The sequence below is a fragment of the Sphingomonas oleivorans genome, from assembly GCF_003050615.1.
Classification (GTDB): Bacteria; Pseudomonadota; Alphaproteobacteria; order Sphingomonadales; family Sphingomonadaceae; genus Sphingomonas_H; species Sphingomonas_H oleivorans.
In genome coordinates this window covers 1-57671 of sequence record NZ_NWBU01000006.1, presented here as the reverse complement: position 1 = coordinate 57671, position 57671 = coordinate 1, and the positions used below count along the sequence as shown (strand labels likewise).

The following is a 57671-nucleotide window of genomic DNA, read 5'->3' as shown; positions in this document are numbered from 1 at the left end:
GCATCTAGAGGACCATATCGCCTCGGCCACAGCACCGCGTGGAGCATGTCCTTCCCCACCACAGCCGCAGGATGTTTCGGCCCTGTCGCGTTCGGGCCGGACTTCTTCGAGAATAGGCCAAGCCGCCCTGATTGCTTTGCCATTCCGCCGATAAGCGCCATCATGCGACAGTTTGGATTAATCTGTTGAGACTGGGCCATGAAACATAGCGGCGATCATGCGCTGGCGAAGCGCCCCGTCATCGGCCTGATCGATGAATATCCTTCGGGGTTCGTCGATCCGATGCATCATCATGAGCGGAGCCAGCTGCTTTACGCTTCTTCCGGCGTAATGTCGGTGGTGGCGGAAACGATGTGCTTCGTCGTGCCGCCACAGCGCGCCGTGTGGCTGCCTGCAGGCGATCGCCATGAACTCTCCTGCCGCGGCCCTGTCTCGTTGCGCACGCTCTATATTGACCCATGCCATGATACGGGCATGCCAGGCTGCTCGGTCATCGAGGTGAGCGATTTCCTGAAGGCACTGATCCTCGAGGTTGTCACCTTCGACCATGACTATGACCTTGCAGGTCGCGAGGGGCGAATTGTGAGCGTTCTGCTCGACGAGATACGGAGAATGCCGAACGCGCCCTATCATGTGCCCATGCCGAACGATCCGAGATTGCTGCGCGTCTGCAATGCAATTCTGGCATCGCCCGCGGACCAGCGCGACATTGATGGCTGGGCGGCACTGGCCAATATGGGCCGGCGGACATTCACACGCGCCTTCAAGCGTGAGACGGGCATGGGCCTTGCCATCTGGCGCCAGCAGGTGCGGCTGATGGAAGCGCTGTCGATGCTCGCTTCGGGCCTGCCGATCACGACCGTTGCCCTTGATGTCGGCTATGAGAGCCCGAGCGCCTTCACCGCGATGTTTCATCGCACGTTCGGCGTTCCACCGAGCCTCTATGCCGTGCGCTGAGCCGCATATTGGCTTAGACATCGAAGCCACGCGCCGAGAGATCGCGAGCGCGCCCGACAAAAGCCAGCATATCGCTATCGGGCGATAGCGCTGCACTGGTGCTTCAAAAGCTCCACCGCAAACCGAATAGGCATCTCCCCCTCCAGCCCTGTCGAGACGCACAGTCGATCAAACAACGGGGTGGGACGAAATGAAATCAAATGCCGAGCTAGCCGTGCGTCATGCTGCGGCTGTCTCGCGGGGGGTGGCTTCCGCGACCAATCTCTATGCAGAGCGCGCCGAAAATTCCGAAATCTGGGATGTCGACGGGAAGCACTATGTGGATTTTGCCGGCGGCATTGCCGTTCTCAACGTCGGCCACAGACATCCGAAAGTCGTTGACGCGGTAACGAGGCAACTGACCAAGTTCACGCATTCGGCGTTTCAGGTGATGCCGTATGAAATATATGTCACACTTGCCGAACGGCTGAACGCGCTGGCGCCGATTGCCGACGAGGTGAAGACTATTTTCTTCACGACGGGAGCCGAGGCGACCGAAAATGCCGTCAAGATCGCCCGTGCCGCCACCGGCCGCTCAGCCGTAATCGCATTTGCCGGCGGATTTCACGGACGAAGCCTTTTTGCCTCGGCACTGACCGGCAAGGTCAAGCCATATAAGGCGCCATTTGGGCCCATGGCGGCCCAGGTGCACCATATCCCCTTCCCCTCGGACGAAGCCGGCATATCGGTGGAGGAAAGCCTGAGGGCCTTGGAATTCCTGTTTCGAGCCGATGTTCTGCCCGAACAGGTTGCGGCCATCGTCATTGAGCCGGTTCAGGGCGAAGGAGGCTTTCACATTGCCCCGCCCGAATTTCTGCGCCACCTTCGGAGCCTGTGCGATCAGCACGGCATCGTCCTCATAGCGGATGAGGTACAGTCGGGTTTTGCCCGAACCGGCAAGATGTTCGCCATCGAGCATAGCGGCATTGAGCCGGACCTTATTGCCATGGCCAAGTCACTCGGGGGCGGCTTTCCGCTGTCGGCTGTCGCCGGCCGGCGCCACCTGCTCGACGCCGTACCGCCTGGTGGCCTCGGCGGAACCTATGGGGGCTCACCGATCGCCTGCGCGGCGGCGCATGCAGTGCTCGACATCATTGAGGAAGAGGCGCTGCTCGCGCGGGCCGATATGCTCGGAAAGCGGATATGCGCGCGATTGGAACTGCTTGCGCGCCGCAATGACATAATTCCCATCGCTTCGATACGGGGCCTGGGCGCCATGGTCGCATTCGACATCGTGCAGGACCGGGCCGGCCGCATGCCTGACGGGGAAGCGGCAAGCGATGTTTGCAGACGCGCCGCCGAGGAAGGGCTGATCCTGCTGTCCTGCGGCGGCAATGGGGAAACGATCAGGATCCTGGTGCCGCTCACTGTCACTGAAGCGGTGCTGGAGACCGGGCTTGACCGACTGGAACGGGCGCTCGGGCTGGATCCAAGATGTTGACGAGCGCCAGCAATAGTCCAGTGCCTCTCGATCGGGCGGATCTGCTGACGGAAGCGGCATATGTTGACGGCAGCTGGATCGGCGGCAACGACCGGATCACCGTGTTCAATCCGGCAAATGGTCGGAGCATCGGCACTATTCCCGATATCGGGGCGCAAGGAGCCGAAACTGCCGTAAGTGCTGCAGAACGCGCCATTCATGGCTGGCGCGCTTTCGATGCTGCCACGCGATCGGCGGTTCTGGGTCGCTGGTATGAGGCCGTCATGGCGCATGAAGGCGATCTGGCGACGCTTATGGTTGCCGAGCAGGGCAAGCCGATGGCGGAAGCCATTGGCGAGATACGCTATGCCGCAGCTTATATTCGCTGGTTCGCCGAGGAAGCGCGCCGCGTCTATGGCGATTTGATCCCGGGCCCGTCAGCCAGCAAGCGGCTTGCCATGATGCGCCAACCGGTGGGTGTCGTTTCCGCGATCACCCCCTGGAACTTCCCGCTCGCGATGATAACGCGCAAGGCCGCGCCGGCGCTCGCGGCCGGCTGCACCATGGTCCTCAAGCCTTCGGAATTGACTCCATTCAGCGCATTGGCGCTCGCGCGCCTTGCTGATGAAGCGGGAGTTCCACCGGGTGTGTTCAACGTCGTCACCGGCCGTCCCGAGGAGATCGGCAGGATCCTGACGGATGATCCGCGCGTGCGTAAGTTCAGTTTCACGGGTTCAACGGCTGTGGGCACGATGCTGGCAGCGCGCTGCATGGCCACTGCAAAGAGGGTTTCCCTTGAGCTTGGCGGCAATGCGCCATTCATCGTCTTCGAGGATGCCGATATCGAAGCGGCAATGAAGGGGCTGGTCGCGTCAAAATTTCGGAACAGCGGCCAGACCTGCGTCTGCGCCAACCGGATCTACGTCCAGCGCGGGATTTACGCGGATTTCGCCGAGCGGTTAGCCGAAAGGGTTTCCCGGCTGAAGCCAGGCGACGGCATGATCGAGACGAGCGACCAGGGCCCCCTGATCGATGATCGCGCCATAGCGAAAGTGGAACGGCACATAGCCGACGCCGTCAGCCATGGCGCTTCTATAATCGTGGGAGGCATTAAGGCCGCGAGCGAGGGACATTTCTTCCAGCCCACAGTCTTGATCGACGTGTCGCCGGCTTCTCTGCTGTGTCGGGAAGAGACCTTTGGCCCAGTCGCGGGACTGGTGCCCTTTGATGGCGAGGCCGACGTTATCGCGCTGGCCAATGACAGCCCGGCCGGCCTTGCTGCTTATGTCTATACGCGGGACCATGACCGCGTGTGGCGCATAACCGAGGCGCTCGAATATGGCATGGTCGGCGTGAACACAGGCCTCATTTCGACCGAAGTGGCGCCGTTCGGCGGCATCAAACAATCCGGATTGGGCCGCGAAGGGTCGCGATACGGGATGGACGAATATTTGGAAATGAAGCTGGTGTGCCATGACATCGCACCCCGCTGAAAACGGCCTGGCTTGCCAGGAAAACATGCCAGCCTCCGCCCCCGAGGCGAAACTCGGAGCGAGCCTTCGCAATCGCCATGTCACCATGATCGCGATCGGCGGCATAATCGGCGCCGGCCTGTTTGTGGGCAGCAGCACCGCAATCGCCAATACGGGCCCGGCTGTCGTGATCAGCTATTTCCTGGCCGGGCTGCTTATCCTGCTCATCATGCGCATGCTGGGAGAGATGGCCGCGAGTTGGCCCGGCACTCGCGCGTTCACCGACTTCATCCGGATCGGCTTGGGGGATCGAGGCGGGTTCGTCAGCGGCTGGCTATATTGGTATTTCTGGGTCGTGGTCGTGGCGGTCGAGGCAATCGCAGGTGCCGTCATTCTGAAACAATGGCTGCCCTTCGAAGTGTGGCAGATCGGCATCGCGCTGTTGGGCATCATGACCGTTGCCAACCTATTCTCTGCCCGATCCTATGGCGAATTCGAATTCTGGCTATCGTCCATGAAGGTCGCCGCGATCCTGTTATTCATTGCCTTGGCCAGTCTTTATGCAGTTGGCGTCACCACGCCGGTCGACCGCGCATTGACCAATCTGACCGCTCATGGCGGGTTTGCGCCTGCGGGGCTCGGAACGGTGCTGGCAACTGTGACGACCGTCATCTTCGCTCTATGTGGTGCAGAAATCGCTACCATAGCAGCCGCCGAGGCGATGGAGCCGGAACGGACCATAGCCAGGCTCACCGCCAGCGTGGCCGTCCGCATCCTCCTTTTTTACATGCTCTCGATCGGCTTGATCGTTGCGATCGTCCCATGGACGCAGATCATTCCCGGCTATTCGCCCTTTGCGACCGCGCTCGACCATATCGGCATCCCCTATGCGGCAACAATCATGAATGTCGTGGTGCTTGTAGCCGTCCTCTCCTGCCTCAATTCGGGCCTGTACGTGACGTCGCGCATCTTGTTCACGCTTGCCGCACGCGGAGATGCGCCCCGCTGGCTGGTCGCCGTCAATGGCCGGCGGGTTCCAGTCCGTGCAACGCTGATCGCAAGCCTTTTCGGATATGTGGCGCTGGCAGCATCCTTCCTCTCGCCCGAGCTGGTGTTCAGCTTTCTCGTGAATGCGTCCGGCGCGATCATGCTGATCATTTATGTGATGGTGGCCGTCGCTCATATCCGTATGCGGCGGCATCTGCAGCGCACGGCCCCCGAGCGTCTGACCGCGCGCATGTGGCTGTTCCCCTGGCTCAGCTATATCACGATCGCCGGGATGCTGGCGGTGCTCGCAGCGATGCTGCTCTACCCCGATCTGCGGGTCCAGCTACTGGCCAGCCTGCTTGTTGCCGGATTGGTTTATGGCGCAGCGCGATTGAAGCACCCCGCTACATCCGGATCGCTGCCGTTATTGCATGGTCCACTACCGAGCTGCTGAGCCAAGCCTGGCCAGAGACCCATATAAATACACGCTCCATGATGAATAATGTTTCAAAAACAAAATACCCACGTTCGCAGGAGGCCATAATTACTAACAAGGCCAAAATTCATTAAATGCTTTTTCATGACAGACAGTGACCGGCAGAGTCACAGACAGTAACGCGTTCGACAATTCGGCTCAACCACCGCCACTGATGTTCATCCTTGAACGTTGGAGACTTGACATGTCCCGATCGAGCGCCTGGATCCTGGCTGCTACGCTGATATTTGGCATCCCCGCCCCCGCTTTCGCCGAACGCGTGGACATGCTCTTGTTCAATGGCAAGGTCCTTACCGTTGACCAGAATTTTTCGGTGCAGTCGGCCGTAGCCGTTAAGGACGGGCGCATCATTGCCGTCGGCGGGCCTGAAATCGCCAAGCGGTTCGAGGCGCATAAGCGGATCGATCTCAAGGGGCGAACGCTCATGCCCGGTTTTATCGATACGCATTTGCACGTCATCGGTTCATCGAAACGGGATATCAAGGCCGCCGAAGCGCGCTCCATCGAGGAGTTGAAGGCGATGGTCGCGGCAAAGGCGCGGGAACTTGGACCGGGAGAGTGGATCGCCGGCTATGGGTGGGACGAAGCCTTGATGAAGGAGCACCGCAACCCGACACGAGCGGACCTCGACTCGGCAGCACCCGACAACCCCGTCATTTTGCTGCGAGCCGGCGCCCATAGCTCGGTCGCCAATAGCGAGGCGTTTCGAAGAGCGAATATCGGGCCGCAGACCCCGAATCCCGAAGGGGGACTGATAGAACGCGACGCAAAGAACGTGCCTTCGGGCATCATCCGGGAGCGCAGCGACCTCATAACCCGGCTTGTGCCGCGAGGCACACCCGAAGAAATGCGTCCAAGCTATATTGCGGCGCTCAAGGGTTTCCTGACCTTCGGAATAACGAGCTTTATGGAAGCTCATAGCAGCATAGATGACGAGCCGGTGGGAAAAGGCGGCATAGCCGGTACTGCCCGGCGGCATAGCTTCAAGCAGTTCAAGTCCATCTATGATGAGATGGGGCAAGATCTGCCGCGCGCCACCCTGTACATCAGCTATCCGGGTGCCGAGCGCCTGAAGGCATTCCCCTACAGGACCGGCTTTGGCGACGATCGGCTGAAACTGGGGCCCATCGGCGAGAACCCTTATGATGGCGGCTTCACGGGCCCCACCGCCCTGACGAAAGAAGATTATAAGGGCCAGCCAGGTTTTCGGGGCGCAACCGACATGGACGTTGCGCAGTTGCGTGAGATGATAGCAACATCGGCCGCTCTCGGATGGCAGCTCGGCATTCATGCTATCGGAGATGCCGCAATCGAGACCGTGGCACAGATTTACCGCGACACCCTGCTTCAAGGGCCCAAGGCTGATCATCGCTGGTTTCTGTCGCATTTTACGATGATTCCGTCGGCGGAAACAATGAACATGATGGCGCGTGACGGCATCTGGGCAGCGGCGCAGCCCAATTTCCTGTACAATCTTGCCGGTCGCTATCGCGCGACCCTCGACGGCTATCGCCTGGACCACATCAATCCCTTGGCGTCTGTCCAGCAGCATAAGGTCAGGGTCGCCCTCGGGAGTGACAATCTTCCTGTAGGGCCGATGGTCGGCATTTACGCAGCCACGACCCGCAAAGTGCCCGATGGCTCGATGATTGGAGTTGAAGAAGCCATATCCCGCCAAGAGGCAATTCGCCTGTACACGCGCGAAGCAGCCTATCTCTCATGGGATGAGGATAAGAAGGGTTCGATAGAGCCGGGGAAGCTCGCAGACATGATTGTCCTTGATCATGATCCCCTCACTGTGCCCGACGAGGATCTGCTGAAGACGAAGGTCGATCTCACGATAATCGGGGGCCGCATCGTCTATGACCGCGCCGCCGCATCGGGGCAGCCCTGATCGAAAAAAGCGGCATCGGCCTGCTACGCGCACGAGTTGGGATTGAGCCCAAATGGTGCCCTGCAGGCTACGGCAGGGGGAAAATAAGCTCCTGCCGAGGGGGCATTCCATCAAGATAGTCGACAATATGACAAACATCGCGTTGAAGCTTGCCTCAGCGTTGATCACGGCCGAGCGGGGATAATCTTGCCGAAAAACCTCTCATCCCTCCTGCGTCGCGCGACGATGCTTGCCGCCGTCATTTCTCCGGTGACGTTGCAGGCGGAGTCCGTTGTTCCGCAGATCGAAGAGAGCGATGTTGCAACCTTGCCGCCGCTATCCCCCCATATGCTGTTGTTGACCGGTGACGGATCGATCAAGGGCACGCGCATCATTGACGGCGACAGCGGAAAGATACTCGGCACCATTCACACCCAGGATCTGACCAATGTCCGGATCGCGCCCGATGGTGCTTTCTTCTATGTTGCGGAAACGATCTGGACCCGCGGAAACCGCGGCGTGCGCCAGGACCTGCTCACCATCTACGATGCCCGAACGCTCAAGATCGTGGATGAAATCGATCTGCCCGGCCGGCTACTTGTCGGCAATCGCCGGCAGACTTTCGAAATCAGCGCCGACGGGCGCCATGCCTTCATCTATAATATGGACCCTGCGTCATCGGTGATCGTCGTCGACCTTGCCCGACGCAAGGTTGCAAGGACGATCGAGATCCCCGGCTGCGCATTGGTGTTCGCAGGAGCAGCGGCCACGATTTCTTCGCTATGTGGCGACGGCACACTCTCGACAATAGGCATCGATGCACGGCAGAGCCAGGATCTCACGCCGGCCCAGCCCTTCTTTTCGGCTGAGGATGATCCGATCTTCGACAACAGCATCGCCGATCCGAAAAGCGGCAAGGCGATTTTCCTGAGCTATTCGGGCCTGGTCTATACGGCAACGCTGGCGCCCGGACAGGGGGTGGACGCACCATGGTCCCTTCAGCAGGCCGCCGGCATGTCGCCGGCCTCGACCAGGCCGTTGGAGGTTTCCTGGCTTCCTGGCGGACGTCAGCTCATCGCCTATCACCGCGCCACGGGAACGCTTTACGTGCTGATGCACATGGGCGAATTCTGGTCGCACAAGGAGGACGGGAAAGAAATCTGGGTCGTCGATGTCGCAAATCGGAAGGTCTTACGGCGGCATCGATTGGCGGAACCCGTCTCCCATATCCAGGTCAGCCAGGATGATGCACCGCTGCTGTTCCTCAATATCGAGAACAAGCTCGTCATCGTCGATGCCAAGACTTTCGAGGAGAAGAAAAGCTTGGACAATGTCGGCAACGGGATGATGATGGTGCCGGGCGAATGATCGGGATTGCCCTCGCACAGTTGGGAATGGCGGGCCAGGTCTTCGTCGGCCTGGTCTTCCTCGTCGCTTCCTGGTCCAAATTGCGCGACATGGCAGGCTTTGAAGGCAATGTTTCCGCCTATGGGCTGCTGCCGGCCCGCCTGGTGCCGATGGCGGCACGCATGCTCGCTTTTGTGGAGCTGCTCATCGGCCTGTTGCTGCTGTCCGGCATGGAAGCCGCTTGGCATCAAGCCGCCGCAATGGCTCTGTTGCTTGCCTTCGCCATGGCCATGGCGATCAACATCGGCCGGGGGCGCAGGATGATCGGCTGCGGTTGCCAGCTGAGCACGGCAAGCGTGCCGCTTGGCTGGCATCTTGTCGCACGCAATGTCGCCCTGAGCCTTCTGCTGGCCTGTTCCTTCGCCGGCCCCGCTCCCAACCACTGGCTCATTGTCAGTAACGCGATCATGGCAGGCATTCTGCTTTTCCTGCTCTATGTTCTTCATGAGGTCATGCTCGGTTGGCGACGATCGAGATTATATGCGCAGCCAAGCGGATCCGGTGATGACTGAAGCCCTCCTCGTTTCGCAGATCCTCATCTGGATCATCCTTGCCGGGATTCTCGTCGCCCTGGTGGCCATCGCGCGGCAGACAGGCCTGCTGATCGAACGCGTGGCCCCCGTGGGCGCGCTCGCGACGTCGAACGGCCCGCAAGCCGGAGCCCCGGCCCCCAGGCTCGCGCTCGTCACGATGGACGGTCATCCGATCGTGCTTGGCGGCGATCTGCCGCCTGGCGAACGGCGCCTGCTCTTCTTCGTCTCGCCGCAATGCCCGGTCTGCAAGAAGCTGATCCCGATCGTGCGCAGCTTTGCCCGCCGCGAACATCTGCACCTTATTTTCGCGAGCGATGGGACCGACGCCGCATTGCGCGCCATGATCAATGCATTCGCGATCGCGGACCATCCCTTCATCAACAGCGCGAAGCTTGGAATGGCCTATGGGATCGACAAGCTGCCGCATGCGGTGCTCCTCGACGACAGGGGCGTGATCCTTTCGCGGGGCCTGGTCAATTCGCGCGAGCATCTGGAAAGCCTGGTCGTCGCCGATGAGCTGGGTATCGCGTCGGTGCAGGATTATCTGGCGGGTCGATTGAACGGCGAACGGCCAATGGCTGGCGCGGTGGCGTCGCGACATGGAGACAATGGCTGATGGACAAGATCCGGACGGATGCGTTGAGCGAACGTCTGCTGCGGAGCCTGGCGGGTCGCACCTCGCGGCGCGGCATGCTCGCCCGGCTGGGCGCCGCGCTCGTGGCCGCCCCGGCATTTCCCCTGCTTCCGGTCAGCCGCGCCGAAGCTGCGAAGGACAGGACGGCGCAAGGATTGACCGATTTCGCGCGGCACGCGCAGAGCAAGGACGATACAAATTGCGATTATTGGCGCTATTGCGCGATTGATGGATCATTGTGCAGCTGCTGCGGAGGCGGACTGCATACCTGCCCGCCCGGAACCGAGCCTTCACCGACATCCTGGGTCGGAACCTGCATAAACCCCGACGATGGGGTTGCCTATCTGATCGCCTATCGCGACTGTTGCGGCACCGCCATGTGCGGACAGTGCGGCTGCGACAATACCGATCGCGAATCCCAGATTTACCGCCCACAGGCGAATAACGACATCTATTGGTGCTTCGGGACGGCGAGCATGGAATATCATTGCTCCACGGCGGTTCTGGTCGGGGTCGCGCAATAGCATGGCCGATATGCCGCCCTTTGTAGCCATCGTGGCGGCAATGGCGGTCGCCAGCAGTTTCATCCTCGCGATCCAGGCAAGGGCCGCCGTCACGCCACTGAGCGAGGCCCAATCGGACTATGTCGAATATTGCGCCGGCTGCCATGGCATGCAGGGCAGTTCGGCTCCGTCGCGCGTTCCTGAACTGCGCGACCGCGTCGGCCATTTCCTTTGCACGCGCGAGGGCCGCGCCTATCTGATCCGGCTTCCCAATGTGGCGCATGCGCCGATCCGAGATGATGCCCAGCTCGCAAGATTGATGAACTTCGTCGTGTTTGCGCTCGGGGGAAAGAGCGCGCCGTCCGATGCCCTGCCCTATTCCGGATCGGAAGTCGCAGCGATGCGAAAGAACGCGCTCAAGCAAACCGCGCTGGTCAACCTGCGCAGACGGATCGTCGCGGATCTCGTCCGTCGATGCGGCGCCCCACCCGATCTTCACGGCTTCTCCGCGGGAGCCCCTTTTACGGGCGAAGCGGGCGCGACAAGATCGGTCCAGAGCAAGCGATGAAGTTCGACCTCGACGTGAATGGCAGAACTCGATCGGTCGAGGCCGAAGAGGATGCGCCGCTTTTATGGGTCTTGCGCGAAGATCTCGGGCTGACCGGCACCAAATTCGGTTGCGGCCTCGGCCAGTGCGGGGCTTGCACCGTCCATCTCGATGGGAACGCGATCCGATCGTGCATAACCCCCGTGTCGAGCGTCGGCGTCGGCAGGATCGAGACGATCGAGCAGATGACGGCGGACGCGGTCGGAAAGCATGTACAACGGGCTTGGCTCCAACTGGGCGTCGTCCAGTGCGGATATTGCCAGAGCGGGCAGATCATGAGCGCAACCGCGCTCCTGCGCGAGAACAAGGCGCCACAGGATGCCGAGATCGATGCGGCCATGAGCGGGAATATCTGCCGCTGTGGAACCTATCAGCGGATCCGTGCCGCCATCCATGCCGCTGCCGAGATGGTGAAAGCCGATGCCGGAAGCCCTGTTTCCAACGGTTGACCGACGCGCCTTCCTCAAAGGCGGCACCGGCCTGCTGTTTGCGATTGGCTTCGCCGACGGCGCGATCGTCCACGCAGCCGAAGCTCCGGCGCATTTCGAGCCAAGCGCCTTCATACGCCTCAGCCCCGATGGCACCGTCACATTGACGATGACCCAGGTCGAGATGGGCCAGGGCGCGCAAACAGGCCTGGCCATGATCATCGCCGAGGAGCTCGATGTCGATCTGGATCAGGTCCAGATCGAGCAGGCAATGGCCGACGAGGCGCGCTATGGGCCGCAGATGACGGGCGGTTCGACGTCGATCCGCGAAGGCTGGAAGCCGATGCGCACGGCGGGTGCCACGGCACGCGCCATGCTGGTTTCCGCAGCCGCCGCGCGCTGGAAGGTCGACGCCACCCGATGCTCCACCCATGCCGGCGCTGTGATCCACTCATTGACGGAGGCCAGGATCGCTTATGGCGAGCTCGTCGCCGACGCCGCCAAATTGCCCATACCCACGGACGTCCCCCTGAAGGATCCGGGGACATTCCGCCTGATCGGCCATGCCATTCCGCGTATCGAGGGTTCGGACAAGGTCAGCGGCCGGGCTCAATTCGGCATCGACGTCGCAATGCCGGGATGCAAGATAGCGACTGTCGCCGCCTGTCCGGTGTTCGGCGGCACGCTCGCATCCGTGGACGAAACCGCCGCGCTTGCCATGCCGGGCGTCAGCCAGGTCATTCGGCTACGCAATGCCGTTGCCGTGATCACAAATGGCATGGCGAGCGCGCGCAAGGGAATGGATGCCCTCAAGATCCAATGGAATGAGGCCCCCCACGCGGAGCTTAGCAGCGCGAAGATCTTCGCCGATCTCGATGCCGCCACCACCAAGCCGGGCGTTATCGCGCGCCGGGCAGGTCGGTCGATCGAAGGCGCGCCCGGCACACGGATCGAAGCGCTCTACCGCCAGCCCTTTCTGGCGCATACGCCGATCGAGCCGATGAACTGCACCGTCCATGTAACCGACAGCGAATGCAGGATATGGACGGGCACGCAAAGCGCGACCGAAGCCCGCAAGGCCGTGGCCCGGCAGTTGGGCATCGCGCTCGAAAAGGTTGCGATCCATATATATCTGATGGGAGGCGGCTTCGGGCGGCGCCTTGAGTTCGACGGCATTCAGCAGGCGGTAGAGATCGGCCGGCATGTCGACGGGCCCGTCCAGATCATCTGGACGCGCGAGGAAGACATTCAGCATGACATGTACCGTCCCGCCTATGCCGATCGGATCGCGGCAACGCTCGGCGCTGATGGCAAGCCGGCGACCTGGCATCACAGGATTGCGGGCTCCTCGATCATCGCACGCCTCTATCCCAAGGCATATCAGGGCGTGGACTTCGATGCCGTGGAATGTGCGGCGGAGCCGGCTTATGACCTTGCCAATATTCAGGTCGAATTTGCCCGCGTGGAAAGCGGCGTTCCCACATCATGGTGGCGTGGCGTAGGGCCAACCCGTAGCCTGTTCGTGGTCGAGAGCTTCATCGACGAACTCGCGCATGCGGCAGGCATGGATCCCGTCGACTACAGGCGATCGCTGATTTCCGACCCAAGATTGAAAGTCGTGCTCGAAACGGCGGCGAAGGAGGCGCGCTGGGGCGCCCGCCTTTCCAGGCACCACGCCCAGGGCATTGCGCTAATGAGGGCGTTTGGCAGCTATGCGGCGATGGTGGCCGAGATTTCGATGGAAGAGGGAAAGGCCGTACGGCTGCGGCGCGTGACGGTCGCGATCGACTGCGGCGTGCCGATCAACCCGGATATGATACGCGCGCAGATGGAGGGCGGCGTCGTGTTTGGCGCGAGCGCGGCGCTGGCAGGCGAGATCACGGTCCAGAAGGGCCGTGTGGAGCAAGCCAGCTTTGCCGACTATCCCGCGCTTCGCATAAGCGAGGCGCCGATCGTCGAGACTCATATCATTGCGGGCGGCGACGCGCCCGGCGGCGTCGGCGAAGTCGGCACGGCGGGGATCGCCCCGGCAATCGCGAATGCGATCTTTGCGGCGACCGGCAAGCGGATTCGCCAATTGCCGATCAACGGGCAAATGAAAGTCTGGACGGGCTGAGGCCTAAACGCGCATGCATAAGGCCCCAAACCCGCCCGGAAATATGGCTATTATGGCGTCGACAGATAGTCGATGAGCGCCGCGCGCTGATTTGCGTCTCGCACGGTCACGGTCATCCGCGTTCCTGGCACAGCCTTGAACGGCCCGCTGAGAAACCGATCGAGCTCGTCACGGCTCCATGGCTTGGCATAAGCCTTGAGCGCGGGCGAATAGGCAAAATTCGCGACCGAGCCGGCGTTCCGCCCGACAACGCCCGCAAGATTTGGCCCCATGCCCGAGCGGGCTCCCACGGTCTTGCTATGGCAGACGCCGCATTGCCGCTTGAACAGCGTGGCGCCGTCGGATGCCTGGCCTATTGCCACGGAGGCCGGAAACGGCACTGCCAGCGCCCCGAGCATGCTGCAGAAGATTTTGGTGAATAAGGGATAGCGCATAAACAAAGCCCCCATTGAATTGCCTTATCAAACCTATCCGCTCTCCATCGAACGGAGGACTTACTTGCAGATATCTAGCACGGGAGAGGTCAAAGCGGCAGCGATTGGTGCCGACTAGAGCATGTAGTGATTAGCTGTAATCACTACATGCTCCAATTCTCCTTTGTTTCCCGCACTTTCCGAGCCGTCAGCCGATTCCGCCTGACTTGAAAATGCCCTCGGCACCATCATGGTTCGGAACATCGCGGCCGGATTGCGCATCCGCAATCTCGGTGCGGATCCAACGGCGAAACCGTGCAAAGGCAGGAATATTCCAGCGATCCTCGCGCGCAACGAGCGCATAGCCGCCGAAGCGTACCGGCTTGAAGTCGGCATCCTTGGGCCGGACGACGACCAGCCTTCCCTTTTTCAGATCATCCCCCAACAGCATATGGTTGGTCAAAGTGATCCCCTGCCCCTGACGGGCGGCGTTGAGTGTGAGATGCGCCTGCCATAATCGCGTGCCGGCAAGCTGCCTTTCGGTCGTCACGCCTTGCTGCGCGAACCAGTTCAGCCATTCGAGATCATTTTCCTCGTGGAGCAGCGGACAGCGCAGCAGGTCTTCCGCTCTATTGATTTGCGGCAGCCGCAAAAGGCATTCGGGACTGGCGACCGGGAAAACAACCGGACGCGCGAATTCAAGCCGCCGCACCGATTTGGGAAGCGCGTCCTCCTCCCAGGAACGCAGATAGCGTATATCGCAATCGACTTCCTTCGATCGGAAATCGGGACTGTTGTCCGCCGGCCTGAAATCGACATCGATATCGGGATTGGCCGACATGAACAGGTTGAGCCTGTCTGCCATCCAGAGCGCTGCAAAGCCGGGAATGCACCATATCCGCAGCTTCAGCTCTCCGCTTCTCATCAGCTTGCCCGTGGCCGAGACGATGGCACCGAGCGCTTCGCCAATCTGCTGGTGATAGGCCTCGCCTTTTTCGGTCAGCCGGTAGCTGCGCCCATCACGCATGACGAGCGGAACGCCAACCCAGATTTCGAGCGCGCGGATGTGACGGCCGATAACGGCATGATCTATCTCGAGCTCCCGACCTGCGGGGCGTAGTCCGCCCAATCGTCCCACTGCTTCGAACGCCTTGAGTGCAGCGAGTGGCGGGAGGAGCTTATGATCGGCCAACTAATATCACCTATAGAATGGAAGCACATAGTCCCAAGGTCTTTATTGCCCTCGAAAGTCGCGTGCCGGACCAGCCAAGGGCGGCTGCAGCATCGCGCCGATCTGCTCTTGCCTGCGCTCCCTTCCCGTCAGGCGCGGACGGCCTCTCCGTCTTTCTCCACGACGAGCAATGCTTCGGCCGCCGCGCGGAACGCCTCGGGCATCGCGGCCGAACGTCGCACTTCCAGATCGAAGAAGATCGATATGATCTCGCACGTTGCGAACAGATGCGTGCCGTCGATCGAGCGCATCTCATGCACCGAAGTGAAGGACTTGCCTCCGATGCGCTTGAAACCGCTATGCAGCACCAACAATGTGCCAGGGCGGACCTCCGCAAGATAGGTCATTGCGCAGGACGCATCGACGACGCCGAGGCGCCCCGCCTCGGCTGCGCCGGCAAAACCGCACTGCGCGAGCAGATGCTGCGCCGCATCGTCGAAAAAGCCCTGATAATGGCGCGTATTCAGATGGTCATTGGCGTCGCAGAGCCAGGGATGCGCAATCTGGCGTCCTGTCTCGACCAGCCGTGCAACCGGCGATGTGGGGATCGATCCCGGGGGTGGAGCGATTTTGCCGCGCGAGGCCATCTCAGGCTGCCAATGCCTGTTCGAGATCGGCGATGAGATCGGACGCGTCCTCCACCCCGCAGGAGTAGCGGACGAGCGTCTCCGGGATGCCGAGCAGTCTGCGTTCGTCAGCCGAGCATTCGACATGGCTTGTCGTGGCCGGTGGACCGGCGAGCGTGTTGACCGAGCCCAGGCTGGCCGCGCGATGGGCCAGCTGCAGCCGGTTGAGGAAATGCTTGGTGGTGTCGAAATCGCCCCGGAGCGCGAAGCTGAGCACGCCGCCATAGCCGCTCATCTGTGCTCGCGCGATGTCATGTCCCGGATGCCACTCAAGCCCGGGATAGTAGACCGCCTCCACGCGCGGGTGATCGGCAAGCCGTCGCGCGACAGCAAGCGCGGTCTCATTCTGTCGGCGCACGCGCAGATCCAGCGTCTTGAGCCCCCGCAGCAGCAGATAGGCGGCGAACGCCGACAAGCAGGCTCCCGTAATCTCGCGATACTGGAAAACGCGGCGCACCAGCTCGAGCTGGCCGACCAGAACGCCGCCCATTGCGTCGTCATGACCACCGAGAAACTTGGTTGCGCTATGCACCACGAGATCGACGCCGAGATCGAGCGGCCGCTGATTGACCGGCGTGGCGAACGTATTGTCGACGACCGTGACAGCCCCGACCTTCCGGGCCGCACGAACGGCACGCGCGAGATCCAGAATCTTCAGCGTCGGGTTTGTAGGCGTCTCAAGGTAAACGAGGCTGCACCCCTGCCCGATCGCCGCCTCGAGTGCCTCGCCGTCATGCGTATCGACGAGCTCGACCTCGACATTGATGCGCGGCAGGATATCGAGAAAGATCTTCGACGTTCCGCCGTAACTATCCTTGATCGACACTACCCGGTCGCCAGGCTTCAAAAGTGCGAACAGCGTGTTCGAGATCGCCGCCATGCCGGAGGCGAAGCTCGTGGCGTCATCCCCTCCTTCAAGGCGGCGTACCTTCTCCTCGAACACACGAACGGTCGGGTTGGTATTGCGGCTGTAAATGTCACCCGGAGCGCAGCCGAGCGCCGCATCGAGCCATGAATCGATGTCCGGATAGGCAAAGGGCGCGCTCTGAACGATTGGTATCTGCGCGGCACCGAAGGCCAGAGGCTGTTCTTCACCGGCCCATGCCGCAATCGTGGCCGCACTCAATTCCCTTTTCAACCTGCCCTCCATCGCGTCGTAATTGGTAATTCCAAATGATGACCTGCCTTGTCCGACAGGCGCCGAATAATAGTCAGCCAAGCGGTGCAGGAACGGATGGCGGCTTAACCACCGACGCTCCCCCGTTTTTCTTTCTCTGGTCTCAACAAGCATTGATCGGCGGGCGCACGTTTCTATTTCGCGGCGACAGCCTCGATCTCGACGCAGAAGCCATAATGAAGCTTGTCCACGGGCACCACCGCACGCGCAGGCCGGTGCGAACCGAACATCTCCGCATAGGCAAGATTGACTTCGGGCCAAAGCTCGATGTTCGACACATATATTGTCGTTTTGAGAACGCGCGTAAGATCGCTCCCCGCCGCTTCGAGTATCCGGGCGATCGAAGATAGACAGCGCCTTGTCTGCACAGCGGCCGGTGCGCGCGCAGGCTCCGGGTCGTCGGCGTCGTAACCGAACTGACCGGACACGAAGATCATGCCTCCATAGGCTACAGCATGCGAATAATGACCTGCGGGAGGAGGCACCGTCGCCGCCCGGATCGTCTCAATTTCTTCCATAAGCGTCCTTGATACAGAGCGATAGCAGTAGGTGATCTTGAATGCCGGCTGGACGCCCTGCTGCTGCAGGGCATCATGGCCTTGCAAGCGATCGAGCCGAATGCCGCTGCCTGGCTGCTTTAAGATTTGACCTGCGAGATCGCCGCTTGATCCACCAGATTGCCGGGCCGGTGAAGGTTACGCCAAGAGCCGCGATCATCGATGCCAGCCAGATCAGGCGCGTCGCAATGCTCCCGCCCTCTCCCCAAATGCCGCCCCAATATCCGAGATGCAGGTGAAGGAGCCAGGATTCCATGATCCGCCCGGCGCTGGTCGGCTCTTCGACACTAAGAACCCGATGACTTGTCGGATGCAGATAAATCATGGTCCATCCATTGACGAATGGATCCCCTGGGCCGCGCGCGCGCACCCGAACGGGCGCCAGCCCCCCCTGCTGCAACCTGATCTGCCTGGGGATGGCATGTGGGACGGCGTGCCGGGCCGCAGCCAAAATTGCGTCCAGATCAGTGCTTCCTTGCCCGCCCCGGCCCAGGATCGGCGGCACGGTCGAGAACCGCTCGCCCGTCAATCCCTCGATGATTGCGCGCCTCTGGCTTGGAAAGGCGATCGAGGCACCGGTGATGCCCACCAGGATCAGGATCGCTGACACATAAAAGCCGATCGTCCTGTGCGCATTGTAGATGAATGCACGTGGCGGCCCCCGAAGCGGCAGCCGCAACGCGCGGCTCAGGCGCCCCCGAGGCCACCAAAGGAAAATTCCCGTCAGCCCCATTCCTACGGCCAGCAATGCCACCGTGCCGGCCGCGACTGCCCATGCTTCGCCGAGCAGGAAATACATGTGCAAATTGGTAATGATGCCAACGAACGAACGCGCGCGTGAACGCTGCCCCAACAAATCGCCGGTATAGGGATCGACGAACATATCGATGCCATCGGTCGAGTGCAGCTTAAGCGCCCGGTCGGCCGAGACCGGCAAAGTGACCACCCTAACGGCAAGATCGGGCCGATATACGCGAACGGACGCCATCAATTCCGAAAGCGGCAAGGGCGAGCGCTGCGGCGAGACGTAGAAAAGTTCGGGGTTCAGGGCCCGATCTATCTCGTCGTCGAATAGGAGGATCGCACCCGTCACCATGATGAGCATGAGCGGTATCAGCACCGCCAGCCCGCCATAAAGGTGAAGCTTGTGGACGAGCTTGCGTGGGCTCATGGGAACGATACCCGTTTCATTGGAGCGCTGATAAGCGAGATAGGATCAGCCGCAACAGCACCACTTTGGATCGCCCATGCCGGTCCAATAGAGCGGTCCGAGCAGCCAGTATCGAAGTGGTACTGTTCCAAGGTGCCATGGTCATTAACCGCAGAAGCATTGCCGGCTGGACAAATGCCAGCGGGCACAACGAACGACCTGAGGCAAGCCCTTGATAAATATCTCCGACCTGCAGACACCCTGCCTGCTGCTCGAGCTGCGTAAACTCAACGCGAACCTCGATAGGATGGCACAGCGGGTGGATGCGCTCGGCGTTCGGCTCCGCCCGCACGCCAAGACCGCGAAATCCATCGATGTGCTTGATCGCGCATTGGGCTCCGGAACGGGCGGCATCACGGTGTCGACGCTGCGTGAAGCCGAATATTTCCTCGACCATGGCATCACCGATATCCTCTACGCGGTGGCGATCGCTCCGGCCAAGCTCGCGACCGCGGCGGATCTGATGCGGCGCGGCGCGGACCTGAAGATCTTGGTCGAAAGCGCTGAGACTGCTCGCATCGTCTCAACGGAAGGGCGTCGCGCCGGTCTGCGATACAAGGCCTTTGTCGAGATCGATAGCGATGGCCACCGGGCCGGCGTCCGCCCCGCATCTGCCGAACTGCTTGAAGTCGCCGATGCGCTCGACGGCGTCGGTGCCGAATTGTCAGGCGTGCTTACCCATGCCGGCAGCTCCTATCATTGCGATGATACGGCGGAGATCGCCCGCATTGCCGCGAGCGAACGCGAAGCGGTGGTGCGGAGCGCCGAGTTCCTCCGTCAGGCCGGCCATAGCTGTCCCGAGATAAGCCTCGGATCGACCCCCACCATCACCTTTGCCTCCGATCTGGCCGGCGTGACGGAGGCCCGTGTCGGCGTATATATGTTCCAGGATCTGGTAATGGCCGGTCTCGGCGTCTGCGCCGTCGAGGACATAGCGCTCTCGGTCCTGGCCACGATAATCGGCCATAGGCGCGATACCGGCGCACCGATCATCGATGCGGGCTGGATGGCGCTTTCGCGCGACAGAGGCACGTCCATGCAGAAAATAGACCAGGGTTACGGCATAGTCTGCGACGAGCTGGGCGCTGTTCTTCCCGACATGATCGTCGTCGCCGCCAACCAGGAGCATGGCATTGTCGGCCGACGGGACGGAGGCATGATCGATCCCTCCCTCTTTCCGGTGGGAAAGCGATTAAGAATTCTCCCGAACCATGCCTGCGCCACGGCGGCCGCGCATGACGCGTTCCATGTCGTGGGACCGGATGGCACGGTGGAAGCCGCCTGGCCTCGCTGCCGCGGCTGGTGACGCCACAAGCTCAACCACTCGGCAAATGCTCTGATCGCCTATCCTGAAACCGCCAATATGCTCGAAGCACAGGGCAGACGGAGCAGCCCTTGTCCAGAGCAATATTGCAGCTTCCGGAAAGTGGCCATCAAAATTCTCAGCCCGCTTCACGTCCTTTACAGCCAGTCAAATCAGCGAGCTTCTGCATGATATAGCTGATTTCGCCTTGGCTGTAACGAGCATATCCGAAGAGTACCGCTTCGGGCCTTGGAAATCTGTGACAGTAAGTGGATAAGGGTGAGAGCGGGATGCCAGCCTTATTGGCAAGGTCGGCAAGTCTTGCCGCCGAAATATTGTGCGGCAGGCTATCCAATAGCCAACCGACGGAATGCATGCCGCCATCCTGCGGTTCGAAGCGCAACAGCTCAGGCAAATAGCGCTCGGCGAGCGCAAGGAGCGTATTTTGGCGCCCTTCATATAGCGCCCTCATCCGGCGGAGATGGCTCGCATAATGTCCATCTTCAATGAATGAAGCGACCACGGGCTGCAACTGCAGAGACGTATATCGGTCGACGATCGCCCGAAGCCTCGAATAGCTTTCCACAAATTGCGGTGGCAGAACAATATAGCCCAGTCGGATATTCGGTATGAGTATTTTCGAGAAAGTCGCCATGTAAAAGACACGGCAAGACTGATCCGCCGTGTAGAGAGGTGGCAGCGGGCGTCCCGCAAAGCGGAACTCGGAATCGAAATCATCCTCGATGATCCACGCATCATTTCTCTGCGCCCAATTCAACAAGGCCGTCCTGCGCCGCTGACTGAGCACATAGCCGAGCGGAAACTGGTGCGAGGGGGTAACGACCGCCAACCGCGCGCCGGATGCAGCTTCCGAATTGGCGTCGAGGCAGATACCCTCACCATCAACGGGGATGAACAGCGGCTGAGCGCCGCAGGCTATTGCCTTCGCAACCATCCAGGGCGCCGATGGATCCTCCAGCACGACCTGGTCGCCAGGTGACAGCAAAAGTTGAAACAGAAGATTCAGCCCGTGAGATGTGCCCGATGTGATGGCAATTTGCTCAGGATCGCAAATCAGGCCGCGAATATCGCGCAGATAATCGGCGATGACCCGACGCAGGGGAAGATAACCCATCGGATCGTGCGGCCCCAGCAAGTCCGCTTCTGGCTGCTTCCATGCGGATCGGAATAGCGCCGACCATGTTCCGAATGGAAATTCGCGTACATCCGGAAATATAACGCGGCTATGGGGCAGCAAGGATTTGGGAATATCCAGATCAAGCAGCGCCGACGCAGTGGTAGAAAGACGAACGCCGGCAGGCATCTTGTCCGGTGCGGCCGAAGTCGACCTGCACCCTATGGCATCCTCCGGAACGGTATCGACGACATAGGTGCCGGATCCCTGACGAGCCTCGACATAGCCCTCGTTCATCAGCATCTCGAATGCGAGAAGGACCGTGCTGCGCGAGCATTGGATCAGCTTCGCAATCTCCCTTGTCGCGGGGAGCCGCGTTCCCGAGGCAAGCTCACCGTTCAAGATCATGCCGCGAAGCTGCCCGAACAACTGCTGGTAGATCGGAACGCGCGAGTCAGGCTTGAGCTCGAGGTTCACCAAGCTGGGCGGCAAAGGTCTCGACATGTTCCCCAATCTCGAACGCTGTTCGCCTGCCAAGCCCGTTAACGCGGCTTGCTCGCGAAGCAAGCGCGAAAGCGCGCAAGCTCAAGCGGACCGGTTCATCTATCGGAGAGTGGTTCTCCCCGAACTGCGAAAATGCTGCCACGTGGGATGGCGTGTTGATCTTGAACGCTGTCCCGGGAATCCCGTCATAGTGCTGAATCCGGTCGTATCAACGAGCATATCCGCGCGTATCGACGCCCTTTTCGCGCCTTACGACAAGCCCCACATGCCGGGGCTGTATATCGGCATTGTCCAGGATTCCGAACTCATCCACCTGAAGGGTTACGGCCGGGCGGAGATCGACCACGACATCGAATGGGGACCGGGCGTTCGCACGCGCATCGCCTCGATCAGCAAGCAAATGGTGGCCTTGCTCCTCGTCGAGCTGGCGCGCGATGGCTTCATCGATCTCGGCGAGCCCCTCGGCAACATGCTGCCTGAGCTTCCTTCGTTCGCGCGAGACGCGACCGTCGATGATTGCCTGCTTCATGTCACCGGCATTCGCAACGATGAGCCGGTGGCCGATCTGGCCGGTCACACGCAGGGCGCGGAAGTGACTTTGGACTCCTTGTACCGGCTCGCTTGCCGTCAACGCACTCCGCAACGCGGGCTCGGACAGGCGTTTGACTATAATGATGCGGCTTACAGGCTGGTCGTCCGCTGGATCGAACGGCGGCTTGGCCGGCCGATCGGAGAACTGCTTGCCGAGCGCCTTTTTGTTCCGCTCGGCATGGACAGCGCGGCCATGACTTACGACGAACATCAACTGCTCGCAAATGATGCGAGCATGTATGAGGTCACCGACCAGGGTTTCAATCATTCATTCTGGGGCCGCTCGTCTTCCGGCGACGGCGGCATTTCGATGAATTTCGACGATCTGTTGCGTTGGTACAGGGGCGTCCTGACCAACATGTCGCGTATCGCGCCCTTGTTGGCGCCTTCGCGACGGACGCCCGATGTCGCGCCATTTGCGCGTCGGGGCCTGTTCAGGGGCGTACATCGCAACCGAAGCTGGATCGGCCATGCCGGCCTTGGCGGCTGCGGAATCTTTCATTTCCCCGAAGATGATCTCGGCATATTGTTCTTCGGAAATCGTTCCGATCTGCGCCGTCACACACTTCCGTTCCGGGTCTATGACGCAGTTCGGCCCGAATGCATCGACAGTGCCCCGCCCGCAATCTCGCTCGGACTGGAGCAGGATGTCGCTGGCGGTGCCGCCTTGCAGACTTTTGTCGACTGCGACACCGGCGACATCGTCCGGATCGCCCAGGGGCGACATGGATTGCTGCTTCGCCATTTCGCCCAGAATGCTTATCTGGGCCGGGCTGCCGACGGCATATTCGAGACCGTGGATGGAACGACCTCGGCGCGCGTGAAGCAACTGGCCAGCGGCTGGGAGGTCGATCTTGGCTTCGGTCGCTGGCAGCATTTCATTGCCGCATCCGCGCTATATCCGACCATTTCAGTGCCGGCGGGCCTGTTCGCGAGCGAGGAAGTGGGCGCGTTGTTGCGCGTTGAGCCGATCAGCGACAGCGACGATATTCTGGTGCGCTTCGCCGAAGGGCCTTCGCCGACACTCAATCGCGTCCTGGCACGCGTGGCCCCCAGAACATGGAGCGATGGCGAATTTGCCGCGCTCCACCTGCCGGCTATCCGCGAGAACGGAGCCTGCCCCGAGCTGCTCGTCCACTGCAACACCGCCCGAAATATTCGATATGCCAGGATCGGAGAGAATGGAGAGCGAAGGATCGACAGTTTTCCGCGCTGATCCCGACAGTGTCGCGATGAAACCTCGCCTCATCCACGGCGGCAATGGTGCATTTGGAGATTGCAGATGAAAGGCTTGTTGCGCAGCGACCCAGATCATTCCGATCGGTCTCGATGATAGGATTATTCCATCGGGCGCTTGGCATCGCCAATGCGAGACAGCCGGGCCTGCAGGATCAGCCTTGGGGCAAATTCTTCCTTATCGGCACGATTTGCGCCGCGCAGGCGCTGCCACTCAGCTTCAGCAACGCGATCGTTCCGACGGCCGCCCGCTCTTATGGGCTGCAGCCATCCCAATTCTGGCTGCTCTCGCTGCCATTGGTGCCAATGTGGGCAAAGCTGCTCTGGGCGCCCATGGTGGATAGCTACGGGTCGCGTCGCTTCGGCCGGCGGCGAAGCTGGATCCTTCCTTGCACGGCGGCCGCGGCCGCCCTGCTCGCCATGCTCGGTCTCCTGCGCCCCGCGGGCGACCTCCTGATCCCGATGTTCCTGCTGCTGACGCTGCAGATGTCGATTGTCGCCACCCAGGACATCGCCGTCGATGGCTATACCATCGAGAATCTCGATGAGCATGAAAGGGCGCTCGGGGCAGGCGTGAAGGCGATCTTCGAAGCGGTAGGCGCCCTGCTATCAGGAACATTTCTCTTCTTCATGCTCGCATCCGCCGGCTGGACGGCGACCACCCTGACGGCGGCCATTCTGTTCCTTCTGCTCACGCTGCCCATAGTCCTACGCAAGGAAAGCATGCCAAGCCCGCGAACGAAAACAGCGGATAGGGCGTCGCTGGCAAGATTCATGCGTCAACCGTTCATGCTGCGGCGCTCTCTACTGCTCATCGGAGGTGGAGCGACGAATGCGAGCCTGTCGGCGATGCTCGGGCCCTTCCTGCTGGATCGAGGCTTGTCGCTGGGACAGGCCGGCATGATCGTCGGCACTATTTATCTTATAGGCGAGCTGTGCGGCTCCGCTGTTGCGGCCCTCTTCATCAAGCGCGTCGGGAGCATCATTGTTCTTTATGTAATTGCGGGCCTTGCACCTTTCCTGATCGCCGGATTGGCAATCACCGCACGATCCGCGGAGGTGGACTTTGTGTCCGCCGCCTTATTGGGCTTCCTGCCGGCAATTCTGATCAGCACCCTCCACGCGGTCTTCACCTTCGAGCGCCTGAGCTGGGCGGTTGGAGCACAGCCAGGCACGGACTTCACCGGCTATGGCGCCTTCTACAATATCGGCCGAACCATTGCGCCGGCCCTCGCTGGCCTGATCGTCGCGGCCAGCGGCTGGTCCGCTTTCTTCTTCGCAATGGCGGCGCTTTTGATCGGCGTCTGCCTGTCAATGGCCAAGATGATAGATGGGACCCGGGCCCGTCAGCCGCAGCGCGCCACATCATGAGCGATGATGCGCCGATCCTCTTTTCGCCCCGAGAGCGGCCATAAGGAGAGGCAAATCGGATCCCGGCGCCCCTATCCCGAACATGCCTGCCGCTACAGAAATCCGTCTGTCGGCCTCGATCATAAGGAGAATCAATGTTTGATCATTGGAGAGCCCGCCATGGTAGCTCCGCCGGCGGTAGGCGTTTCATTGCATTCATTCTTGCAATCGCCACGGCGACGAGCGGCGGCTTCGCCGCGCCGCAGCGCGATTTCACCCAGATCGATGCCCAGATAGAAGAAGCGCGAAGGACGTGGCAGCAACCGGGCCTTGCTGTTGCGGTTGTCGAGGATGGCCGTGTCATTCATGCGCGCGGCTTTGGCACGCGCAACATGTCGACTGGCGAACCGGTCGATGCCGATACGGTATTCGGCATAGGATCCTGCACGAAATCCTTCGTTTCGGCGACGGCAGGACAATTGGTGGAATCCGGCCGGCTGAAGTGGGACGATCGCGTTCGGGATCATTTGCCATGGTTCGCGCTTCACGACGAGGCCACCACAAATATGGTGACGCTTCGAGACCTGCTGGCGATGCGGACCGGCCTTGAAGGTTCTCCTGGAATTTTTCGCGAGATCGCCAAGGATCGGACGGATCTCGTCCGGCGTATGCGCTATTTGAAGCCGCTCGCACCGTTCCGGAGCGAGATGGTCTATACGACCGACAATTATACCGCCGCCGGGCTGGTCGTGGCGCAGATCGCCGGAACGAATTGGGAGACGGTAGCCCAGAATCAAATCTGGGGCCCGCTCGGCATGACGCATACCAATGCCGATCATCGCGTCGCGCGCGCGCTCAGCAACAGCGCATCGCCCCACATGGCCATCGACGGGCGAATGGCGCCTATTCCCTGGATTTACGAAGATCATGTCGCCTTGCCGGCCGGCGGGGTCAATAGTTCCGTCAACGACATGGCGCGCTGGCTCATGGTCCTGCTGGGCCAGGGAAGCTGGAACGGCAAGCAGATTTTGCAGCCTTCGACCGTCCAGGAGATGGAGACCCCGCATACGCCGAACCGCGGACATTATAAGTCAAAGGCGCTTGCCACCATATTGGGCGAGGGGCCGGACGGTGTCCGCTTCATGAGCTATGCGCTTGGCCTCGGCATTCAAGATTATCACGGATCCACCGTTGTGCAGCATGATGGCGCGATCGATGGATTCCGTTGCACATTGGCAATGCTTCCCGAAAAGAAGTTCGGCGTCGTCGTTCTCCTCAACGGCCCATATTGGCTATTGGGACATGCCGTAACACAGCTTGTTCTTGATTATGCCCTTGACCTTCCCGCCAAGGACTGGCCGGCAGCTTTCAAGGCCTATAGCGATCATATGGATCGCGAGGAAATGCAGGAAGAACAGCGCATCCAGGGCCAGCGCAACCCTCGCCTGCCGGCACTGTCTTCGAGCGCCTACGCTTCACGATATCATGATGACGGAGCGTTCGGCGAAGTCGAAATCAAGGCCGAGCCGAATGGCAAGCTGATCATGAGTGCCGGGCCGGTCACATATGAGCTGCAGCATTGGCGGCGTGATACCTTCGCCGTCGTCAAACGCTGGCCATATCCGGTGCCCCGCTCCTTCTTCGTCAGCTTCCTGACGGATGCCGCTGGCGAGGTAACCGGCTTCAAAACCTCATATGGCGGCGAGTTCCACCGGACGGAACCATCGCCTGGGTCATGATCCAGCGCGACAGCCGGCTTTTCCCGCTCGAAAGGCCGGCACGTCCGCATGGCGAATTTGGAGAATCTTGTTGATGCCGCCCGCCGATCTTCCGAAGCGCATAGCGATCCTGGGTATCGAGCTCGAAAGCAACCGCTTTGCCCCGGTTACGGGGCATGACGACTTTATAAATCACGGGCTGCTTGTCGGCGAGGACATGGCGCCCTTTCTCGCGAACGCGGATGTGTTCGGCTTCGGCCCTGCCATGTCGCGTCTGAGGAAATGGGAAGCGGTGCCGATCCTGCTCGCGGACGGCAAGGCGGGCGGCCCCTGCGACCATGGCTATTTCCTCGAGCTGCTGGCCGAGATCCGGGAGCGGCTCACGGCCGCGCTGCCGCTCGATGGCGTATATATCTATGGCCATGGCGCCGGGATCACGACCGAGCTCGCCGATATGGACGGAGCCTATTTTCGGGCGGTTCGCGAGATTGTCGGGCCCGCAGTCCCGATCGTGGCCACGCTCGATCTGCATGGCAATATTTCGGAGGAGATGGTTGCGCAAACCGATGCGCTCATAGCGATGCGCACCAATCCACATGTGGATCATTGCGCCCGTTCGGCCGACGCCGCGCTGCTGATGAACGAATTGTTCGAAGGAAAGCGTTTCGCCAAGAGTTTTGTCCGGCTCCCGCTGGTGACGCCGCAGGTCACCCAGCTCACCGCGCCCGGCGAACCCTATGGCGACCTCATGAATGCCGTCGAGGCGGAGATAGGCGAGACGATCGCGACCGCCTCCGCCCTGGCGGGATTTGCCTTTTCGGATACCGGCTATAACGGCATGGCCATCCTTGCTTATGCAAGGAGCGGGCAAGAAGCCGCGGATCAGGCCGCCGGGCGCCTCGCAAGCAGGGCCTGGCAGGACCGCCGGCGGTATCGGCGCGCCACCAAAAGCCTTGCCGAGGCGGCGCAACTGGCATTGCGCGCCGATGACCGGGCGGATGGCCCGATCATCCTGGCCGATATCGCCGACAATCCAGGAGGCGGAGGACGGGGAAACACCCTCTGGATCCTGAAAGCCCTGCTGGAAAGCGGCGCGCAAAATGTCCAGCTTGGGCTTTTCTATGATCCTGCGCTGGTCGAAGAGGCCTGGGAAAGAGGCGTTGGCGCAACGTTCGATGCGCGGCTGAACCGCGACGAGACAAGTCCATTTTCCGAGCGGATGACGGTTCGTGCGACGGTCCGCAAGCTGACGGAAGGGCGCTTCATTGCCCGGCTCGGGGTATTGGCCAATGCGCCCGTGAACCTTGGAAAGACCGCCTGGCTGTCGCTCCCCGGTATCGACATCGCGGTCGTGAGCGTCCGCGAGCAGATGTGGGGTGCGGACCTTCTGGAGGATATTGGACTGGATCCTCGCAAAGCGAGCAGTTTCGTCGTCAAATCACGCGGCCACTTCCGGGCCGGTTTCGAGCATTTGGTCAAAGACGCCAATATCTTCGAGGTGAATGCACCGGGCCTGACGACGCCCGATCTCCAGAATATTCCTTGGCAGGGATTGTCCCGGCCGGTTTATCCGCTCGACCAGGAAACGCAGTGGCCATGAACCGCCCTATGCGGCGCGCCGGCATCGCCAATAGCATCGCCTGACAATCGGCGTTCCTGCCACGTACAGCGGCCTGTTGCGGTGTGCCCGATCAAGTATCGCCCCATTCCACGATATCAGGATCAGGGTCCGGACGTGCCAAGGAGGTGGCACGCTTGGATGCGGGACAAGTGGTCTTGGCTAAGCGCCGCGGTCATGTGTCAATTTCATGATGTTCGAGTTTCTGCGGGATTGTTCTCGCTCCTGAGGAACAAAAAGCCTCGCTCGAATGCGCGTAGTTCACCGTAGCCATCGAGACCATGATCCACCCTTCCAGCGGGTGGATAAGGGGGAAACAAGGGGGAAGAATGGGATATTCGGAAGAACAGATCGCCAGAGTTCCGACCGGACGGAACATGTTTACGCGCGGTCGTCGCCTTGGCGCATCATGCGCTGTGATAGCCTTCATCATTGCAACGCCCGCCTCCGCACTTGCTCAGGCATCGGCGGATAGCCAGGCAGAGTCGGGACGCGACGACGAAATCGTCGTAAGCGCCCGCTACGCGAATAGAGACGAACGGTCCGATACCGCGCTCAAAGTCCCAACGGATATCAAGGAACTTCCCATGAATGTGGGAATCCTGACCGAGAATTTTCTGAAGGACATCAATGCGCAGGATCTGAACGACGCGATCGAGTTCGTCAGCGCCGTCAATCTCTCCCGGAACTTCTCCGGCGTCTATGATCAGTTTACGATACGCGGTCAGTTTGTCGATCAGGTCAATGGATATCGCCTTGACGGATCGGCCTATGTGAACTTCGTTTCGCCGGATTTCTCCTCGATCGAGGCCATCGAGGTATTGAAAGGTCCCGTTTCCACGCTTTACGGCCGCGGCATCGGCGGCGGTGTCATCAATTTCGTCAGCAAGAAGCCGCTCAAGGAAGCCTTTGCCGAAGCAAGCCTGCAATTTGGCAGCTTCGACCAGAAGCGCGGCACGATCGACGTTTCCATTCCGCTTTCCAGCACCTTCGGCGTGCGGTTCAGCGGCGCGATCGGCGAGACTGAATCGGCCACCGACGTGGTGCAGAACGAGAAGAGCTCCTTCTACGCCGTCGCGCGCTGGGAGCCGACGGAAAATACCAGTCTGATGGCGCAATATACGCTGCAGCAAAACAGCGGCGTTCCCTGGAACGGTCTGCCACTGCGGCGGACAAGTGCCGGCAAGCTGGAAGTGCCGGACGAGCTGCCCCGTCACACCTTCGTCGGCGCCGACTGGAACAATTTCGATCTCGACTTCCAGAACGTCAATCTGATGGGCGAGCAAGTCCTCGGCGACAATCTCCGCCTGAAGCTGCGCGGCAGCTATACCTATCTCAATCGAGCCATCACGAGCGCGCGGGGCGGATCAACGCTGGATTCCACCAACAGCTACAATCTCGCCGGCTTCTTCGACTATGCGGACGGTTATGACAATTATTCGACGGAAGTGAATCTGGTAAAGGGACTGGGCAGCGATGGCCAGCTCGGCTCGATCCTTCTGGGCGCCGATTACTCCAAGCTCAATATGAAATATTACGGCAATTACGACATGCCGTTGATCGTCCGCAAGGTCATCACGGATCGCAACTACAGCTACGCCCAGCCCGATCTGCGCCCCAACTTCTTCGCTGGGGAAGCCTATGAGGCATATGGCACTTTTGTCCAGGCGACGGTGAAGCCCATCGAGAAGCTGACCTTGCTCGGCGGGATGCGCTATGACTGGTTCGAGAACATCTATGACGACAAGGGCACGGCGGAGCCGCGCGACTATGTCTATGATGTGAAGAAGCTGACCTACCGGGTGGGGGCCAGCTATGCCGTTACCGACGAAGTCTCGCTCTACAGCGGCTACAGCACGGGTTTCGACCCGTCATTCGCGATCAACAGCCTGACCGGCGAACCGATGGGTGCAGAAACGGCGCGCAATATCGAGGTCGGAGCGAAAGGGGATCTGTTTGGCGGACGGCTTACCGTCAACACCGCCCTTTTCCACACCAGGCGCAAGAATGTCCCGGTGCCGAACCCGGATCAGATCGGTTCCGGACCCGATACGGTGCTGGGCGGCGAACAGACGTTCAAGGGGTTCGAGATCGATGTCGCGGCCTCGCTTGTGCCCGGCTGGGACCTCTATTCCTCCTTCGCCGTGCTCGATGCGAAGGATGAGGACGGGAACACGCCACGCCTTGTGCCCGACTGGTCGGGAAGCTTCTTCTCCAGCTATGCTTTCCAGGCGGGGCCGCTTGAGAATTTCGGCGTCGCGATCGGCGCACGCTTCAGCGACGGCCGTCCCGGCAACGCGGCTAATAGCTATTTCCTGCGTAGCTATGATGAATGGCAAGCCCAGCTCTTCTACCGGGCCAAGAAGTTCGACGTGAAGCTGTCGGTCGACAATGCCTTCAACAACAAGTCGATCGTAAGTTCGGAGGGCGGCACGCTCAGCGGGCTGACGTTCAACGAGGCTCGCAGTGTCGTGCTGACCGCAGTCTTCAGGATGTGAGGCGGGGTGGCGGCCCGGCCCTTTCGGGGCACGGGCCGCTATTTCCTTTTATCCATCCATGCATCGGGCAGGGTCGTGCCCGGTGCACCCGACGCCGGGCAAGGCGAAACCAAGGAAACATTATGCGCCGCACCGAAAAGGTGATCATCACTTGCGCCGTCACCGGCTCCGTCCACACGCCGAGCATGTCGCCGCACCTGCCCATCACGCCGGATGAGATCGTCGACCAGTCGGTTGCCGCGGCCGCGGCCGGCGCTTCGGTACTGCACCTTCACGCGCGCGATCCGCGCGACGGCCGGCCGACGCCGGACCCGGACATCTTCATGCAGTTTCTGCCGCGCATCAAGCAGCAGAGCGACGCGGTCATCAACATCACCACCGGGGGCAGCAACAGCATGACGCTGGACGAGCGTCTGGCGGCTCCCAAGCGCGCGCAGCCGGAACTGACCTCGCTCAACATGGGCAGCATGAATTTCGATTACAGCCAGGCTGCCTCGCGCATCCGGGATTGGAAGTTCGACTGGGAGAAACCCTATATCGAATCCTCGGGCGAGCGCATCGCCTACAACACGATGGGCAATATCGAGCGGATCTGCCGGGAGATCGGCCAGGCCTATGGCACCCGGTTCGAATTCGAATGCTATGATGTCGGCCATCTCTATACGCTGGCGCATTTCGCCGACCGGGGCCTGGTGAAGCCGCCCTTCTTCATCCAATGCATTTTCGGCGTCCTGGGCGGGATCGGCGCGGATCCCGAAAATCTGACCCATATGGTGCGCATCGCCGACAAGCTGTTCGGGGACGACTGGGATCTTTCGGTGCTGGCGGCGGGCCGGCACCAGATGAACTTCGTCACCCAGTCGGCGGTCATGGGGGGCAATGTCAGGGTCGGGCTGGAGGACAGCCTCTATATCGGCAAGGGACGCCTGGCGACGAGCAATGCCGAGCAGGTCGCAAAGATCGGGCGCATCCTGCGCGAGCTCGACCTGGAGGTGGCGACGCCCGCCGACGCGCGCCGGATGCTCCAGCTCAAGGGCGCCGACGCCGTTGCATTTTGAGGGGGCAGTGGAATGGAGCTCAAGGTAGCGAGCGTGGAAGGATTGCGCATTCTCGTGACGGCCGGAGCGTCGTCGATCGGGCGTGCGATCGCCGAGGCTTTCGTCGCGGCCGGCAGCCGCGTCCACATTTGCGATATCGACGCGGCCCTGCTGGAACAGACGCTTCAGGAACAGCCGCTGCTGCGCGGCACGCTTGCGGATGTGGGATCCCCGCAGAGTTTGGACAGGCTGTTCGAGGATGCGGCAGCCTGGCTTGGCGGCTTCGACGTGCTCGTGAACAATGCGGGCGTTGGCGGGCCGCGCGCGCTGCTCGAGAATGTCGCGGAGGATGCGTGGGACGATTGCATCCGCGTCAATCTGGGCGGGCCCTTCTACTGCATGAAGCGCGTCATTCCGTTCATGAAGGCGCAGCGTTCGGGCTGCATCCTCAATATCTCGACCAGTTCGGCGCGTACCGGCTTGCCCGAACGCAGCCCCTATGTGGCGTCCAAGGCGGGGCTTATCGCGCTCAACGCCAATGCCGCCCGCGAACTCGGCCCATGGAACATCCGCTGCAACGCGATCCTTCCCGGTGTCGTCGACAATCCGCGCGGCAATGCCCTGATCGAGCGGTTCGGGCGTGACAATAGTCTCTCCCCAGACCAGGCGCGCGAAACCTTCCTTCGTTATGTCTCGATGCGTTCGATGATAGGCATGGATGAAATCGCGGCAATGGCGGTCTTCCTGGCGAGCCCCGCAGCACGGCATGTTTCGGGCCAGGCGATCGGCGTGTGCGGCAATGTCGAATGGGAAAGCTGAGACCGCGGACGCCGTAATGCGCCGCTCTCTCAGGAATAGCGTGCGGACGGCTGCTCCTCCGGGCGGTGGCGTCGCAACGGATGCCAAATGTTCGGGAGCAATCGACAGCAAGATGCCTAACAGCACTCAGCAGTTCGCAAGCGACAATTATGCAGGCATCTGCCCGGAGGCATGGGCGGCAATGGCGGCCGCGAACGTCGGGCATGTGCCCGCTTATGGCGAGGATGGCTGGACGGCACGGGCCTCCGACGCCTTCCGCGAGCTGTTCCGAACGAACTGCGATGTCTTTTTCGCATTCAATGGCACAGCGGCGAACTCGCTGGCTCTGGCCTCGCTCTGCCAATCCTATCACAGCGTGATTTGCTCATCGACCGCACATGTCGAGACCGATGAATGCGGCGCACCCGAATTCTTCTCGAACGGATCAAAGCTGCTCGTGGCTGCGACCAAGAGCGGGAAGCTGACGGCGGAAGCGGTGCGCACGCTTGCGGCCAGCCGTTCCGACATCCATTTCCCCAAGCCGCGGGCCGTGACGATCACGCAGCCGACGGAAACCGGGCAAGTCTATTCCATAGACGAAATTCAGGCGCTTTCGGCGACGTGCCGCGATCTTGGCCTGCGACTGCATATGGACGGCGCACGCTTTGCCAATGCCTGCGCGGCGCTCGGCTGCGAACCTGCGGATATAAGCTGGAAGGCGGGCGTGGATGTCCTCTGCTTCGGCGGCACCAAGAACGGCATGGCCGTCGGCGAAGCGGTCCTGTACTTTGACAATTCGCTCGCCGAGGGTTTCGACTATCGCTGCAAGCAGGCAGGGCAGCTGGCATCCAAAATGCGCTTTCTGGCAGCGCCTTGGGTGGAGATGCTGTCAAGCGGCGCCTGGCTCCGCAATGCCGCGCATGCGAATGCATGTGCCCGGCGCCTGGCTGATCAGGTGTCAGGGTTGCGGGGCTGTGAACTCATGTTCCCGGTCGATGCTAATTCGGTGTTCATTCGCGCGCCGGAGCAAAGCCTTCAGGCGCTGAGACAGCGCGGATGGCGTTTCTATACATTCATTGGCGGCGGCGCTCGCTTCATGTTCGCGTGGGACTCGGATCCGGTCCGCGTCGATGCGCTAGCGTCGGACCTCCGTGCCATCTTGGGCACGAAGGCTGATCCTATGAGCATCAATATGCCATGAGGATAGGGTGATCTGCCGCGGGTTCGGTCGACAGCAGGACGACGGCTTGAAACGGTGGATGTGCATGGAATAGCGGCCAGAGCAGCCCGCGCATGTTCACCGCCCTGCCCCAACGCTCTTTCGATGCGCTGCGCAACTATCAGCTATGCTGCGCTCGCTTCGGACGGACAGCGGCCCGGATTGAAGCGACGCATCCAGGCCGTCAGCGCAGGATCGGGATGATTGCGGAGGATCTCGGCCAGAATCTCGGGCCGCTCGTCCTGGCCCAGCTTGAAGCGGCCACGCACTACGCGCACCTCGGCACGGAAGGCGATTATGGCACGCTCCATGCCGCGATAGCGCGCACCGCTTTCCTCGACATGCCAGGGCTCCGGCCGTCCTGCCTCCATCGCCTCGACGAGCGCGGCCAATGCCGCATCGCCGCCTTCCGGCTCGAAACGGACCTCTGCCTCGATGCGGAGCTGCGCGAAATTCCAGGTCGGCACCCAGCTTCGGTCGGAAACGAGGCCCGGCGAGACATAGCCCTGCGGCCCCTGGAACAGGATGAGCGCGCGGGGATTGGCAGTGAGCGTGGCGTATAGCGGATTGCTGCGCGCCATATGGCCGAGAAGCCGCGCCACCCTCCGATCGCCATCCTGCTCGACAAGAAGTGGCAGGAGCGAGGCATGACGCGCATCGCCATCGCCGGCACTCACCCAGGCCAGCGGATAGTCATGGATCAGGTCGACGACATCGGCATCGGAATAATGTTCAAACAACGAACCAGGCATCTCACCCCCGCGATCAAGCCGCCAGCATAGCAATCCCGGCGCATGGTCGCCATCGATCAGCGAAATGCATCTCGGCCCTTGTCGGACATGGGTGTCAGACATGGATGTCGGGCATGGGCGATCGTCGCCTTTCCGCCTGGGCGGCGACCTGAGTCACGACCTCTTGCGGCGCAGTCCGTGCGAAGGCCATCGGTCAGCCGGATCTGCCACAGGACGTTCGATCAACGTGGCGAATGGCTGGAGAGATACGGAATTCCCGTTGAAAGCAATTCCATGCCTGATAGACTTATTTTCCATAAAGGAGAGGCAGTATGGCATCCATAAAGGAGAGCCAGGATGGCAATTACAGCCAAACTTTTCCTGCAGGGCGCGCAGCACGACCGCCCGCATGTCCGCCAGAAGCCGCGTCCGGATGGCGATATCCGGATGGCTTCGCATCATCGACTGGACATCGTCCTGCATGATCTTTCCGTCAACGGCTTCTCGGCCGAAGTGAACAGCACGCTCCCGGTCGACCAGCAGGTCTGGCTCAAGCTGCCCGATCGGGATCCCATCGATGCCCGCATCATCCGGCGACGGGATCGGCGCATAGACGCGCGCTTCGCGATGCCGCTCGACATTCGCACGGTAGCCGACGCCCTGAAGGCCGGCTCCGCCAGATGGGCGCCTTTTCCGATCGGCAGGCCGATATCCGAGCCGCGGGCCGGGCATCGAGCCCAAGCGTCATCGCCCTATTTCCCGCTCGGCCCCGCAAGCGCAGACCATTGGCCTCGCCGACGCAAGCTGATCGCCATGATCGTCGCCGCGCTGCTGCTCTGGACCATGATCTTCACGGCGATCAGCCGACTTTAGGCCCGAGGCCGGCGCTCCGCTCGGAAGCAGCGCCCCCTATTCCCTGATATGCCGATGCCCGCCTGCCCCGACACATGATGTGCGCCGCGGCCGACCGACATGCGCCCGGGAAGTCAATTTGCGCTATCGTGAAGACATGTCGACGGGCTGGCAAAATCTCACGACGAACAGGCAAATAGTGATTGTGCATCGCACCATATTCGCTGTCATCCGGGATGGTTTTGGCCTAATATCTCTGCTGTGGAATAGGGCAGCAATGAGGCCAGGAATCCATGAACATCATGCTGACACGCATGGGTCTTACGATCGACCCATCCTATGATCGCATCTTCCAGCGCCCGAAATCGCGGCTACGGATTCAGCTATACGCCATAGCAGCGACCTTCGACATAGTGAGCATCAGCAGTGGCTTCATGCTCGCCTCCCTGGTTCGCCACCATAGTCCGTTCCATTCCGTCACCTGGAACCTGATCGGGGTCATCATCCCCGTCTTCCTGCTGACCGCGCTCAATCTCCGGGCCTATGGCTTCGAGATTCTGGACAGCGCATCGCGCAGCATCAAGCGCGCGCTCACCGCGTTCGCAACTGCGATATTTCTGGTCTTCGGCATCGCCTTCTACTTCCAGGTCGGGGATGAGATTTCCCGCTTCATCGTCAGTTCGGGCACGCTCGCCTCGTCCCTGCTGCTGATCGCCGGGCGGAGCATGCTCGACCGACTGGCGTCGCGCATCATGCCGGATGGCCCGACCAACAAGCTTATCCTGTGCGACGGCACGTCCCGGGCCGCCGGGCGGGGCGAGAAGGTCGTGGACACGCTCGCCGCGGGGCTGCAGCCCCGGCTCGACGACCCCTTCACGCTGGACAGGCTGGGTCAGCTCGCCCGCAATGCCGATCGCATCATCGTCTCCTGTCCTCCGGCACGGCGCGAGGCTTGGGCAAATGCGCTCAAGGGCGCGAACATCGATACCGAGCTGCTGATGCCCGAGCTGGAGCAGCTCGGCATCCTGGGCGTGGAGCAGTTCGATGGCGCGCCGACCGCGATAGTCGGCCGGGGCCCGCTGCGCGCACGCGAGCGCTTCATCAAACGGACGTTCGATCTCTGCGCGATCCTGTGGTGCCTGCCGCTGCTGGCCGTCGTCTGGGCGATCGTCGCCATATTGATCAAGCTCGAGGATGGCGGCCCGGTCTTCTTCATGCAGAAGCGGATCGGCGAAGGAAACCGGATATTCCCCATCTACAAGTTCCGCACGATGCGTTCGGAAAGCCTGGATGCGGAAGGCCGCATATCGACCGCGCGCAACGATCGCAGGGTCACCCGGATCGGGCGGATATTGCGCGCGACCAGCATCGATGAACTGCCGCAGCTTCTCAACGTGCTGAAGGGCGATATGAGCATCGTCGGCCCCCGCCCCCACGCCTTGGCCTCGACGGCGGGCGATGCACTCTTCTGGGAGGTGGACCAGCGCTATTGGGGTCGGCATGCGGCCAAGCCCGGCCTGACCGGGCTGGCGCAGATACGCGGATTCCGCGGGGCGACGGCATGCGCGGACGATCTGACCAATCGCGTTCAGGCGGATCTGGATTATCTGTCGGGCTGGACGCTCTGGCGCGACATCAAGATCGTCTTCGCGACATCCCGGGTATTGCTGCACAATAATGCGTTCTAGCAGCATAGTTGCGTCTTGAACGAGGCCTGGATCGCCGGACCTCCCCCTGCCTGCCGCGCGGTCCCGATGGCGCGATAAAGCGGAGCGACATTCTGCTCCTCATCATAGGTCGGGACCGCGCTCGAAGCACCGACCACATGCACCTCCCGTTTCGGGATAGAAGCATATTGGAAAGCCATGGACCAGGCGAGCATAATGTTACCGAATAGAAACGGTTAACAATCTTGCACATCGCATGAATATTGAAATATTCACCGATGTTGCGGACGTGGAACAACAATCGCTCTGCCGCACAATCGACACGAATAGTCAAATGCCGCTGTTATTCTATCAACATATATTGTTGGATTCGCGGCATAAACGGCCAGTTCAGGCAGGGTGATATGACCCGGCCGACATGGTCCATTTCGCACCGCAGCAGCCCTATCGCTCCGCGGCAATCCTGCTCGGCGCGCAGCGCTGGCGTTCGATCAAGATGGAGGAGGCTTGGCGACGACCTTCCAGTCCAGGGAGAGGATGCGGCGCAAGTTCGCGCACGTCCGGCCATGGCGGCTCGCCGCCCGTTGCGGGGCGGAGGGGCTGCTCGATGGCTAGGAGGTCAGGCTGTCATCGCCGCTGGCGCGACGACCGACTTCTCGCCGCCGTCCCGCCCTTCCGCTGCGGCGCCGATCCGGTCGACATCCCCGGCATCCGGCAGCGCGAGCAGCCGCTGCAGCGCCTTGCGATCGACACGACGCCGCAGGCCGAGCCACAGGATGAGCGACGCACCCGCGGCAACCGCGCACCAACCCGTCATCGAGACGGCAAGCGACATTTTGGGAAGCGCCCCGATCGTCTGGGCGAGCATGATCATGCCGAGCCCCGCCACGCCGACGACATATCCCCGCTCGAAGCGCGAGAGCGGCATCAATCCGCCGCTATCGCGCAATCCTATCCAGGGACCATCATGGCTGTCGCGCGCGGCGACCGCGACGACCGTGCCGGAGGGCATGGTCACGGACTGGACGTCGATGGTGGCTCCCGGCACCACATTCATCTCGGCCGGCACCTCGATCGCGATCTCGGCACCGGAAGGCCGCTCATAGACGAGCCGCCGCAACGGATTGGCATCGGCACGCGGCTTGGCGGCATCGACCAGGCCGACATCCGTGACGACGCCGCGTTCGAGGATGACGCCCACAATGCCGAAAGAGGTCGCCACCGGCGCCTGCTGGACATCCAGGGGCTCGATGATGTTCGCCACCGAAAAAATGTCGCGCTGATCGCCCAAGGCTCGAACCTCCATCGCTCCAGTGACGCCGGCTTTTCCCTGATAGGCCCAACGCGCCGCAACAGGAAAGGATTTATGGTACAATCTCATGGGCATGTAATGCGACTTAATGCCGTGCGACATGGCCCTATTCCCAGACTTTGCCAATTGGCGCCTTATGGCATGTTTTCAAGGGATGTCCTGACATCCGCGTCACGCAAGACCAATATTGCAGCAATTGGACTTGCCCTCATAGCTCCGACAACGGCGGCTTCGGCCTCCATAAGCCCGGAACATCCCGTCATTGCGGGAATAAATCTGGCGGGTGGTGAATTTAATTCTGCGCGCAAGCCGGGGATTTACGCGAAGGACTATATCTATCCGGACCGCAAGGTCGCGGCTCCCTTCCTGGCCGCGGGCATGCAGATCGTCCGCGTTCCGATCCTTTGGGAACGCATCCAGCCCGCGCCGTTCGCGCCCCTCGCCGACAGGGAAATGGCGCGGCTGGACCGGACGATAGGGGAGTTGAAGGATTTCCGGATCATCATCCTCGATATCCATAATTACGGCAGATATCGGGCCGCCCCGCTCGATCGCACGCCGCGCGGCGACGCGATGCTGGCGGACGTCTGGGCGAAGCTCGCCCAACGCTATCGCGGCCAGCCCCGGATCGCCTTCGGCCTGATGAACGAGCCCCATGCGATCGCCGCACGGCGCTGGCGCAAGATGGTTGACCGGAGCGTGTCCGCCATTCGCCGGAGCGGTGCGAGGAACCTCATCCTGGTGCCCGGCACCAATTGGACGGGCGCGGCAAGCTGGACGTCCGGCGGCGCGGGATCGAACGCGGCGGCCTTTGCCGGTTTCCGCGATCCGGGACATAATTTCCTCTTCGAAATGCATCAATATTTCGATGCCGGCGGCACCGGCACCGATCCGGATTGCGTCGACGGGCGGACGGCCGAGAAGCGGGTCGCCCCCGCCACCGCCTGGCTGCGCAAGACCGGCAATCGCGCCCTGCTGGGAGAATTCGGCGTCGGCCCGAACGATCAATGCCTGCGCATGCTGGCGCGCGTGCTCGACCATATCAGGGCCAGTCCCGACGCCTGGATGGGATGGGCCTATTGGGCGGGCGGGGCCTGGTGGGGCAAATATCCCAAGAGCGTCCAGCCGTCCGGTGGCCAGCCGAAGCCGCAGATGACGGTGCTGCAGCGCTATATCCCGAGCAGGAGCAGCGGCCATTGACCCCCGTTTCTCGCCGCCGGGCAGGCTTTGCCATCGCGTCCATGCTGCTGCTTTCCTGCGCATGGCCCGCAGCTGCACAGGAACAAGCGGAGCCGGACCGGCTGTCGGTGACGCCTGCGCTCCGCCTGCAATATGACAGCAATATGCTGCGATTGAACGAGCAGCGCCTGTCGGGCAGGCGTGACGACACGCGCATCACGCCCGGCATCAGCTTCCAGCTCCGCCGCCAGATCGGGCTCCACAGCCTGGCCATATCGGGCGATGCCGGCTACGACTTCCACCGGCGGTTCAAATTTCTGGACCGGGCGCGCGTGAACGGCGTCGCCAATGCCAATATTCTTCTCGGCGGCCGCTGCACTGCCGCCCCCCGCGCCAGGCTGGAGATCGCCCAGACCGAACTCTCCGAGCTCGGCGTGCCCGTCGGCAATATGCAGACCACGCAGGACTATCAGCTGACGCTCGCCTGCCCGCGCCCCTCGGGCTTCTATCCCAGCGTGACAGGCGGCCTTCTCCGGGCCAGCAACAGCGCGGATTCGCGAAGGCGCTACGATCTTCGCACGGAGACCATCCGCGGCGCGCTGGGCTATGCGAAGCCCAGCCTAGGCGATATCCAGCTATCGGCGAGCTATCAGCGCTTCGCCCGGCCAGGCCTGCTCGAGACAACGGGCATCGACGACGGCACCGACGTCTATCAATATGGCGTCGTCTTCAATCGCGCGGTCGCACCCCGGGTCAAATCCCGCATCGGGCTCAGCTATCTCAGCGTGAAGCCGCACCGGAAGGAGGTGGAGGACTTTTCCGGCCTGGGATGGGAAGGCGAGATCGCGGTGTCGCCCACGCCGCGCTTCACCACGACGGTGGGCGTCGAGCGCAGCGCGAGAAGCCAAAGCAATTTCGGCGCATCCTATATCGTGCAGACGGATTACCGCCTCTCCACCAAGATGCAGCTTTCCGCCCGCAGCGCACTGACCCTCGCCGCGTCGCGCTCGGGCCGCCGCTTCCGCGGCGAGAATAATATGCTGCTGCCGATCCCGAGGCTGAAGGATCGCACGACCACTTTCTCCGCAGGCTATCAGTTCACGCTGCGCGACGCGCTGCGCATCGGCCTCAATGCCAGCCATGAGAAGCGCAGCGCCGACAATGATTTCTACGCTTATTCGGCGACCACCGTGACGCTGTCGGCGGGGACACGCTTTTGACGCACGCCTTTGACGTACAAGGAGAATGAAGGATGAAGGCTCTCATGCGGCTTGCGGCGGCGCTGGCGATGCCCGGCCTGATGGTGCAATCGGCCATGGCCGCTACGCAAGCGCCCGCATCGGCGGGACCCGTCGGCTACATGCTCGGCATCAATGACGAGATCCAGGTCTCCCTATTCGGACGGCAACCGCTCGACGTGAAGACCCGGATCAAGGAGGATGGCACCGTCATCCTTCCCTATATCGGCGCGATCAAGGCGATCGATCAGACTCCCAGCCAATTGGCGAGCGCGATCGGCCAGAAGCTGGAAGCGGGCGGCTATCTGGTCAATCCCGTGGTGAATGTCGAAGTCACCAGCTTCATCAGCAATGCCGTGACGATCTTCGGCAATCTGCAGAGCCCCGGCGTCTACCCCCTCGATCGGCCGCAAAATGTGGCGATGATGGTTGCGCGTGCCGGCGGCGTGCGCGCCGACGGGGCGGACTATGTCCTCCTCCGCCGTCAGGGCGAGGCGGAACGGACCATTCCCCTGGCCGATCTGTCGGGCGACGGCGGCAGCGGCCTGGCCCTCCGGCCGGGCGATACGCTGTTCGTTCCGCCCGCCAGGCAGTTCTTCGTCTATGGCCAGGTGAAATCGCCGGGCAATTTCGCGATCCGATCGAAGATGACGCTCCGCCAGGCGCTGGCGCAGGCCGGCGGCCCGACTCTGGGCGGAACCGAACATAAGGTAACGCTCTATCGAGAAGGAAAGAAGATCAAGCGGGTGGATCTGGAAAGCGAAGTACAGGCAAACGACGTGCTGCGCGTCAATGAGAAGTTATTTTGATCGCGCCTTGGCACCACTCCGCCGCCAAATGCTTGTGCATTTCGGCATAACAGTCGGAAACTACGTACATATGTTTTCCGAGGAGCGATCATTGGCGCGGATTCCGGAAATATTTGGACAAATGTTTCGATGGCTGGAAGGCGACCGGCCCGATCCGGTTCGCATTCCGCAATGGCACGGAGAGTCTTCGGTTCGCGAGAGCCCCGCCATGCCGCCCGTTTCTGCCGCGGGGCAAAATGGAACCGCCATTCCCCCTCCCCTGCCCAAGCCCGGCACGGCCGCAGATCCGCGCCGGAGCGCCGTGCTCAGCGCGTTCAACGCAACGCGGCCGGTCGATCGGCGCAAGGATCTCCATGGCCGCGACGACAAGCTCGAGCTGCTGTTCGATGCCGTCCTCGATCGCGATCATCATGCCGTGATCCACGGTGCGCGTGGATCCGGCAAGACGTCGCTGGTGCGGGTCTTTTCGGACTATGCGGACCAGTGCGGCGCCGTGATGGTCTATATGGCCTGCGAAGAGCGATCGAGCTTTGCCGAGCTTCTCAGGCCCTATCTCAAATTCATCCCGCCGAGCTGCGTGCCGATGGGCGAGGAACAGGCGTTTCAAGACGAGGTCGCCGCGCTCGAGGAGGATTTCGGCCCCCGCGCCCTGGTTCAGCTGCTCTCGCGCCTGCACGATTGCCAGCTGATCCTCATCCTCGACGAGTTCGATCGCGTCACCAACAGGGCCGTGCAGTCCGAGGTCGCGACCTTCATGAAGCTGCTGTCGGACGCGCTGGTTCCGGTTCAGCTCGCCATCGTCGGCATCGCCCGCAGCGTGACGGACGTCATAAGCTGCCATCCCTCGCTACGGCGGCATCTTTCCGCCATCCCGATCGGGCGGATCGCTGCGGAGGATGTGCGGACGCTGATCGACCAGGGCGCACAGAGCTGCGGCCTTGCCTTCGATGAAGACAGCCGTAGCCTGATTTCCAGCCTGTCCTGCGGATCGCCCTATCATATCCGCCTGTTCTGCAACTATGCCGGCCTGAAAGCGGTCAAAAGCGATGCCCAAGGCGTCGACGCGACGATAGCGATCGCGGGCATATTGGACGCGACCGACAATTGGGCGCGGCTGAATGAAGAGGATCACAGCCTCTTCATTCGGCTCGTCCGCGCGGACCAGCCCGTCCGCGATGCGCTTGCCGCCGTGGCGCGCATGGCGGCGCAGGAGGATGCCATCGACATCGCTCGGCTCGAACGGCAGGCTGGCGAGGCTGCCGGCGATGCGCTTCATCTGCTCGCCGATGCCCTGATGCCCGATGGAGGCGAGGAAGGACGGCTGACGTTCAAGGACAGCATCGCGCCTCAATTCCTGCTGGTGCTGCTGGCGGAAGCGGATGCCGCGCTGCAATCCCGCCCCGAAGCGACGCGCCCGCTTGCCCTGTCGCGACCGCATCAAGGGCCCCGGATGGGAGGCGCCGTCGCATGATCATATCGGATATGCTGCGCGCCTTGCGCGTCCGATGGAAATTGCAGTTCGCCATCCTCCTGATGGTCCTCGGCCTGACGATCGTCTGGATCGCGATGACGCCGCGCAGCTATGTGGCGACGGCATCCCTGCTGTTCGACGATCGCGCGCCCAATCCGGTCGAGGCGCCGGCGGCGACGACGGCCACGGCGGCCACGGCGCTCGGCACGGAGGCGGACATCATCCGCAGCGAAGCGCTGGCGGGCGAAGTCGCTGCCGAACAGAAGCTCGCCCAAAAGCCGGGTGTCGTCGCCAACTGGCGTTCCGCAACCGGCGGCACGGGCACCGTGGAGGGCTGGCTGGGGCGCGGATTGCTCGGCAATCTGGAGGTGGTCGTCGATCGTGCGACCAACGTCGTCCAGGTCAATTACAAGTCGCAGGATCCGGAAGAAGCGGCCAGGCTCGCAAACTCCTTCGCCGCCAATTACGTCAATACGCGGCTCATGATGAGCACGGACCCGGCCAAAGCCTATACGAAATGGTTCGAGGAACGCACCCGGGAGGTACGGAACAAGCTGGAGGGCGCACAGCAGGCGCTTGCGGATTTCCAGCGTGAACGCGGCATAATTTCGACCGGATCGATCGACGCCGAAAGCACGCGGCTCGGCGAGCTCTCCTCGCAGCTTTCCGGCGCGGAGGCGATCTCGGCGGAGGCGCGGGCGCGCGCCTCCTCCAGCGCCGCGCAATCGACGGATGTTCAATCCAGCGGCGTCGTGCAGGGGCTGCGTTCCCAGATCGCCGCCAAGTCCGCCCAGCTCAGCCAGATGCGCACCGAATTCGGCCCCAACCATCCCGAAATGCAGGCCGCGACCGCGGAACTCGCCGAGCTGCGCTCGAAACTGGCCAGCGAAATCGGAACGACCTCGAACTCTCTGCACGTCGCGAGCACGGCCGCATCCTCGCGCGAGGCCCAGATCCGCAGCCTCCTGAACGCGCAGCGCGCACGCATGCTCGGCCTCGCCGCCGACCGCAGCAAGCTGGAGGTGCTGGAACGCGACGTCACATCGGCACGCGCCGCCTATGATTCCGTCACGGAAAGGCTCAGCACGATGCGGCTGCAGAGCTCGCTTCCGCGAACGAACGTCCGGCAGCTCGACAAGGCCGCCATACCGCTGATGCCCGCCAGCCCGAATATTCCGCTGCGGCTGTTCATGGCGATCGTGTTCGGCGTCATGCTCGCCATTTCAGCGGTGATATTGCTCGAATGGCTGCGGCCCCGCGTCCGCACCCGGAGCGGCGTCGAGCAGATCAGCGGCGTGCCCGTGCTCAGCCGGATCAGCTTCAGCCGTTCCGGAATCATGCCCTTGCTGGAAGGAGGGACGTCGCGATGAGATTGCGGTCCAGCGAAAGCGACGTCGCTACCGGCTTTGCCGCGGCGGAAATCCGCTATGGAACCGGGCGGCCGAAAATAGGCGCGATCCTTCTGGAAATGGGCGCGCTCAACGAAAGCCAGGTCGCAGCAGTGCTCGCCCGGCAGGCCCAGAGCAATGGCGAGCTGTTCGGCCAGGCTGCGATCAGCCTGGGCTTCACCAACCTCGAACGGGTGCGGCGCGCGCTGGAGCAGCAGCAGCGCTTCCAGGTCCTTCCCGCGGGCGATGGCAGCGTCGATCCGCTGGTGGTCGCCGCATTCAATCCGTCGGATCCGCTGTCGCGCGAAGCGCGGTCGCTGCGCGCGATGATCTCCGCAAGCCGCCGCGCGGACGGATCCCTGCCGAAGAGCATCGCGCTCGTCGGAGTGGATGCGGCGGCGGAGACGGCGATATTGAGCGCCAATCTCGGCGTGGCCTGTGCCCAGGCTGGATATCGCACCCTTCTGGTCGATACCAACATCGATCAGCCGGTGCAGCATAACCTCTTCCGCCTTTCCAACCGGAGCGGCGTTTCGTCCATGCTTTCGGTGGATGGCGATCATCGCGGCATGATCCAGCCCAGCGCCGTCCGCGGGCTCTCGCTCATCACGGCGGGGCCCGCCGTGCCCAACACGACCGAACTGTTCGACAGCAAGCGGCTTTTCGTTCGCTTGCGGCTGCTTTCGGAGGGGTTCGACGTCCTGCTGATCGATGCCAGTCAGAGCAATGGAAGCATGATCAGCTTCGATGGTGCCGATGCCGCCCTGATCGCCGTGCGTCAGGACCGCTCTTCCCTGGACGACATGAAGAAGCTCGCCTGCAGCATATCGTCCAGCGGAACGATAATTCTTGGATCGATAATCATAGACTAGACTCAAAAGACGACAATAAGTCGCCACAGGCCTCGCTTTGGCGGATATTTCGCCCCGATAAGATAATTACTAAATTTCCGCGCATCCTGTGCGCGATTTTAAAATTCCAAATCCAGGCACCCCTGCGACTCCATGCGGCAGGGCAAGTGCTGGTCATGGCTTAAGGAGGCAGCGCTCATATGCAGATCGCCCACATCTGTCGCCAATATGCGCCAGGCGTTGGCGGCCTGGAGAATTTCCTTGCCTCCCTCGCGCAGCAGCAGCGACGCGCGGGGCATGATGTCCGCGTCATCACGCTCAACCGCATCTTCAACGGTGACGGCAAACTTCTGTCGGAGCGAGAAAGGCTGGAGGGCGTGGACGTTGTCCGCATCCCCTTTTTCGGGTCGAAGCGCTATCCCGTCGCGCCATCGATCCTGCGGCATATCGCGCCCAGCGATGTCGTCCACGTCCATGGCGTCGACTTTTTCGTCGATTTCCTGTCGCTGACCCGGCTTCTTCATCGCAAGCCCCTGATCCTTTCGACGCATGGCGGCTTCTTCCACACCGGCTTCGCCCGCTCGCTGAAGAGCATCTATTTCCAGAGCGTCACGCGCATGTCGCTGAAGGGCTTCCGCGGCGTCATCGCCTCCAGCCTGCAGGACCGGGACATGTTCGAGCCGATCTGCAGCGGCAAGGTCGTGGCGATCGAAAATGGCGTGGACACGGAAAAATTCGCCGGGCTCGGCGCGCCGACCGGCCGGACGATGATCTATTTCGGCCGGATCGCGCCCAATAAGGAGATATTGACGCTCATCCGATGGTTCTCCCGCCTTCGCGAGAGGGAGCCTGGCTGGCGCCTCATCATCGCGGGCAAGCCGATGGGCCTCTCCTTCGGCGAGATAAGGCAGCTGGTGGAGCAGACCGGAACGGCCTCCGCCATCGAACTCCATGAGACACCCGACGACGCGCAGCTCGCGCGCCTCATCGCGCGCAGCAATGTCTATGCCTCGGCCTCCTCCTATGAAGGTTTCGGCCTGGCTGCGGTCGAGGCGGTCGCCGCGGGTCTCTATCCTGTGCTCAGCGACATACCGGCCTTCCGCCGTACGCAGGAAAGGCTGGGCTTCGGAACGCTCGCTGATTTTCGCGATCCCGATCGAAGCCTCCCGCCCTTCCTGCGCGAATTGCGGCAGTTCCAGGATGAAGGGCGAACGCGGATCGATCCCGCGGCGGTCGTGCGGCCATTCGCCTGGAGCGCCGCCGCAAGCAATATCGAGAAAATATATCGTCGGACGCTGGGCACGGATGTACGGCGGATCGGGCCGGTGGAGGTCGAGGTCCACAGCCAGGACAGCGCCCTGTCGCGTATCAGGCGGGGCCTCGATCGGCGCGAACCGCTGATGGTCGCCTTCTGCAATGCGCATACGGTGAACAGCGCGCGCGCCGATAGGCGCCTGGTCGATGCGCTGCGCAGGGCCATGGTGCTGAACGACGGCTTCGGCCTCGATATTGCGAGCGCCTGGCTCTACGGCCGCAAGTTCCCGGCCAATCTCAACGGCACGGATCTGATCCCCGCGCTCTTCGAGAAGGTGGAAGGCACGCTGCGCGTCTTTCTGGTCGGCAGCCCCCCCGGAATCGCCGAGCGCGCGGCGGACGTGTTCGCGCGCTGCTATCCCAATGTGCGGATCGTCGGCACGCAGCATGGCTTCTTCGACACGCAGGAGGATGGCGCCGTCGCCCGGCGGATCCGCGCCGCCGCGCCCGATCTGGTGCTTGTCGGCATGGGCCATCCGCGCCAGGAGATCTGGGCCGCGAACCATCTCGAAACCATCGGCAGCGTCGTGATGTGCGTCGGCGCGCTGCTCGATTTCACGGCCGGAGCGGTAAAGCGCGCGCCGGAATGGATCCGCGCGATGCGCATGGAATGGGCCTATCGGCTGCTGCTGGAGCCGCGGCGCATGGCGCGGCGCTACCTGACCGGCAATCTCGCCTTCCTGCTCGCGGTGGCGCGTCAGGGAGTGGCCGGCATGGCCCTCGCCGAAAGCCTCGACGTGCGGGACGAGCGGAGCAGCCGGGGATCGGCATGAAAGGATCCCGACCGATCCTCAGGTCAGGCGGCCGGCTTCTCCCGCGAGAAGAGCATCACGCGCATGTCCGCCAGCCGCGATCGCCCGAACAGCAGCATCAGCATGGCATAGCTCGCCGCGCCCACGATGACGGTCGCGATCATCATCGGCAGCGGCGCGAGGCCGTCCAGCTGCTGGCGCACGAGCAGCGTGATGGCGGCCATGGCGAATGCGCCGCCCGCCGGGATGCCGACCGCCTTCAGATAATCGATCCAGCGGACCGGCGTCAGCTTCACCACCATCAGCACGGACAGCGGATAGAGCAGATAGGCGCGCAGCGTGAAGGCGATGGCGACGGCGATCACGCCATATTGCGCCGCCGTGAAGAAGGTCAGCACATTCACGATCGCATAGAGGAGCGTCAGCGCCGTCTGCCATTGCGGCTTGTCCATCGCGAGCGCGACGGCCTGGTTGAACAGGCCGAGCGCCTGGAGCGCGCCGAACAGGCTGAGCGCCTGCATGACGCCCACCGCCTGCCCCCAATTATCGCCGAAAAAGATGCGAATGAATTCGGGCGCCACCAAAGCAAGCCCGACAAAGGCCGGCAGCGTGACCACGGACGTAGCCGAAACGAGCCGCAAGAAGGCGCGGGCCATCCGTTCGGGATCTTTGCGCAACTGCGAGAAGATGGGCAGGGATATGCGCGAAAGAGCGTTGGACAACAGCATGTTGGACGCGAGCAACGTCCGCTTGCCGACGGTGTAGATGCCGGTCGCGGCCGGCCCCAGCACATAGCCGACGACGAGGACATCGGAACTCGTGTTGAAGAAATTCGTAATGCCGGTGAGGCTGAGATGTTTGCCATAACGCAGGATATACCGCGCCTTTTCCCGCGAGAATTGCCAGCTTGGCCGCCACGGGCTGGACAGCCACAGTATTGCCGTGCCGGCAAGCGCGGCCACGATATTCTGCGCCACCAGCGCCGTCACGCCATGGCCTCGTATGGCCATGACGATGCCGACGCCGCCGCCCGCGGCCGTTGCCACCGCCGAGCGCAGCGCAAGTGGCCGCATCTGGAAATTGCGGGTCAGCCAGGCCTGATGAACGATATTGAGGCTCGTCAGCAGGTTCGCCGCGGTGAGTGCGATCAGCACCCAGGACAGGCCCGGCATCGCATAGAGCTGCTCGATCCAGCGCGCGAGCAGCGAGACGAGCAGCACCATCGCCACGCCCGATGCGGCCGCCAGAACGAATCCCGTATCGTCGAGCTGCTGATCATTCTCCGAAGCCCGGACCAGCGGCGTGCTTATTCCCGCCAGCAACGTGCCCTGGAAGAGCTGTCCGACGAGCAGCGCCACCGCCACCAGCCCCAGAGCGCGCGCATCGAGATGATGCGCCAGGATCATGAACACGACGAACTGGAGAAGCTGCGTGCACCAGCTTTCGACCATCGACCAGATCAGGCCGGACTTTACGCGCGAACGAAAGCTTATTTGCACTGCAGCATCACTCCCTTGCCGCCTTTCCTAAAAGGCGAAAAATGTTCGCCGACAAGCGTTTCGCATCGCAGCATCTGCCCCGATCTGGTGAATGACGGAGGAAACAGGATGAATGCCGTTAGGATTGCCGTGATCATTCCTTATTTTCAGCGGGAAGCCGGCATCCTGTCGGGGTGCCTGGCCTCGATCGCCGGACAGAGGCTGCCCGACGCGACGGAACTCGACATGATCGTGATCGACGACGGTTCGCCCGTGCCGCCATCGGTGGATCTCGAGGAGATCATGATCGATCCGCCGCATTCGCTCAGGATCATCACCCAGCCTAATCGGGGTCCCGGCGCCGCCCGCAACACCGGGCTCGACAATGTTCCGCCCGATGCCGCCTTCGTCGCCTTCATCGATTCGGACGATCGCTGGGCGCCCGATCATCTCGCCACCGCATTGGCGATGCTGGGCGAGGATCGTGACTTCTATTTCTGCGATTCGGATATGCCCCCTTCCACGCTGTTCGCCGGCCTCGACACCTTCACGCGCATCGATGGCCCGTCCATCTTTGCGGCGCTGGACGGCAGGCCGGATGCCTTCATGTTCGATCCTGCGGAAGTCACGCATTGCATGGCGCGCGAATATCTCTGTCAGACCTCGACGATCGTATTCCGCTGGCCCTGCTTTCGCGATCTCCGCTTCGACACCCGGCTGAGATATGCCGGCGAGGATTGGCTGATGTGGGTCCGGATGGCGCAACGGTCGCGGCGGATCTGCTTTTCCACCGCGGTGAACGGACAGCGCGGCGAAGGCGTCAATCTCTATCGCGGCGCGCATGATCGCCTGTCCTCCAAAAATCTGCGCCGCCTCGCCTCGATGGTGAAGGCCAATGCGCTGATGGCGGCCGAGCCGGGCATCGATCGCCGCACGCGCGACATGTGCCAGGCACGGCAGAAAGCCGCACGCACCGAGATCGCCGGCATCATGATGCATCCGGCGGGCCTCAGATCCGCGCTCGATCCGGAAACGGCGCGCTCGCTCGCCCTGCTGGACGAGGGAATCTGGCTGCAACTGCCCTCGCGCTGGGCATCGCTCATCTCGGCAAAACTTTCGGCACGGCGAAATCGGGCGCGTCTGGGAGAAACGGCATGAAGCTTTTCTATTACAAGGCGGCCCAGGGCAATTTCGGCGACGATCTGAACGGCTGGCTGTGGCAGGCGCTACTGCCGGGACAATGGAACGAGCAGAGCGACATTCTCTTCAGCGGGATCGGCACGATCCTGGGCAATAGCATGCCGCCGGCGCGCCATATCATCGTCTTCACCAGCGGCATCGGCTATAGTCCCCGGCCGGCCGATTTCGATAGTCCGCGCTGGAACGTCATGGCGCTCCGCGGGCCGCTGACGGCGCTGGCGCTGGAGCAGCCGGAAAGTGCCGCGGTCGCCGATGGCGCGCTGCTCCTCTCCACCCTTCCCGAATTCGCGCCGCTGCCCGAGGCCAGGCGGCACGGCGTCGTCTTCGTCCCCCATTATGAGGCATTGCTGGACGGCGGCTGGGCGGAGGCCGCGTATCGCGCCGGCGTGGAGCTGCTCGACCCGCGCGGCGACAGCCGCGAGGTTATCGCGCGCCTGCGTTCCGCCCGGCTGGTCCTGGCGGATTCGATGCATGCCGCGATCATCGCCGATACGCTGCGCGTCCCCTGGATACCCTTGATGTCGTCCAGCCGCATCAACAGCTTCAAATGGCTGGACTGGTCCCTCTCGCTCGGCGTGCCCTATGAGCCGGTGGCGCTGCCCGCGCCGACCGTGCTCGGCGCCTATGCCAATGCGGTCCAGCCATTTTACGGACAGGGCTTCTCGGTGCGTCCTCCCACCCGCGAGGCCGCCGTCGCGCATTTCCGTCGCATGATGGCGCTTCAATCGCGGCGCTGGTGGCGGCATGCGCGCCCCCGGCTGAAGCATCTTCTGCACAAGCTGCCCGATCAAGCGATGCGCCTGTCGATCGTCCAGCGGCAGGTGCAGCGGCTCGATCAACGTAGGGTCGATCGCACGGCCGTCATGCTCCGGGCGCAGGCGTCCCGCACCGGCTATCTCAGCGACAATGCCATTCTCGGTGCCCGCATCGACGAACTGCGCGATCGGCTGTCACGGACGGCCGCCCTCGCGCAGACGATGCGGCCAGGGTGAATGCGCCGATGCCGGCAGCGCGCGCCCTACGCCTCCCGGGCCGGGACGAAGCGCCGATAGACGGCGCGCGCCAGCATCGGCGCCACCCGCCAGTCGCGCAATATCGCGCTCATTATGCCGAACAGGTTCCGGGCGCGAACCGCGGGATAGACCTTCACCCAGCTCTGGTGCCAGACGATGGCTTCCGCCCGCCGATGCAGCAGCGCAGCCAGCGCCGGATCGCGCATCACGGCGGGATGGTTCCCCAATGCGATCGTATAGGCGCGCATCGCATCGAAATTGGCGATGGTGCGCGACATGCGCGAGGATTCGGCGGAAACCGATCCGACGCGCTGGGTGAAAAGATAGTAGGAACTGCCCGTCAGCACGAAATTGGCACCGGCGAGCAGCGCTTCGGCATAGAGGATGAAATCCTCGCCATGGCGCAGCTTGTCCGGGTAGCGCAGGCCGTGCCGCTCCACGAAATCGCGCCGGAGCATCGCCTTCAGCTGGCCATAATCGAAGGGCGACTGGCCGGTGATGCAATTGGCCAGGAAATGGCGCGTGTCGACCGTCCGCACCTCTCCCGGCCGCGGACGGGAGAGCGCGTCGCCGACGATCTTGCCCGCGGCCCAGTCGTAGAGCGCGAGATTGTCGGCGACGATATCGGCATTCCGCTCGCGGCCCAGCGACATCAGCCGCTCGAGGCGATCGGGCACATAGGCATCGTCGGAATCCAATATTGCGATCCACTCACCGGAGGCGGCGGCGAAGCCGCGATTGCGGGTGATCGAAGGTCCGCTATTCGCTTCGTTGCGCAGCACGCGGATGCGTCGGTCGGCCGCCGCCAGGCGCTGCGCCAGGGCGACGGTCCCGTCGCTGGAGGCATCATCGACGATGATGATTTCGAAATCCTGGATGGTCTGCGCCTGGGCCGAAGCAACCGCCCGCTCGAGCGATTCTTCGGCATTGTAGGCGGGGATGACGATGGAGATTGCGACCATTGGTCCTCCGGGAAAAATACGGACCGCCGGGCGACCCGTAGACGGCTCGCCTGATCTCTTTTTTATGGCCCCCCACGCTGCGGTGCAACATCAAGGAAAGTGACGAGAAGGCGAAGTCAGTCATCTTGTTCGGAAACAGCGATGAGGAGAAAAAAAGATGAACATCCTTATCTATCGCCGTGGCTTCCTGCCCCAATCCGAAACTTTCATCGCCGATCATGTTCAGTATCTGCGACGTTATGATCCTTCAATTCTGACGGAACATCATATCCCAGGCGGAATTAATCTGCCAAACTACCCCTTGCATCGGCTTCACCGCCCCGGTGACGGGGCGATATCGCGGCTCGGCAGCAAGCTTTTCGGCCACAATCCGTCCGTTGCCGAGACGCTGCCGCAGGGTAGTTTCGCACTGCTCCATGCCCATTTCCTTTCCGACGGCGCGAATGTCGCCATGCTCGCGCGGCGGCATCGCCTGCCGCTCGTGGTCACCGCGCATGGATATGATGCGACGGTGCGGGGGCGCGAACATCTGCGCCGATGGGACGGCCGCCTCTATCTGCTGATGAAGCCGTTGCTCGCGCGTTGGGCGGCAGGCTTCATCTGCGTTTCCGACTATATTCGCGAACGCCTGATCGAAAACGGATTTCCGCAGTCGAAGCTCCGCGTGATCCGCCTCGGCATCGACACGCGCGCGATCGATCCGCCGCCGCCCTCCGCCGACCGGCGCGGCGTGCTTTCGGTCGGTCGGCTCGTCGAGAAAAAGGGCACGCGCTACCTTCTCGATGCCTGGGCCCGATTGCCGGAGCCGCTGCGGGGCGAACGGCTGACGATCCTCGGAGACGGCCCGCTGCGCGGCGAGCTCGAGGAGCAAGCGCGCCGGCTCGGCATCGACGCCACCTTCCTGGGCGCGCGGCCCCGCGCCGAAGTATTCCGCCAGATGCGCCAGCATCGCGTGCTCGCCATGCCGAGCGTTCGCGCAAAGTCCGGCGATGCGGAAGGGCTCGGCATCGTCCTGCTCGAAGCGCAGGCGCTGGGCATGGTGCCGGTGACGTTCGATGAAGGGCCGATGCACGAAGCGATCCTGCCCGGCATTTCGGGCCTGACCGCGCGCAGCCGCGACAGCGGCAGCCTCGCGCAGGCGATCGCCAGCCTGCTCTCCCAGCCTGACAGGGCCGAGGCCATGGCGGCCGCCGGCATCGCCCATGTCCGCGCCAAATTCGACATCCGCGCCCGAATGGATGCGCTGGAAGATTATTATGACGAGGTCGTGGCCCGATGCACGTGAACCATGTGAATCATGCCGCCCATCCGCACGGGATGTTCGCCCGGCCGGTCGGGAAGCCGGGCTCCGCCGCGCAGCGCATCCTCATCCTCTCGCGCCATGATTATCGGACGAAACGCCGCGCAAGCGTGCATTTCATCGCGGAAGCGCTCGCGGCGCAGGGGCATCATGTCGATTTCCTGTCGATCGGTTTCAGCCGGCTTTCGCGCAAGCGCGGCGACAGCCGGCTCTTCCTCGAGGATCGCGCCAATCGCTGGGAAACGGTCGATGGCGTCAACAGCTTCCTCTGGCGCAGTCCCTGGCATGCCGTGGACGTCGGGCCGCGCTTCATCCGCCAGCGGCTGGGCCCGGTCTATGATCTCTGGTCGCGGCTGAGCTGCCGCGCGCTGGACGATGCCGCGCGCCAGGCGAGCATCATCTTCGTGGAATCCGGCACGGCTCCCATGTTCCTGGCCCGCCTGCGCCGGATCGCGCCGCGCGCCCGCATAGTCTATCGGGCGGCGGATCTCCTGCCGACGGTAGGCGTCCATCCCCATGTCCAGAAAGTGCTCGAGCGCGACGCGGCGATGATCGACCTGATCGTCGCGGTGGCACGGCCGATGCTGCCGCATTTCGCGGCCTTCCACGATCGCGCCGTCTTCCTGTCCCATGGCGTGGACAGGCGCCGCCTCTCCGCTTCCTCGCCCAATCCCTATCGACGCTCGGGCAATGTCGTCACTGCGGGCTCGATGCTGTTCGACGCGCAGATCATCGCGACCGCCGCCGAACATTTCCCCCGGCTCGACTTCCACCTGATCGGCACGCCGGGCGGCACCTTTCCATCCAACGTCCACCTTCATGCGGAAATGCCGTTCGCGCAAACGCTTCCCTATCTCCAGCATGCCGATATCGGCGTCGCGCCCTATCGTCCCGGTCCCGGCACGGAATATCTGGTCGATTCGAGCCTGAAGCTGCTCCAGTTCGGCGCGCTGGGGCTTCCCGCCGTCTGCCCGGCCTTCGCGGCGGGCGATCATGCGCTGCGCTTCGGCTATGCGCCGGATGACCGGGACAGCATCATCGCCGCCTTCGAAGGCGCGCTCGCCGCAGATCCCCGCCCCCTGCCCGTCCCCGATTGGTCAGAGGTGGCGGAGCGGCTGGTGGAGATCGCCCTTGGCTGAGCGGGTCGCATCGCTCGCCGCCGGCGCCTGGCCGCGCACCACGCCCATTGCCGATCGGGTCTCGGCTACGCCCGGCAGCTCGTCGTTCGACCTCCGGCAGCTGCTCTTCGCCGCACTGCTGGGAATGACGGTGCTGTTCAATCCCCTGCTGGCGCTCGTCAACGCGCAGATATTCGCCGTTGCCGGCGGCATGGTCGTCGCCATCCAGGGGCTCATCGTGATCGCGGCTCTGGCACTGGGCGCGCTCCAGCGGGACGATCCACCCTATCGCTGGATCGCCCTCACCTGGGGCCTCACGATGCTGCTGGTCGCGATCTCCGCCGTCCGCGCGGAGCTGTCGCTCAAGAATTTCGGCGATATCCTCATCATTCCGGCCTTCATCTGCCTGGGCACAAGGCTGCGCGGATCGACGCTCGTCCGGCTCGTCATCGCGCTGCAATCGCTGCTTCTGCTCGTCGGCATCTGGGAACTCGCAAGCCCGGCCGGCTTCGGCGCGACGTTCAAGGTCATCAGCTATTATGTGAACACGCGCGGCTTCGATCAGGATGCGTTCTGGGCGGGCGGCGATCTGTTCCTCAGCTCGGAACGGCCGAAGGGGCGCATGCTGCTCGACGGCTTCGGCCTTCACCGCGGCTCCTCGCTCTTCCTGGAACCCGTCTCGCTCGGCAACTGGACGATCGTCATCGCGGTCTTCATCGCCGCCTTCTGGTCGCGCCTGTCGCATGCTGCGCGGATCTTCCTGATCCTGTCCAATGCCGCCCTGCTCGTCATCTGCGACGGCCGCCTCGCCCTGTCGGTGAATCTCGTCCTGCTCGCCTATCTGCCGCTGGCACGAAAGATTCCGGGCTGGGCGAGCGCATTCTACCTGCCGGGCCTGTTCCTGCTGCTGCTGATCGCCATGCAGTTCGGCTTTCTCCCGGCCGGTGGCGATACGATGCCGGGCCGGCTCCGGGTCGGGATGGATGCGCTCCTCACCATCGATCTCGCCAATCTGCTCGGCGTCGGCATCGTCGAAAACGCGTTCGCCGATGCGGGCTGGGCCTATTTCATACAGACCCAGTCACTGATCGCCGCGCTGGCCGTCTGGCTGATGCTCACGCTCACCAGCACCGGCGAGGAAGGAGGCGGGCGGATGGCGAAACATGGCATCGCGGTCTTCATCACGCTCTGCCTGCCGATCAGCTATTCGATCCTGTCGATCAAGACGGTCGCGGTGATGTGGGCCTTCTATGGCTATTTCTACGCCCGCGCGAACCGCATGGCCAAATCCTTCGAACCTGATCCGGCACGGGAGGCAACGATATGAGGGACGGTGGCGCGATCGATCGCGCGCATATCTTCGCACTGGATGGGCTGCGGGGCGTTGCGGCGCTGCTCGTCCTGAGCTCGCATTTCGGCGAATTCGGCATCCACGCCCTCACCCATCATCGCATCGGCGATTATGGGGTGATGATCTTCTTCGTGCTCAGCGGCTTTCTGATGGGGCATCTCTATCTCCATCGCGCCTTCGAGCGCGACGAGGTCGTCCGATATATCGCCGCGCGGGTGGCGCGGATCGCGCCGCTCTATCTGCTGGTCGCCCTGGCCTCTTTCCTGATCTGCCGGTTCGTCGATCCCGGCTTCGCCTATCCTGTCGGCTGGGGCGAGCTCATACGCCTGCTCAGCTTCACCAGCGTGCAGCCGATATTCTGGTCGACCGGCCCGGAATTCCAATTTTACTTCCTGTTCCTGCCGATCTGGCTCGCCTTCGCCGCGCGGTCCCGCTCCGCCAATATGCTGCCGCTGCTGCTCGTGGCCGGATGCTCGATGCTGATCTACATGTTGAGTCCCGCCACGCCGGGCTTCTCCGTTTTTTCGAAGATGCATATCTTCCTCACCGGAATCGGCGTCGCGCTGTTGCGCGCCCGGATCGGCTCCCGGCTGGGTGCGCCGGTCATAGCGCTCCTCCAGGCGGCGGCCCTGCTGTTCCTGATCGGCCTGGTGTCGCCGCCCCAATTCCTCTCGGACTTTCTCTATCCCGAACTGGTGAACGATCCCAAACATGTCCTTTATTATGGAGACCTGCGGAAGGTGCTTGCCTGCGGGCTGCTGATCCTGGCCTTCAGCTTCCGCAATCCGCTCGCAGGCTGGCTGCTCGAAAATCGGGCGATGCGACTGATCGGGGCGTACAGCTTCTCGATCTATCTGCTCCATATGCCGCTGCTCTACTGGATCGCCGGCACGGGCGCGGCGCAGGCCCTGCCCTATCCGCTGCTGGTCTCGCTCATCCTGCTGGCCGTCATCGCCGTCTCGGCGCTCTCCTTCCACCTGATCGAAAATCCGGCACGACGCCATGTCCGCCGCGGCCTGATCGCGCTCGCGGAGAAGATGGGACGGAAGAGGAGGCGACCCGGCACCCAGCCGGCATTCCGCTGACGGATTTCCGCAGGCCGGGGCGAAGCGACATCGGCTCCCCGATCCCCGGAAGCAGGCTTACCCACGGGATTACCGGCGATGGAGGATCTCTCCACCCTGACCTAATCCTATCGCCGCAAGCACGCGCACCAGCGAAACGGTCGAAAGCGATCAGGATGGACAGGCAAATCCCGAACGGTCGAGTGAAATTGACGCCGGATCTCCGCTGCGCGGCGATCGACGCGATCCATCGCTGGGAAGATTATGGCGAAAGCGCGGACATGCTGGCGGACCGGCTGTTCAACCTATTTTCCAATTCGATACTCGAACAGGCCCAGCGCCCACCCAAGCCGATACGCCGACGGCTGCTGTGACATTGCCCACGCCATAGCAGACGCCAGAACTATTCTTATATCGGCAGCCGGCAACAGGCAGCGCGCGGGAGAGCGGCGCGGGGCGCACGCATATCCCGGCTTCCGCTTCGCGCTTCGGTGCAAGCCCGGACATGTTGATGTCCGCCGCCCCCATCGGATCAGCGCGGCCCTGCGCGGCTCGACCTTGCCCGCGCCAGATGGCCGCCCCTGCCGAGCCGGGATCACCGCGCCGAAGCCGCCGATCCCGTCCTGCCGAACGCGTTGCAACAGCTTCACCGCGCAACGCGGGCCCACACCGAAACGCCGCGCCGCGTCTCGGCGCGAATATCCCGCCGACACAGCCGACAGAGGCCGCATGTCGGCGGGATCGAACATCTGAGCCTGACGCAAAACCCCTTGCTGGGAATTGAGGCCCGCTTACGGACATGCGCAGTTCCGACCCGCATCATTTGAGATATGAGCGATACGATCTTCTAGGGCCGATCGACATTCAGGATTCCCAAGCGGGCTAATCACTGATTCATAGGGCTCCGTGTTCATGCGGAGCAGGTGAT

Annotated in this window: 48 protein-coding genes; 37 read left to right on the top strand and 11 right to left on the bottom strand. The window is 62.4% G+C overall.

Translation table 11 applies throughout. The features are described from left to right. Positions 1-198 precede the first annotated feature (198 nt). The 12 genes from CLG96_RS07870 to CLG96_RS07815 all read left to right on the top strand — a co-directional run bounded on the left by CLG96_RS07870 (position 199) and on the right by CLG96_RS07815 (position 13472). Positions 199-957: an AraC family transcriptional regulator gene (locus CLG96_RS07870; protein ID WP_107967337.1), complete on the top strand. Its 759-nt coding sequence runs from the start codon at positions 199-201 to the stop codon at positions 955-957. Between the two features lie 190 nt (positions 958-1147). Then, positions 1148-2437, top strand: a complete 1290-nt coding sequence (gabT, locus tag CLG96_RS07865) for a 4-aminobutyrate--2-oxoglutarate transaminase (protein ID WP_107967336.1) — start codon at positions 1148-1150, stop codon at positions 2435-2437. Further along, complete coding sequence (locus tag CLG96_RS07860) at positions 2431-3909, top strand: NAD-dependent succinate-semialdehyde dehydrogenase (RefSeq protein WP_107967335.1); 1479 nt, start codon at positions 2431-2433, stop codon at positions 3907-3909. The genes gabT and CLG96_RS07860 overlap by 7 nt, the downstream gene beginning before the upstream one ends. Positions 3910-3934: 25 nt before the next feature. Beyond that, entirely contained in the window at positions 3935-5329 is a 1395-nt protein-coding gene (locus tag CLG96_RS07855) for an amino acid permease (RefSeq protein ID WP_107967403.1), read from the top strand. A gap of 226 nt (positions 5330-5555) precedes the next feature. Beyond that, on the top strand, positions 5556-7265 hold the full coding sequence (locus tag CLG96_RS07850) for an amidohydrolase (protein WP_107967402.1): 1710 nt from the start codon (positions 5556-5558) through the stop codon (positions 7263-7265). A 225-nt stretch (positions 7266-7490) separates the two neighbouring features. After that, positions 7491-8612, top strand: a complete 1122-nt coding sequence (locus tag CLG96_RS07845; RefSeq protein WP_107967334.1) for an amine dehydrogenase large subunit — start codon at positions 7491-7493, stop codon at positions 8610-8612. Beyond that, positions 8609-9163 (top strand): MauE/DoxX family redox-associated membrane protein, encoded by a 555-nt coding sequence (locus tag CLG96_RS07840; protein WP_107967333.1) that lies wholly within the window; start codon positions 8609-8611, stop codon positions 9161-9163. Before CLG96_RS07845 ends, CLG96_RS07840 begins: the two co-directional genes overlap by 4 nt. Next, positions 9156-9800: a thioredoxin-like domain-containing protein gene (locus CLG96_RS07835; protein ID WP_107967401.1), complete on the top strand. Its 645-nt coding sequence runs from the start codon at positions 9156-9158 to the stop codon at positions 9798-9800. The genes CLG96_RS07840 and CLG96_RS07835 overlap by 8 nt, the downstream gene beginning before the upstream one ends. Beyond that, the gene (mauA, locus tag CLG96_RS07830) at positions 9800-10342 is read left to right on the top strand and encodes a methylamine dehydrogenase (amicyanin) small subunit (protein ID WP_107967332.1); all 543 of its coding nucleotides are present in this window, start codon (positions 9800-9802) and stop codon (positions 10340-10342) included. The genes CLG96_RS07835 and mauA overlap by 1 nt, the downstream gene beginning before the upstream one ends. 10 nt (positions 10343-10352) lie before the next feature. Further along, entirely contained in the window at positions 10353-10889 is a 537-nt protein-coding gene (locus CLG96_RS07825; RefSeq protein ID WP_133175378.1) for a cytochrome C, read from the top strand. Further along, on the top strand, positions 10886-11377 hold the full coding sequence (locus tag CLG96_RS07820) for a (2Fe-2S)-binding protein (protein WP_107967330.1): 492 nt from the start codon (positions 10886-10888) through the stop codon (positions 11375-11377). Before CLG96_RS07825 ends, CLG96_RS07820 begins: the two co-directional genes overlap by 4 nt. Further along, positions 11349-13472, top strand: coding sequence for a xanthine dehydrogenase family protein molybdopterin-binding subunit (locus CLG96_RS07815; protein ID WP_107967329.1), 2124 nt, complete (start codon positions 11349-11351; stop codon positions 13470-13472). The genes CLG96_RS07820 and CLG96_RS07815 overlap by 29 nt, the downstream gene beginning before the upstream one ends. 50 nt (positions 13473-13522) lie before the next feature. On the opposite strand, the gene CLG96_RS07810 is transcribed toward CLG96_RS07815, so the two are convergent. From CLG96_RS07810 to CLG96_RS07785, 6 genes are all read right to left on the bottom strand, one after another. Then, positions 13523-13921, bottom strand: a complete 399-nt coding sequence (locus CLG96_RS07810) for a c-type cytochrome (RefSeq protein ID WP_243395689.1) — start codon at positions 13919-13921, stop codon at positions 13523-13525. 172 nt (positions 13922-14093) lie between these two features. Then, a complete protein-coding gene (locus CLG96_RS07805; RefSeq protein WP_107967328.1) occupies positions 14094-15077 on the bottom strand; it encodes a LysR substrate-binding domain-containing protein in 984 nt (327 codons plus the stop codon). A 128-nt stretch (positions 15078-15205) separates the two neighbouring features. Further along, complete coding sequence (locus CLG96_RS07800) at positions 15206-15703, bottom strand: acyl-CoA thioesterase (RefSeq protein WP_107967327.1); 498 nt, start codon at positions 15701-15703, stop codon at positions 15206-15208. A 1-nt stretch (position 15704) separates the two neighbouring features. Continuing rightward, a complete protein-coding gene (locus CLG96_RS07795) occupies positions 15705-17033 on the bottom strand; it encodes a cystathionine gamma-synthase family protein (protein ID WP_243395688.1) in 1329 nt (442 codons plus the stop codon). Between the two features lie 20 nt (positions 17034-17053). Then, on the bottom strand, positions 17054-17437 hold the full coding sequence (locus tag CLG96_RS07790; RefSeq protein ID WP_107967325.1) for a RidA family protein: 384 nt from the start codon (positions 17435-17437) through the stop codon (positions 17054-17056). Positions 17438-17510: 73 nt separating this feature from the next. Continuing rightward, entirely contained in the window at positions 17511-18647 is a 1137-nt protein-coding gene (locus tag CLG96_RS07785) for a PepSY-associated TM helix domain-containing protein (RefSeq protein ID WP_107967324.1), read from the bottom strand. A 211-nt stretch (positions 18648-18858) separates the two neighbouring features. Here CLG96_RS07785 and CLG96_RS07780 point away from each other — a divergent pair, with 211 nt between their 5' ends. After that, positions 18859-19992, top strand: a complete 1134-nt coding sequence (locus CLG96_RS07780) for an alanine racemase (protein ID WP_107967323.1) — start codon at positions 18859-18861, stop codon at positions 19990-19992. Positions 19993-20128: 136 nt separating this feature from the next. Here the strand turns inward: CLG96_RS07780 and pdxR are convergent, their stop codons facing one another. Beyond that, positions 20129-21601 carry a MocR-like pyridoxine biosynthesis transcription factor PdxR gene (gene pdxR / locus CLG96_RS07775; RefSeq protein WP_165799593.1) on the bottom strand — a complete coding sequence of 491 codons (1473 nt, stop codon included), beginning with the start codon at positions 21599-21601 and terminating at the stop codon, positions 20129-20131. A gap of 25 nt (positions 21602-21626) precedes the next feature. On the opposite strand from pdxR, the gene CLG96_RS07770 reads away from it, so the two are divergent. The 8 genes from CLG96_RS07770 (at position 21627) to CLG96_RS07735 (ending at position 33675) form a co-directional block, all read left to right on the top strand. After that, entirely contained in the window at positions 21627-23435 is a 1809-nt protein-coding gene (locus CLG96_RS07770; protein ID WP_107967321.1) for a serine hydrolase domain-containing protein, read from the top strand. Positions 23436-23479: 44 nt separating this feature from the next. Further along, complete coding sequence (locus CLG96_RS07765; protein WP_107967320.1) at positions 23480-24826, top strand: MFS transporter; 1347 nt, start codon at positions 23480-23482, stop codon at positions 24824-24826. 134 nt (positions 24827-24960) lie between these two features. Further along, the gene (locus tag CLG96_RS07760) at positions 24961-26544 is read left to right on the top strand and encodes a serine hydrolase (protein WP_107967319.1); all 1584 of its coding nucleotides are present in this window, start codon (positions 24961-24963) and stop codon (positions 26542-26544) included. A 73-nt stretch (positions 26545-26617) separates the two neighbouring features. Then, entirely contained in the window at positions 26618-28123 is a 1506-nt protein-coding gene (locus tag CLG96_RS07755; protein ID WP_243395696.1) for a M81 family metallopeptidase, read from the top strand. A gap of 299 nt (positions 28124-28422) precedes the next feature. After that, a complete protein-coding gene (locus CLG96_RS07750) occupies positions 28423-30639 on the top strand; it encodes a TonB-dependent siderophore receptor (protein ID WP_107967317.1) in 2217 nt (738 codons plus the stop codon). A gap of 122 nt (positions 30640-30761) precedes the next feature. Further along, positions 30762-31697 carry a 3,5-dioxohexanoate:acetyl-CoA acetone transferase gene (gene kce / locus CLG96_RS07745; protein WP_107967316.1) on the top strand — a complete coding sequence of 312 codons (936 nt, stop codon included), beginning with the start codon at positions 30762-30764 and terminating at the stop codon, positions 31695-31697. Positions 31698-31709: 12 nt separating this feature from the next. Continuing rightward, positions 31710-32495, top strand: coding sequence for an SDR family oxidoreductase (locus CLG96_RS07740; protein ID WP_107967315.1), 786 nt, complete (start codon positions 31710-31712; stop codon positions 32493-32495). Positions 32496-32607: 112 nt separating this feature from the next. Next, positions 32608-33675, top strand: coding sequence for a threonine aldolase family protein (locus CLG96_RS07735; protein WP_107967314.1), 1068 nt, complete (start codon positions 32608-32610; stop codon positions 33673-33675). Positions 33676-33818: 143 nt separating this feature from the next. Here CLG96_RS07735 and CLG96_RS07730 read toward each other — a convergent pair whose 3' ends face one another. Then, entirely contained in the window at positions 33819-34445 is a 627-nt protein-coding gene (locus tag CLG96_RS07730; protein WP_107967313.1) for an FMN-binding negative transcriptional regulator, read from the bottom strand. Positions 34446-34781: 336 nt separating this feature from the next. Here CLG96_RS07730 and CLG96_RS07725 point away from each other — a divergent pair, with 336 nt between their 5' ends. Together CLG96_RS07725 and CLG96_RS19160 are read left to right on the top strand one after the other, a co-directional pair. Beyond that, a complete protein-coding gene (locus tag CLG96_RS07725; protein WP_107967312.1) occupies positions 34782-35297 on the top strand; it encodes a hypothetical protein in 516 nt (171 codons plus the stop codon). A 272-nt stretch (positions 35298-35569) separates the two neighbouring features. Next, positions 35570-36964, top strand: a complete 1395-nt coding sequence (locus tag CLG96_RS19160) for a sugar transferase (protein WP_107967311.1) — start codon at positions 35570-35572, stop codon at positions 36962-36964. Positions 36965-37562: 598 nt separating this feature from the next. Here the strand turns inward: CLG96_RS19160 and CLG96_RS07710 are convergent. After that, positions 37563-38234 (bottom strand): hypothetical protein, encoded by a 672-nt coding sequence (locus CLG96_RS07710; RefSeq protein WP_133175377.1) that lies wholly within the window; start codon positions 38232-38234, stop codon positions 37563-37565. A gap of 162 nt (positions 38235-38396) precedes the next feature. Here CLG96_RS07710 and CLG96_RS07705 point away from each other — a divergent pair, with 162 nt between their 5' ends. The 7 genes from CLG96_RS07705 (at position 38397) to CLG96_RS07675 (ending at position 47278) form a co-directional block, all read left to right on the top strand. After that, the gene (locus tag CLG96_RS07705) at positions 38397-39455 is read left to right on the top strand and encodes a glycoside hydrolase family 5 protein (RefSeq protein ID WP_107967399.1); all 1059 of its coding nucleotides are present in this window, start codon (positions 38397-38399) and stop codon (positions 39453-39455) included. Beyond that, a complete protein-coding gene (locus CLG96_RS07700; RefSeq protein WP_165799590.1) occupies positions 39452-40654 on the top strand; it encodes a porin family protein in 1203 nt (400 codons plus the stop codon). Before CLG96_RS07705 ends, CLG96_RS07700 begins: the two co-directional genes overlap by 4 nt. Positions 40655-40686: 32 nt before the next feature. Further along, complete coding sequence (locus CLG96_RS07695) at positions 40687-41481, top strand: SLBB domain-containing protein (RefSeq protein WP_107967307.1); 795 nt, start codon at positions 40687-40689, stop codon at positions 41479-41481. 208 nt (positions 41482-41689) lie between these two features. After that, entirely contained in the window at positions 41690-42952 is a 1263-nt protein-coding gene (locus tag CLG96_RS07690; protein WP_165799589.1) for an ATP-binding protein, read from the top strand. Then, on the top strand, positions 42949-44322 hold the full coding sequence (locus tag CLG96_RS07685) for a GNVR domain-containing protein (protein ID WP_107967305.1): 1374 nt from the start codon (positions 42949-42951) through the stop codon (positions 44320-44322). Before CLG96_RS07690 ends, CLG96_RS07685 begins: the two co-directional genes overlap by 4 nt. Then, positions 44319-45212 carry a P-loop NTPase family protein gene (locus tag CLG96_RS07680; RefSeq protein WP_133175376.1) on the top strand — a complete coding sequence of 298 codons (894 nt, stop codon included), beginning with the start codon at positions 44319-44321 and terminating at the stop codon, positions 45210-45212. Before CLG96_RS07685 ends, CLG96_RS07680 begins: the two co-directional genes overlap by 4 nt. A 179-nt stretch (positions 45213-45391) precedes the next feature. Beyond that, positions 45392-47278, top strand: coding sequence for a WecB/TagA/CpsF family glycosyltransferase (locus CLG96_RS07675; RefSeq protein ID WP_107967303.1), 1887 nt, complete (start codon positions 45392-45394; stop codon positions 47276-47278). Positions 47279-47301: 23 nt separating this feature from the next. On the opposite strand, the gene CLG96_RS07670 is transcribed toward CLG96_RS07675, so the two are convergent. Continuing rightward, positions 47302-48756, bottom strand: a complete 1455-nt coding sequence (locus CLG96_RS07670) for a lipopolysaccharide biosynthesis protein (protein WP_243395687.1) — start codon at positions 48754-48756, stop codon at positions 47302-47304. Positions 48757-48864: 108 nt separating this feature from the next. On the opposite strand from CLG96_RS07670, the gene CLG96_RS07665 reads away from it, so the two are divergent. Further along, a complete protein-coding gene (locus tag CLG96_RS07665) occupies positions 48865-49893 on the top strand; it encodes a glycosyltransferase family 2 protein (protein ID WP_165799588.1) in 1029 nt (342 codons plus the stop codon). After that, positions 49890-50927 carry a polysaccharide pyruvyl transferase family protein gene (locus tag CLG96_RS07660; RefSeq protein WP_107967302.1) on the top strand — a complete coding sequence of 346 codons (1038 nt, stop codon included), beginning with the start codon at positions 49890-49892 and terminating at the stop codon, positions 50925-50927. The genes CLG96_RS07665 and CLG96_RS07660 overlap by 4 nt, the downstream gene beginning before the upstream one ends. A 26-nt stretch (positions 50928-50953) precedes the next feature. Here CLG96_RS07660 and CLG96_RS07655 read toward each other — a convergent pair whose 3' ends face one another. After that, the gene (locus CLG96_RS07655; RefSeq protein WP_107967301.1) at positions 50954-51910 is read right to left on the bottom strand and encodes a glycosyltransferase family 2 protein; all 957 of its coding nucleotides are present in this window, start codon (positions 51908-51910) and stop codon (positions 50954-50956) included. A gap of 157 nt (positions 51911-52067) precedes the next feature. Between CLG96_RS07655 and CLG96_RS07650 the strand changes: the two genes are divergently transcribed. The 5 genes from CLG96_RS07650 to CLG96_RS18700 all read left to right on the top strand — a co-directional run bounded on the left by CLG96_RS07650 (position 52068) and on the right by CLG96_RS18700 (position 57117). Beyond that, the gene (locus CLG96_RS07650) at positions 52068-53195 is read left to right on the top strand and encodes a glycosyltransferase (protein ID WP_107967300.1); all 1128 of its coding nucleotides are present in this window, start codon (positions 52068-52070) and stop codon (positions 53193-53195) included. Continuing rightward, positions 53186-54349 (top strand): GumK N-terminal domain-containing glycosyltransferase, encoded by a 1164-nt coding sequence (locus CLG96_RS07645; protein WP_243395686.1) that lies wholly within the window; start codon positions 53186-53188, stop codon positions 54347-54349. Before CLG96_RS07650 ends, CLG96_RS07645 begins: the two co-directional genes overlap by 10 nt. Beyond that, positions 54342-55655 (top strand): polysaccharide biosynthesis protein GumE, encoded by a 1314-nt coding sequence (locus CLG96_RS07640; protein WP_243395685.1) that lies wholly within the window; start codon positions 54342-54344, stop codon positions 55653-55655. The genes CLG96_RS07645 and CLG96_RS07640 overlap by 8 nt, the downstream gene beginning before the upstream one ends. Continuing rightward, positions 55652-56764, top strand: a complete 1113-nt coding sequence (locus CLG96_RS07635; RefSeq protein WP_243395684.1) for an acyltransferase family protein — start codon at positions 55652-55654, stop codon at positions 56762-56764. The genes CLG96_RS07640 and CLG96_RS07635 overlap by 4 nt, the downstream gene beginning before the upstream one ends. 182 nt (positions 56765-56946) lie before the next feature. Continuing rightward, positions 56947-57117: a hypothetical protein gene (locus CLG96_RS18700; RefSeq protein ID WP_165799587.1), complete on the top strand. Its 171-nt coding sequence runs from the start codon at positions 56947-56949 to the stop codon at positions 57115-57117. The last annotated feature ends 554 nt before the right edge of the window (positions 57118-57671 follow it).

Excerpts from the sequence above, each read along its gene's own strand:
- CLG96_RS07810 (WP_243395689.1), bottom strand. The coding sequence starts at position 13,921 with ATGGGGGCTTTGTTTATGCGCTATCCCTTATTCACCAAAATCTTCTGC.
- CLG96_RS07695 (WP_107967307.1), top strand. The coding sequence starts at position 40,687 with ATGAAGGCTCTCATGCGGCTTGCGGCGGCGCTGGCGATGCCCGGCCTG.
- CLG96_RS07855 (WP_107967403.1), top strand. The coding sequence starts at position 3,935 with ATGCCAGCCTCCGCCCCCGAGGCGAAACTCGGAGCGAGCCTTCGCAAT.
- CLG96_RS07660 (WP_107967302.1), top strand. The coding sequence starts at position 49,890 with ATGAAGCTTTTCTATTACAAGGCGGCCCAGGGCAATTTCGGCGACGAT.
- CLG96_RS07765 (WP_107967320.1), top strand. The coding sequence starts at position 23,480 with ATGGTGCATTTGGAGATTGCAGATGAAAGGCTTGTTGCGCAGCGACCC.
- CLG96_RS07820 (WP_107967330.1), top strand. The coding sequence starts at position 10,886 with ATGAAGTTCGACCTCGACGTGAATGGCAGAACTCGATCGGTCGAGGCC.
- CLG96_RS07690 (WP_165799589.1), top strand. The coding sequence starts at position 41,690 with ATGCCGCCCGTTTCTGCCGCGGGGCAAAATGGAACCGCCATTCCCCCT.
- CLG96_RS07815 (WP_107967329.1), top strand. The coding sequence starts at position 11,349 with ATGCCGGAAGCCCTGTTTCCAACGGTTGACCGACGCGCCTTCCTCAAA.
- CLG96_RS07730 (WP_107967313.1), bottom strand. The coding sequence starts at position 34,445 with ATGCCTGGTTCGTTGTTTGAACATTATTCCGATGCCGATGTCGTCGAC.
- CLG96_RS07825 (WP_133175378.1), top strand. The coding sequence starts at position 10,353 with ATGCCGCCCTTTGTAGCCATCGTGGCGGCAATGGCGGTCGCCAGCAGT.
- CLG96_RS07740 (WP_107967315.1), top strand. The coding sequence starts at position 31,710 with ATGGAGCTCAAGGTAGCGAGCGTGGAAGGATTGCGCATTCTCGTGACG.
- CLG96_RS07655 (WP_107967301.1), bottom strand. The coding sequence starts at position 51,910 with ATGGTCGCAATCTCCATCGTCATCCCCGCCTACAATGCCGAAGAATCG.
- mauA (WP_107967332.1), top strand. The coding sequence starts at position 9,800 with ATGGACAAGATCCGGACGGATGCGTTGAGCGAACGTCTGCTGCGGAGC.
- gabT (WP_107967336.1), top strand. The coding sequence starts at position 1,148 with ATGAAATCAAATGCCGAGCTAGCCGTGCGTCATGCTGCGGCTGTCTCG.
- CLG96_RS07790 (WP_107967325.1), bottom strand. The coding sequence starts at position 17,437 with ATGGAAGAAATTGAGACGATCCGGGCGGCGACGGTGCCTCCTCCCGCA.
- CLG96_RS07725 (WP_107967312.1), top strand. The coding sequence starts at position 34,782 with ATGGCAATTACAGCCAAACTTTTCCTGCAGGGCGCGCAGCACGACCGC.
- CLG96_RS07770 (WP_107967321.1), top strand. The coding sequence starts at position 21,627 with ATGTTCCCCAATCTCGAACGCTGTTCGCCTGCCAAGCCCGTTAACGCG.
- CLG96_RS07870 (WP_107967337.1), top strand. The coding sequence starts at position 199 with ATGAAACATAGCGGCGATCATGCGCTGGCGAAGCGCCCCGTCATCGGC.
- CLG96_RS07800 (WP_107967327.1), bottom strand. The coding sequence starts at position 15,703 with ATGGCCTCGCGCGGCAAAATCGCTCCACCCCCGGGATCGATCCCCACA.
- CLG96_RS07680 (WP_133175376.1), top strand. The coding sequence starts at position 44,319 with ATGAGATTGCGGTCCAGCGAAAGCGACGTCGCTACCGGCTTTGCCGCG.
- CLG96_RS07760 (WP_107967319.1), top strand. The coding sequence starts at position 24,961 with ATGTTTGATCATTGGAGAGCCCGCCATGGTAGCTCCGCCGGCGGTAGG.
- CLG96_RS07785 (WP_107967324.1), bottom strand. The coding sequence starts at position 18,647 with ATGAGCCCACGCAAGCTCGTCCACAAGCTTCACCTTTATGGCGGGCTG.
- CLG96_RS07685 (WP_107967305.1), top strand. The coding sequence starts at position 42,949 with ATGATCATATCGGATATGCTGCGCGCCTTGCGCGTCCGATGGAAATTG.
- CLG96_RS07750 (WP_107967317.1), top strand. The coding sequence starts at position 28,423 with ATGATCCACCCTTCCAGCGGGTGGATAAGGGGGAAACAAGGGGGAAGA.
- CLG96_RS07645 (WP_243395686.1), top strand. The coding sequence starts at position 53,186 with ATGCACGTGAACCATGTGAATCATGCCGCCCATCCGCACGGGATGTTC.
- CLG96_RS07755 (WP_243395696.1), top strand. The coding sequence starts at position 26,618 with ATGCCGCCCGCCGATCTTCCGAAGCGCATAGCGATCCTGGGTATCGAG.
- CLG96_RS07635 (WP_243395684.1), top strand. The coding sequence starts at position 55,652 with ATGAGGGACGGTGGCGCGATCGATCGCGCGCATATCTTCGCACTGGAT.
- CLG96_RS07675 (WP_107967303.1), top strand. The coding sequence starts at position 45,392 with ATGCAGATCGCCCACATCTGTCGCCAATATGCGCCAGGCGTTGGCGGC.
- CLG96_RS07650 (WP_107967300.1), top strand. The coding sequence starts at position 52,068 with ATGAACATCCTTATCTATCGCCGTGGCTTCCTGCCCCAATCCGAAACT.
- CLG96_RS07835 (WP_107967401.1), top strand. The coding sequence starts at position 9,156 with ATGACTGAAGCCCTCCTCGTTTCGCAGATCCTCATCTGGATCATCCTT.
- CLG96_RS07840 (WP_107967333.1), top strand. The coding sequence starts at position 8,609 with ATGATCGGGATTGCCCTCGCACAGTTGGGAATGGCGGGCCAGGTCTTC.
- CLG96_RS07850 (WP_107967402.1), top strand. The coding sequence starts at position 5,556 with ATGTCCCGATCGAGCGCCTGGATCCTGGCTGCTACGCTGATATTTGGC.
- CLG96_RS07705 (WP_107967399.1), top strand. The coding sequence starts at position 38,397 with ATGTTTTCAAGGGATGTCCTGACATCCGCGTCACGCAAGACCAATATT.
- CLG96_RS07795 (WP_243395688.1), bottom strand. The coding sequence starts at position 17,033 with ATGCTTGTTGAGACCAGAGAAAGAAAAACGGGGGAGCGTCGGTGGTTA.
- kce (WP_107967316.1), top strand. The coding sequence starts at position 30,762 with ATGCGCCGCACCGAAAAGGTGATCATCACTTGCGCCGTCACCGGCTCC.
- CLG96_RS07665 (WP_165799588.1), top strand. The coding sequence starts at position 48,865 with ATGAATGCCGTTAGGATTGCCGTGATCATTCCTTATTTTCAGCGGGAA.
- CLG96_RS07735 (WP_107967314.1), top strand. The coding sequence starts at position 32,608 with ATGCCTAACAGCACTCAGCAGTTCGCAAGCGACAATTATGCAGGCATC.
- CLG96_RS07845 (WP_107967334.1), top strand. The coding sequence starts at position 7,491 with ATGCTTGCCGCCGTCATTTCTCCGGTGACGTTGCAGGCGGAGTCCGTT.
- CLG96_RS07860 (WP_107967335.1), top strand. The coding sequence starts at position 2,431 with ATGTTGACGAGCGCCAGCAATAGTCCAGTGCCTCTCGATCGGGCGGAT.
- CLG96_RS19160 (WP_107967311.1), top strand. The coding sequence starts at position 35,570 with ATGAACATCATGCTGACACGCATGGGTCTTACGATCGACCCATCCTAT.